Origin of the sequence: Succinimonas amylolytica DSM 2873 (assembly GCF_000378405.1) — a bacterium.
GTDB lineage: Bacteria > Pseudomonadota > Gammaproteobacteria > Enterobacterales > Succinivibrionaceae > Succinimonas > Succinimonas amylolytica.
In genome coordinates, this window is the sequence record NZ_KB899639.1 from 183,535 (window position 1) to 241,205 (window position 57,671).

The 57,671-nt window shown below is 49.3% G+C and carries 42 protein-coding genes and 5 tRNA genes (1 of these 47 running past the window's edge); 14 read left to right on the forward strand and 33 right to left on the reverse strand.

Annotation, left to right across the window (positions count from 1 at the left end; all coding sequences use genetic code 11):
- Nucleotides 1-1,062: 1,062 nt before the first annotated feature.
- The 7 genes from F557_RS0114995 (at nt 1,063) to ilvN (ending at nt 14,761) form a co-directional block, all read left to right on the forward strand.
- Nucleotides 1,063-3,117 carry a vWA domain-containing protein gene (locus F557_RS0114995; protein ID WP_019003038.1) on the forward strand — a complete coding sequence of 685 codons (2,055 nt, stop codon included), beginning with the start codon at nt 1,063-1,065 and terminating at the stop codon, nt 3,115-3,117.
- 202 nt (nt 3,118-3,319) lie between these two features.
- Complete coding sequence (locus F557_RS0115000) at nt 3,320-5,428, forward strand: tetratricopeptide repeat protein (RefSeq protein ID WP_019003039.1); 2,109 nt, start codon at nt 3,320-3,322, stop codon at nt 5,426-5,428.
- Between the two features lie 162 nt (nt 5,429-5,590).
- Complete coding sequence (locus F557_RS0115005; RefSeq protein WP_169335216.1) at nt 5,591-8,530, forward strand: clostripain-related cysteine peptidase; 2,940 nt, start codon at nt 5,591-5,593, stop codon at nt 8,528-8,530.
- Nucleotides 8,531-8,567: 37 nt separating this feature from the next.
- A complete protein-coding gene (locus tag F557_RS0115010) occupies nt 8,568-9,374 on the forward strand; it encodes a tetratricopeptide repeat protein (protein WP_019003041.1) in 807 nt (268 codons plus the stop codon).
- Nucleotides 9,375-9,719: 345 nt separating this feature from the next.
- Complete coding sequence (locus F557_RS21525) at nt 9,720-11,894, forward strand: SEL1-like repeat protein (protein WP_084761674.1); 2,175 nt, start codon at nt 9,720-9,722, stop codon at nt 11,892-11,894.
- Between the two features lie 630 nt (nt 11,895-12,524).
- On the forward strand, nt 12,525-14,264 hold the full coding sequence (gene ilvB, locus F557_RS0115020; RefSeq protein ID WP_026297948.1) for a biosynthetic-type acetolactate synthase large subunit: 1,740 nt from the start codon (nt 12,525-12,527) through the stop codon (nt 14,262-14,264).
- Complete coding sequence (gene ilvN / locus F557_RS0115025) at nt 14,264-14,761, forward strand: acetolactate synthase small subunit (protein WP_019003044.1); 498 nt, start codon at nt 14,264-14,266, stop codon at nt 14,759-14,761. Before ilvB ends, ilvN begins: the two co-directional genes overlap by 1 nt.
- A 140-nt stretch (nt 14,762-14,901) precedes the next feature.
- On the opposite strand, the gene F557_RS0115035 is transcribed toward ilvN, so the two are convergent.
- Nucleotides 14,902-15,957, reverse strand: coding sequence for a zinc-ribbon domain-containing protein (locus F557_RS0115035; RefSeq protein WP_019003046.1), 1,056 nt, complete (start codon nt 15,955-15,957; stop codon nt 14,902-14,904).
- Nucleotides 15,958-16,200: 243 nt separating this feature from the next.
- Between F557_RS0115035 and F557_RS0115045 the strand changes: the two genes are divergently transcribed.
- A complete protein-coding gene (locus F557_RS0115045) occupies nt 16,201-17,520 on the forward strand; it encodes a hypothetical protein (protein WP_019003048.1) in 1,320 nt (439 codons plus the stop codon).
- An 11-nt stretch (nt 17,521-17,531) separates the two neighbouring features.
- Entirely contained in the window at nt 17,532-18,644 is a 1,113-nt protein-coding gene (locus F557_RS0115050; protein ID WP_019003049.1) for a hypothetical protein, read from the forward strand.
- Between the two features lie 114 nt (nt 18,645-18,758).
- Here the strand turns inward: F557_RS0115050 and pepD are convergent, their stop codons facing one another.
- The 3 genes from pepD to F557_RS23530 form a co-directional block, all read right to left on the reverse strand.
- A complete protein-coding gene (gene pepD / locus F557_RS0115060; protein ID WP_084761675.1) occupies nt 18,759-20,327 on the reverse strand; it encodes a beta-Ala-His dipeptidase in 1,569 nt (522 codons plus the stop codon).
- A gap of 224 nt (nt 20,328-20,551) precedes the next feature.
- A complete protein-coding gene (locus F557_RS0115070; protein ID WP_157617920.1) occupies nt 20,552-20,767 on the reverse strand; it encodes a hypothetical protein in 216 nt (71 codons plus the stop codon).
- A 96-nt stretch (nt 20,768-20,863) separates the two neighbouring features.
- Nucleotides 20,864-20,986, reverse strand: coding sequence for a hypothetical protein (locus tag F557_RS23530; RefSeq protein WP_019003054.1), 123 nt, complete (start codon nt 20,984-20,986; stop codon nt 20,864-20,866).
- A gap of 271 nt (nt 20,987-21,257) precedes the next feature.
- Between F557_RS23530 and F557_RS0115080 the strand changes: the two genes are divergently transcribed.
- The 3 genes from F557_RS0115080 to F557_RS0115090 all read left to right on the forward strand — a co-directional run bounded on the left by F557_RS0115080 (nt 21,258) and on the right by F557_RS0115090 (nt 25,241).
- Nucleotides 21,258-22,502 carry an alpha/beta hydrolase gene (locus tag F557_RS0115080; RefSeq protein ID WP_169335217.1) on the forward strand — a complete coding sequence of 415 codons (1,245 nt, stop codon included), beginning with the start codon at nt 21,258-21,260 and terminating at the stop codon, nt 22,500-22,502.
- Between the two features lie 164 nt (nt 22,503-22,666).
- A complete protein-coding gene (gene proB, locus F557_RS0115085) occupies nt 22,667-23,779 on the forward strand; it encodes a glutamate 5-kinase (RefSeq protein ID WP_044143662.1) in 1,113 nt (370 codons plus the stop codon).
- A gap of 202 nt (nt 23,780-23,981) precedes the next feature.
- Nucleotides 23,982-25,241, forward strand: a complete 1,260-nt coding sequence (locus F557_RS0115090; RefSeq protein WP_026297950.1) for a glutamate-5-semialdehyde dehydrogenase — start codon at nt 23,982-23,984, stop codon at nt 25,239-25,241.
- A gap of 353 nt (nt 25,242-25,594) precedes the next feature.
- Here the strand turns inward: F557_RS0115090 and modF are convergent, their stop codons facing one another.
- From modF to leuS, 15 genes are all read right to left on the reverse strand, one after another.
- Entirely contained in the window at nt 25,595-27,055 is a 1,461-nt protein-coding gene (gene modF / locus F557_RS0115100) for a molybdate ABC transporter ATP-binding protein ModF (protein ID WP_019003060.1), read from the reverse strand.
- A 44-nt stretch (nt 27,056-27,099) separates the two neighbouring features.
- Entirely contained in the window at nt 27,100-27,951 is an 852-nt protein-coding gene (locus F557_RS20360) for a SanA/YdcF family protein (RefSeq protein ID WP_019003061.1), read from the reverse strand.
- A gap of 30 nt (nt 27,952-27,981) precedes the next feature.
- Nucleotides 27,982-28,254 (reverse strand): DUF493 domain-containing protein, encoded by a 273-nt coding sequence (locus tag F557_RS20365; protein ID WP_019003062.1) that lies wholly within the window; start codon nt 28,252-28,254, stop codon nt 27,982-27,984.
- Between the two features lie 10 nt (nt 28,255-28,264).
- A complete protein-coding gene (locus tag F557_RS0115115; RefSeq protein WP_425425348.1) occupies nt 28,265-29,479 on the reverse strand; it encodes a serine hydrolase in 1,215 nt (404 codons plus the stop codon).
- Nucleotides 29,480-29,543: 64 nt separating this feature from the next.
- Nucleotides 29,544-30,380 (reverse strand): septal ring lytic transglycosylase RlpA family protein, encoded by an 837-nt coding sequence (locus F557_RS23535; protein ID WP_019003064.1) that lies wholly within the window; start codon nt 30,378-30,380, stop codon nt 29,544-29,546.
- 78 nt (nt 30,381-30,458) lie between these two features.
- Nucleotides 30,459-31,580: a lytic murein transglycosylase B gene (gene mltB, locus F557_RS0115125; RefSeq protein ID WP_157617921.1), complete on the reverse strand. Its 1,122-nt coding sequence runs from the start codon at nt 31,578-31,580 to the stop codon at nt 30,459-30,461.
- A 41-nt stretch (nt 31,581-31,621) separates the two neighbouring features.
- A complete protein-coding gene (gene rodA / locus F557_RS0115130) occupies nt 31,622-32,761 on the reverse strand; it encodes a rod shape-determining protein RodA (RefSeq protein WP_019003066.1) in 1,140 nt (379 codons plus the stop codon).
- Nucleotides 32,761-34,743 (reverse strand): penicillin-binding protein 2, encoded by a 1,983-nt coding sequence (mrdA, locus tag F557_RS20370; RefSeq protein WP_157617922.1) that lies wholly within the window; start codon nt 34,741-34,743, stop codon nt 32,761-32,763. The genes rodA and mrdA overlap by 1 nt, the downstream gene beginning before the upstream one ends.
- A 3-nt stretch (nt 34,744-34,746) precedes the next feature.
- On the reverse strand, nt 34,747-35,217 hold the full coding sequence (gene rlmH, locus F557_RS0115140) for a 23S rRNA (pseudouridine(1915)-N(3))-methyltransferase RlmH (RefSeq protein WP_019003067.1): 471 nt from the start codon (nt 35,215-35,217) through the stop codon (nt 34,747-34,749).
- Complete coding sequence (gene rsfS, locus F557_RS0115145; RefSeq protein WP_019003068.1) at nt 35,214-35,534, reverse strand: ribosome silencing factor; 321 nt, start codon at nt 35,532-35,534, stop codon at nt 35,214-35,216. Before rsfS ends, rlmH begins: the two co-directional genes overlap by 4 nt.
- A 42-nt stretch (nt 35,535-35,576) precedes the next feature.
- Complete coding sequence (locus F557_RS0115150; protein ID WP_019003069.1) at nt 35,577-35,828, reverse strand: TM2 domain-containing protein; 252 nt, start codon at nt 35,826-35,828, stop codon at nt 35,577-35,579.
- A 213-nt stretch (nt 35,829-36,041) separates the two neighbouring features.
- Nucleotides 36,042-36,707, reverse strand: coding sequence for a nicotinate-nicotinamide nucleotide adenylyltransferase (locus tag F557_RS20375; protein WP_019003070.1), 666 nt, complete (start codon nt 36,705-36,707; stop codon nt 36,042-36,044).
- Complete coding sequence (gene holA / locus F557_RS0115160; protein WP_019003071.1) at nt 36,700-37,755, reverse strand: DNA polymerase III subunit delta; 1,056 nt, start codon at nt 37,753-37,755, stop codon at nt 36,700-36,702. Before holA ends, F557_RS20375 begins: the two co-directional genes overlap by 8 nt.
- Nucleotides 37,756-37,778: 23 nt before the next feature.
- Nucleotides 37,779-38,507, reverse strand: coding sequence for an LPS-assembly lipoprotein LptE (locus F557_RS0115165; protein WP_019003072.1), 729 nt, complete (start codon nt 38,505-38,507; stop codon nt 37,779-37,781).
- A gap of 93 nt (nt 38,508-38,600) precedes the next feature.
- Nucleotides 38,601-41,186: a leucine--tRNA ligase gene (gene leuS, locus F557_RS0115170; protein WP_019003073.1), complete on the reverse strand. Its 2,586-nt coding sequence runs from the start codon at nt 41,184-41,186 to the stop codon at nt 38,601-38,603.
- A gap of 610 nt (nt 41,187-41,796) precedes the next feature.
- Between leuS and F557_RS0115185 the strand changes: the two genes are divergently transcribed.
- Nucleotides 41,797-42,708, forward strand: coding sequence for a L,D-transpeptidase family protein (locus tag F557_RS0115185; RefSeq protein WP_019003076.1), 912 nt, complete (start codon nt 41,797-41,799; stop codon nt 42,706-42,708).
- A 135-nt stretch (nt 42,709-42,843) separates the two neighbouring features.
- On the opposite strand, the gene F557_RS0115190 is transcribed toward F557_RS0115185, so the two are convergent.
- The 14 genes from F557_RS0115190 to panD all read right to left on the reverse strand — a co-directional run bounded on the left by F557_RS0115190 (nt 42,844) and on the right by panD (nt 56,637).
- Nucleotides 42,844-44,346 carry an AGE family epimerase/isomerase gene (locus tag F557_RS0115190; RefSeq protein ID WP_019003077.1) on the reverse strand — a complete coding sequence of 501 codons (1,503 nt, stop codon included), beginning with the start codon at nt 44,344-44,346 and terminating at the stop codon, nt 42,844-42,846.
- A gap of 2,021 nt (nt 44,347-46,367) precedes the next feature.
- On the reverse strand, nt 46,368-48,167 hold the full coding sequence (gene lnt / locus F557_RS0115225; protein ID WP_019003081.1) for an apolipoprotein N-acyltransferase: 1,800 nt from the start codon (nt 48,165-48,167) through the stop codon (nt 46,368-46,370).
- A gap of 97 nt (nt 48,168-48,264) precedes the next feature.
- Nucleotides 48,265-49,143 (reverse strand): CorC family transporter, encoded by an 879-nt coding sequence (locus tag F557_RS0115230; RefSeq protein ID WP_019003082.1) that lies wholly within the window; start codon nt 49,141-49,143, stop codon nt 48,265-48,267.
- 119 nt (nt 49,144-49,262) lie between these two features.
- Complete coding sequence (gene ybeY / locus F557_RS0115235) at nt 49,263-49,769, reverse strand: rRNA maturation RNase YbeY (RefSeq protein WP_211209590.1); 507 nt, start codon at nt 49,767-49,769, stop codon at nt 49,263-49,265.
- 3 nt (nt 49,770-49,772) lie between these two features.
- A complete protein-coding gene (miaB, locus tag F557_RS0115240) occupies nt 49,773-51,098 on the reverse strand; it encodes a tRNA (N6-isopentenyl adenosine(37)-C2)-methylthiotransferase MiaB (RefSeq protein ID WP_019003084.1) in 1,326 nt (441 codons plus the stop codon).
- A gap of 286 nt (nt 51,099-51,384) precedes the next feature.
- Entirely contained in the window at nt 51,385-53,145 is a 1,761-nt protein-coding gene (locus F557_RS0115250; RefSeq protein ID WP_019003086.1) for an AAA family ATPase, read from the reverse strand.
- Between the two features lie 575 nt (nt 53,146-53,720).
- Nucleotides 53,721-53,795, reverse strand: a tRNA-Gln gene (locus F557_RS0115260).
- 33 nt (nt 53,796-53,828) lie between these two features.
- Nucleotides 53,829-53,905: transfer RNA gene (locus F557_RS0115265), tRNA-Met, on the reverse strand.
- 13 nt (nt 53,906-53,918) lie between these two features.
- A tRNA-Gln gene (locus tag F557_RS0115270) sits at nt 53,919-53,993 on the reverse strand.
- A 16-nt stretch (nt 53,994-54,009) separates the two neighbouring features.
- A tRNA-Gln gene (locus F557_RS0115275) sits at nt 54,010-54,084 on the reverse strand.
- 12 nt (nt 54,085-54,096) lie between these two features.
- Nucleotides 54,097-54,173: transfer RNA gene (locus F557_RS0115280), tRNA-Met, on the reverse strand.
- Nucleotides 54,174-54,489: 316 nt separating this feature from the next.
- On the reverse strand, nt 54,490-55,581 hold the full coding sequence (gene ychF, locus F557_RS0115290) for a redox-regulated ATPase YchF (RefSeq protein ID WP_019003089.1): 1,092 nt from the start codon (nt 55,579-55,581) through the stop codon (nt 54,490-54,492).
- 3 nt (nt 55,582-55,584) lie between these two features.
- Complete coding sequence (gene pth, locus F557_RS0115295; protein ID WP_019003090.1) at nt 55,585-56,193, reverse strand: aminoacyl-tRNA hydrolase; 609 nt, start codon at nt 56,191-56,193, stop codon at nt 55,585-55,587.
- A 63-nt stretch (nt 56,194-56,256) separates the two neighbouring features.
- Nucleotides 56,257-56,637, reverse strand: a complete 381-nt coding sequence (gene panD / locus F557_RS0115300) for an aspartate 1-decarboxylase (protein ID WP_019003091.1) — start codon at nt 56,635-56,637, stop codon at nt 56,257-56,259.
- A 488-nt stretch (nt 56,638-57,125) separates the two neighbouring features.
- Between panD and F557_RS0115310 the strand changes: the two genes are divergently transcribed.
- Nucleotides 57,126-57,671, forward strand: partial view of an alpha-2-macroglobulin family protein gene (locus F557_RS0115310; RefSeq protein WP_019003093.1) — the start only. It continues 4,194 nt past the right edge of the window; only the first 546 of its 4,740 coding nucleotides appear in the window; it begins with the start codon at nt 57,126-57,128; the stop codon falls past the right edge of the window.

Below are 57,671 nucleotides of genomic sequence, written 5' to 3' on the forward strand. Positions count from 1 at the left end.
AGTGTTAGACCTCTAAGTATGTATGCGTCTACTCATTAACCCCAGTTTTGTATCAGCATTTTATAAATGCCAAAAAAAGAACAGGGTTTACAGGCAAGTCCACCTCCGTCTTTGATCGTATCACTTTTCAAATTTCGTTACCGTGGATGGCCTCCAAGTTTATCCTTTCACCACCAGGCCTCATCTCAAATGCATGGGCAGGCTCTAAGGCCTTATAGGTTTCAAGAGCGAAAATTTATGTACCGGACCATGAACTTACAACGGTCTAGTACTTTCTTTCATGGGGTATGTCAGGGATAAAACGGCCATACCCTGGGTGATTTGTTTGCTTTATCTGATAAAAAGCATTCTCTCATTTTCTATAAATATGGCAGTTTGTAAGTGCAGTATCCATAAAATGATCACTGCGTATAGTACATAAACCAGCTCTTCTTTAACCAACAAAATAATAACAAAAAAACATTAGTCATTACAATTGTGATAATTTTGTGGTATTTTTTTATGTTAAATCATTAATCTTAGATTACTATATTCGCAACTGAAGACGGTGTAAATACAATTGTTTTGTGTTTGCATTAATTGTGATTATCTTCAAAACTTGTACGATATCTACATGTGGAAATAGTGTAATCCTGTCATGTGTAACAGGTTGGTTTATACCTGATTTCAATATAACAAAGCTTTAAAATAGTCGTTTTCTTTTGAAAAGATAATGTTCTGGAGCTTGTTGACACAGTGATTATGTATTTTGTTGTTATAAATTTATGTAACATTGATGATGTTACATGAGAGCCAATAAAATGAGGTGAAGTGAGTCACAGAGTTTTTTATAGGACTGTAAAAGCACTGTTAAGTTAGAATAGTATTAGTAATGGAGACGGTTGCTGTCATTTGCAAAAAAATCCAAATAGGGTACTTTACGAAAGATAAATGACAAAAATAAAGGCTTCAATTCTTTAAATGTCGGTAAAGTCTATCGTGTGTACTGCACTTGTTTTCTTTAAATAATCATTATTGGTAAAATTATTTCTAGATTATTTTGTCTTTCGAAAGGAATATGGGATGAAGATTTCAGTATTAAATCGTATCAGCATCGGCTTGCTTCTTTGCACCTGTGCGATATTCGCAAATACAGCTGTTCTGTCTGCCGAAAACCGCATGCCGGTAACAGTGGAAAAAGATTCAAAAGTACCTCTGAGAATTCTGACCCGTCCGGGAGCTGTTCTTTATGCCGACAGTGAAGGCAAGAAAATTCTCAAAAGCAATATTCCAACATTCACCTCGTACTATGTGTATACCAGACCTCTCGGGGAGGCTGCCGGTTCAGGAGATGGCTGGTATGAAATTGGCAGTGATGACAGGGGATCTGTCAAGGGATGGATGAAAGGTGCTGATCTGTTTGAATGGAAACAGACTATGTGTCTGACATTTAGTCATCCCGATGGCAGAAATCCGGTGCTTATGTTTGATGACGATGATGTTCTTAATACCCTGATCGACATGCCGGAGGCAGAGAGAAACAAAAAGCTAAACGGATACTATGAGAAAATCGAAAAGGCTGCTGCGAGAAAAATTAAGCTGGAGAAGGATTTTCCGATTGTATCAATAGAGCCAAAAATGGCGGTGGATAATATTGATAAGTTTACGCTGATACCAATAATTGATTACAAGGTGGTGGAGTTTGAAGGAAGAGAATCCAGGCTTCTGGATGTTCTGGCGGTAAACAGCACAGATAAGGATCGTAAAGAGTCAGATATTCGCAAGGACGATGAATACTTGATAAATTCAAATGTTTCGTCTGAATCTCAGGCAAAAGAAGTAAAAAACCTGAAATGGGATATTGTCTGGGTAATTGATACTACACGCAGTATGCGGCCCTATATAGACAGGGTGCGGGAAGTTATGCTCAGGATTTCCGAAAATCTGGCCGGAAATCAAGCCCTTAAGGGAAAAGTGGCGTTCGGAATTTGGGGATACCGGGATTCTCTTGATGTCAAGGGACTTGAATATGTTACCAGGAATTTTACACCAGATCTTCAGGATATTAATGATTTCATTGAAACTGCAAAAAATGTTGAGGAAACAAAGGTGGATTCAGTTACCTTTGATGAGGATATGTTTTCAGGAATTCATGATGCTGTCGTTGATACGAAGTGGCGGGATGATTCCATAAAAGTTGTAATCCTGGTTGGTGATGCGCCAGGCCATAAACAGGATCATAAATGGAATGCAACAAAGCTTGATCAGGATGGCATGCGACAGCTTGCCAATGAAAAAAATACCACCATATTTGCCATTCATATAAATCCCCCTAAATCAAAGAAACATAACAAGACAGCCAGGAAACAGTTTGAAACGCTGTCCTTAAATCCCGGAACAGATCATTCAGTGTTTTTTGATGTTGAAGCCTCGGATATTGAACAGTTTGATGTAGCGGCGGCAGAAATTAGTGAATATCTGTCCAATTGGGCTATTGATGCCGAATCGGCATTATTAGGGAAAATGAAAAGAGAAATTATAGTTGTAAAACCGGATGCTCCGGATATGGTTGGCCCCGGTAAAAAGGAAATTGAACGAGCTCTGCATGCTGCTGTGGTGACCTGGCTTGGAAATGAAAGAAACGTGGCGCCTCCCAGAGATATAGAAGCCTGGGTATCTGATAAAGATTTAATGGATAGTACCAGGCAGGCCCTGGAAGTACAGTTGCTGCTTTCAAAAGCACAGCTGGATGCCATTTCAACGCTGCTTAAAGAGGTGATTGTTGCGGGAGAAACCAATATGGTGAGCGGAGAGGATTTCTTCACATCGCTTCAGGCCGCATCTGCGGTAGTAGCCCGAGATCCTGACAAGCTTGCAAAGGCCGGAAATATAGCAGAGTCAGGACTGATTCCGGATTTTCTGAAAGGGCTTCCCTACAAGAGCCGTCTTATGGAAATTAATAATGAAGTTTGGGAAGGCTGGGGACCGGATGAACAGAATGCGTTTCTGAGTAACCTGGAGGGGAAGCTAAAGGTTTACAGCGAGATTCATGATAATACAGAAAAATGGGTGTCTCTTAATGAGGGGGATGATCCTGATGATTATGTTGCCCCTATACCGCTGGACTTAATGCCCTAGGAAATGTTTTTTGAAATAGTCTGGGAAATAAATGTCTTAATATGACATGTGTTAATAAATTAATGAGTGGTATGCCGTAGTTCCGAAAGCTTACCCTTTCCAAAAATGATACTGTATTAAACATCCTGACTATATCTAATTTAACTTAGAAATTAACTTTTTAGTCGGGGTTTATTACAGAAATAGCAAAAAAGGGATAAATATGAATAAAAAGTACTGGGAAGCACTGATATCATTTTTTGTTTATGCACTGACAGCGATTATGCCTGCCGTTCAGGCAGAAACAGTAACTGTTGAATCCAAGGGAAAGGATTTTAATACTGCTCTTCAAAATGCCAAGGTGGCAGCTTCAAGAAAGATTATGTTTCAGGTGGCTGACTCTGATTTTATCATAGCAAACATGAACGATATCCGTAAGAAGGTAATCAGTCAAGCAGATGATTTTATTGAAAACATTACCGTAATTGAAAAAATTGATGAAGAAAGAAATATCAAGATTACAGCTTCTGTTGATGTTAATAATAGTGCACTGATTAAAAGGCTTAGCTCTATAGAAGGCTTTGTTTCCCGACAATCTCCTGCAGAACCAGCTTCAGAAAAAATAAATATCCACAATCAAAATGCGCATAATGCTGCAGAAAATAACAACTTACCAAATGCAAATATTCAGTTGCTGAAGAATCAATGTGATCAAAAGTTAGCCCATGCCTGTTTTTCTCTGGGAGAATCATTGGAGAAAGGTACCAACGGTCTCCAAAAAGATTTTTCCAAGGCAGTTAAATTTTATGAATTGGCATGCGAAGAGAATGATGCTAATGGCTGTTACAGAATTTCAGAAATTTATTATATGATTTCTCTAATGGCAGCAAAAATTGAATCAGAGCTTGAGGATGCAGAAGATAATGATGTTAAAAACGCAATGATCAGTATTTCTAAAGAAATGCAGAAATACATACCAAATGCAGATCTGATTATTAAAGGATGTGATATTGGAATCGGGCTGTCATGTGCTGCGGCTGGGAATCTTTCTAACTCCTCGCGCAATGTAAAGAAATACAAACAGGGTATAAAATTTTCAGAAAAGGGCTGTTCATTAGAAAGCGGGGTGGCCTGCTCAGATTTAGGAGCAATATATAACCTAGGTAAGGCTGTAAAGCCGGATCTGGAGAAATCAGAAAAATTTCTGAAGCTAGGGGTGGTTTACTCTGAAAAGAATTGTGAAAAAGGTTCGGGGACCGAATGTGGAAATGCCGGTCTTTCATACATCCTGGGAGCCGGGGCGGAAACGAATTATATTCAGGCAATTAAATATCTGGAAAAAGGATGTGAGCTAGGCAATGACAGTTCCTGCTTCTTTTTAGGATATATAAAATCCACAGAATTTGTTTATAACAATAAGGAAATGCCCAGAGGACTGGCGAATGACAGTGAATCTCAGCAGATATATCAAAATTTATGTGTCTCTGACGGTTTTTTATCTGGGTACACCTGTATGCTTCTGGGGATGGCTAAAGTTGAAGAAAATCAGTATGAACAGGCTGTTCCGTATTTAGAAAAATCATGTTTGAAAGGAGTTGGTTATTCATGTGATAACCTGGGAGGTTATCTCCTGACTGATGTTTCGCAAAAGATGGAATACTTAAAAAAGGGCTGTGCATTAGATTATAGCAGTTCGTGCGATAAAATTATAAATATTTACATAACCAATATGATTGATCAGGCATTTAGAAATAATGGTAATAAGAACGATATATCGGTGATGCCTTTAATTGATATTTTTGAAAAGGCATGTGTTTCTGATAATTCTTATGGATGTGTTGCAGCATACGATAACTACAATAACATCACTTCTAATAACAATTATAATTTTAATAAGGCACAATATTTTATAAAACATGCATGTGAGTTGAAGAACGGTATGGGATGCCTCGGTTTGATAGACGGTTATTCAAATGGCAGTCATGGATTTGAAAAAAATCAGGATCTGGCTAATCAAAGTATTCAATTAACAATCAATTACCTGAAATCTTCATGTGAAGAATCTACTTCAAATTCAGAGAATGAATGTGTGGTTCTATCTGTCATACTTATTCAAAATGGATATTCGGCTCAGGCGGTAAAATATTTAGATAATATCTGTTATCTTGGCAATCGTTTTAAAGGTGATGCCTGTTATACACTTGGTAAATACTACCGGTCTGGTAATAATGGTATTGATAAAGATATAGTTCAGGCTAAAAAGTATTATGAAAAAGCGTGCCAGGAAAATTTTTCCAGCTCCTGTGAAGAAGTTAAAGAACTGACTAAATAATTATATGGTTGCAAAAACGTAAAATGCTATAGCACAAAGTGTTAATAGGTCATGACTATTTTTATGAAATCAATAATCAAAATGCAAAACATTGTTATTTTCTAATTTGGCATTCAGTGCAATTCTAGAATGACTAATACTCATTGCATGGGAGATATTATTGTGAAGCTTGATAAGTTTTTTACAATCATAATTGTGTGCATGTTATTAGTGACATCATACATGGACTCGTATGCAAATGATAAGCTAGTCATAAATAATGACAGCAATGCTATGCAGGTTAAGGGGTTGGCACTGCCCCAGGGCCGCGAAGAGATTCCCTGGCTTATCTATGTATATCTGGTAGGCTCCGATCTGGAAACCAAGCAAGGATCTGCAACTAAGGATCTTGAGGAGATCCTCGGAAGCAAAATCGGAAAAAACGTTCGTGTTCTGGTGCAGACCGGAGGGGCGCGGCAGTGGCAAAATGCGGAGGTCTCCAGTCAGGCTCTGCAAATATTTGAGGTATCAGGCGGACAGCTTAGGCTTTTGAAAGCCTATAACAACCACAGTATGGGGGATCCGGCTGTTCTTGCCAATTTTTTGAACGTTGGTGAACAACTCTATAAACCGAAGCATCGGATGATTATTTTTTGGGATCACGGGGGCGGTTATACTGGAGGTGTTGGCTATGATGAGAATTTTGGCAATGATTTTCTCGAAATGAAGGAAATCACTGAGGCTTTTAATTATGTATACCAATCGGAAGAAAAGCCTTTTGAGATTATAGGCTTTGACGCCTGTCTCATGGCAAATCTCAGCAATGCATATTACATGAGCCACTGGGGACATGTGATGGTGGCCTCACAGGAGCTGGAACCGGGAACAGGATGGTATTACACCTCGTGGCTCAGTGATCTTGAAAATAATCCCCGCATCAGTCTGAGAAAGCTTTCTGAAAAGATATTGGATTCGTATGCCCGTGCCTGCGAGGAGCTAGGTGTGCCGAGTGCTACATTATCTGCAGTATCCTTAGATAAAATCCCCAGACTGATCCTTTCATATAATAACTTCGGTAATGCTATTCTTAAGAAGCTTGTAGATAATTATAAAATATTATCAACTGCCATTGACCGTGCAGCCAAGCAGTCTGACTGTTATGGAAATTGTGCTAATTCTAATTTTGAATCGATAGATATATGGCATTTTGTGCAGCATTTATCGAGTTTAGCTCCAGCGGAAGCAGCAGAAGTAAAAGCAGCATTTACTGACGCTGTTATTGCAAAAAGAAATGGAATAAGCAGGAATAAGAGTCAAGGTATCTCGGTATATTATCCGCTTTCAAGGGCAAATGATACGTATGTAAAAATATTCAGTCATGCTGTTCCTACGGTGTTTAATATTATTTATGGACGGCAGATTTATAAGAAAGATAATACTGGCAGGATTGTCGATGTCAGAGGGAATCCGGAACGAATAATTGATAAGAAGTCTGTTGATAAATTAATTTACAATGTTAATTATGTTGATTCTTATCTTTTAAAGACAAGTATGTTATACGATAAATATAGCCGTTATGCTGAAGATTATAGTATTGTCCCCAGTGTCAATCGTTCTGTTATTAAAAGCACTGATGTACCGGCATCGGCCGAGTTTGTAAATAAACTGATTAATGCTTCAAATATATCTGATACGGAGATAGAAGATCTCCGAGGAATAAAAATCTCACTTTCTGATAATACTCTGGGAACTGTAAAGGTGCCTGCTGATATTTTAGAAGCCGTCAGTTCTGTTACGCTCATGGCAGGCAAATATGTTCCGCCTGGGAAAAATGCTCCAAAGGGACTCCTGAAAACTATTGGTAATGATTACCGGATACGGGAAGACTGGTCAAGAGGTATCTTCCGGGGTGAAATGGATGGAACCTGGCCAACTATAGACGGCCATATTCTTCCGGTTTTTTCTCTGGGGATTAGTGATGATTTTATCGATTATCTAAGTTTTGTTAAAATTAATAATATTCCCTGTTTTTTGAGAATTGGCTATGATTTTGAAAAACAGCAATACTTTATTTATGGAGTTCAGGAAATTTACAAAGACGGAACTCCCGGCAGAATTTACAGGAATGGTATTAAGCCTCAGGATAAGCTTACAACTCATTATTTAGTTAAAAATATTGAAACTAATACCTATTATTATGAAGAATTTGAAACATTTAGATATAACAGTACATCTAAAATTACTGATAGAAATATAATAGGCAATGAGGGACTGGTATATTCCTTCTTATTTAATGATTCTTTTGGTAATGAGGTTGTCTCGGAGTTTGTTTCTGCAACTGCTGATGGTAATAAGATTAAACTAAGTTCTTATAATAATTCGTTGAGCGGTTTAAATTCAGATGATGAAAAACTTAATTCGTTAGAATTGCAGAATTTTCAAATTGATAAACTGTCCTCAATTATCGTAGATGTCAATAATAATACTGCACAGGTTAAAATACCGGATAGGTTATTACGAAGCGTAAATGCAGTAAAATTGAACGTATGTTTATATGTTCCCCAAAATAATATCTGTCTTGATTTGGGTGAGGATCTCAGTGTCGATGCGGATTGGAAAGCAGGTGTATTCAGGGAAGACTGGAACGGTGAATGGATACATTTTGGAGATCTTCCGGTTCCTTTAAAGGTTTTATCTGAAGATTCTGATAATATTAAGTATGAAGTAACAGCTAAAATTAATAATAATGCTAAGCGTCTGGTGTTATTAGATAATATTATGGAACAGGTTCCTGTAAAAGTTGAAGTATACGATAGTGAAGCTCAAAGTAACAATATTAGCCACGCGAAAATGCTTAAAGCAGGAGATGAAATTTCGTTATTGTATCGTTTTCATCAGATGCATAATAATAAAATTATGCAAACACAGGAAGTGTATTCAGACCAGATTTTTCCAGACACTCTTTTGATATTCAATGATAGAGATAATTTTCGAATGGATAATATTAAGGATCATTTTATAGTGAGGTTTGAATTTAGTAATACTTCTGGATATACGGTATTCTCAGAACCTTTTCATATATATTTTGATGAAAAAGGTGGCAAGGTGGTTGATAAGTTTTAAATTATCTATTTTTGATATTTTATAAACGGAGTTTTCTATGCTAAAACAAACAGCTCTCTCGGTTTTGCTTTCAGGTGTTTTTGTTATTCTGGCCCCGCTGGCATTTGCAGAATATCTGGATATTAATGATCTTAAGACGGCCTGTTCTAATGATAACGGCGAAGCCTGCATGCAGGCCGGTAATTATTTTGATGATCTTGGCGATTATAAACAGGCTGTCGAGTATTACGAAAAAGGGTGTTTTCTGGATTCCGGCGTGTCCTGTTCAAATCTTGGGGCTCATTACGGTAAAGGACTGGGAGTCGAACAGGATGCCAAGCAGGCTAATCTTTACTATGGCAAGGGATGTCTTTTAGAGGACGGGCATGCCTGTTCCAATCTGGGGCACAACTACGCTGATGGACGTGGCACCAAACAGGACTTTCTGAAGGCAAACAAATATCTGGATATTGCCTGTGCCAAGGATGTGGGCGTTGCGTGCAATAAGCTGGGTTATCATTACTATGCGGGGCTTGGGGTTTCCAAAAATTTTGAAAAGGCCCTTGAATATATAGGAAAAGGCTGTGATCTGGATACGGGGACAGCCTGCAATAACATGGGAATCTTTTATGAACAGGGTGAAGTAGTGCCTGCTGATCAATTAAAATCCTGCCAGTATTTCGAGAAGGCCTGTGGTCTTGATGAGCCTAAAGCCTGTTCCAGTGCCGGTTTCTGTTATTACAAGGGAAAGGGGGGGACTGCTGATCTGAATAAGGCCCTGAAATTCTTTGAAGCTGCCTGTAATGCAGGAGAGCAGTCATCCTGCCAGAATCTTGATATCCTTCGTAATTCAAACCGTAAGTAGATATTATAATTTAATATAATTCTTTGGTATTAAAAATTTGGGTAATAATTTATAACAAGTGACCTTACTGATGGGATTTTTGCTTTAAATGGTATTTGCACTAAGCCTCTATGAGGTTTGGTGCAGAATGCAAGTTTCCTTTTAATAGTGACAGTATGGTCATATTGTTTAATACAATAAAATTATGTATTACTGAATAGTCATTGTTTATATTTGCTGTGGGATTTTTTGTGGTGCGGTTTTAATTTTTTTATTATTTGATTCTATTGATGTGGGTATCGTGACCTGAATCGGTGTTATTATTTTAGGTGTTGTGTCATTGGATTTTTTCTGGAGACTTTAATTATGTTATACCGTACCGTTTTAATAATGCTGTGTACCTCTGTTTTTATGCTTGGCGGTGCAAATGCGATGACACTGGGAGATTCTAAGGAATTATGTCTTCACGATAATACCGGAGTTGCCTGTAATCAAACCGCTGATTATCTAATTGGTCATGACAATAAAGAGGCAAGGGAATATTATGAAAAGGGCTGTTTATTAGATTTCCCGGAATCATGTTTCAATATCGGTTTTATGGATCTTCTTGGAATAGGTGTTGATCAGAACATAAAACAGGGACTGTTATATATTGAAAAGGCATGCAGCTTTAATCATCCCCAGTCGTGTACGGCACTGGGTCTCCGTTATTTAAGCTATGATTATTTTGTTCAGCGGTTGGCAAAAAATTGCAGGCGTCATAATTTGCAATGTGGTAGCAGTTATAATGCCTTTAGAGGGCTGAAACAGGATTTTTCAAAGTCAAAAAAATATTTGGAGCTCAGCTGTAAAGGCAATGACAGCGAAGGGTGCTTTTATTTAGGAGTGCTGTATGATAATGGACACGGTGTTCCCCAGAGCTATGCACGGGCGAAGGACTTTTATACTAAATCCTGTGAGATGAATTATGAGGATGCCTGTTCTAATCTCGGTTACCTTTACAGCAGAGGAAATGGGGTAAAAAAGGATACTGCCAAAGCTCAGGAATTATATGAAAAATCATGTAATCTGGGTAGCGGCACGGGCTGTTTAAATGCCGGTAAATTTTTTCAGAATCAGACAGGCGCAGGTCAGAATATCCAGAAAGCCAAAGAGTATTACCAAAGGTCATGCGATCTGGATAATGATTCCGGATGCTACTCATTGGCCCGTATCTATGACGAAGGTCTGGAAGGTGCTGCGAACTATGGCGAAGCTTTAAAGTATTTTGTTAAAGCCTGTGAATTGAATAACGGGCCTGCATGTTCTAACGCTGGTTATATTTTTGATCATGGTTTAGTGTCTGAAACTGACTTCGTTAAAGCAATGGACTACTATAAGAAGGCCTGTGATTTTGATGTTATGTCAGGGTGTTACAATCTTGGATTTCTGTACCAGCATGGGCGGGGAACGAAGATTAATCTTCACAGAGCAAAGCTTTATTTTCAGAAGGCCTGCAGTGCCGGTCATGGCCCGGGCTGTTATCAGCTTGGTTATCTGTACGAAGCCTCAGATGATTATGATCAGGCAGAAAATTTCTATTCCAAGGCGTGTGATTTAGACTTTGGACCTTCCTGTAACAGTCTCGGCATTTTATATACAAACAGCAGATCTAAAATTAAGAATTCAGTCAGTGTCCCCAAAATTTTCGAAAAGGGATGTAATTTAAATGATGCTTCGTCGTGTTCATCTTCCGCCTTCCTCTTTTTATTAGGCGCTGAGGAGTATGGCGTTTCCCGTGATTTTCAGAAGGCTAAATCTTTATATGAAAAGTCCTGTTCGCTGCAGGATGGTGAAGCATGCCTAACATTGGGAATGCTCTACTACAGAGGATATGGCTTAGAGCTCGATTTTGAAAATGCCCGAAAGTTTTTTGACATTTCATGTAATCTTGATTTTGGTGATGGCTGTTCTTATTTAGGGGTTCTCTATACCAAAGGAGTGGGGGTTCCTCAGGACTTTTCGACAGCCGGACAGTTATTTGAAAAATCCTGTAATCTCAATTCTGGAAAAGGCTGTGCTAATCTTGCTGTTATGTTCAGTAATGAGGTTCCTTCTCAGACTGACAATGTTAAGTATGTAAAATTTATGGAGAAGGGGTGTGATCTTAAAAATGGCTATGCCTGCTACAGCATTGGTCAGATGTTTAATGATGGAGAAATACTGAAACAGGATCCTCTAAAGTCCCGCACCTATTTTGAAAAAGCCCTTCAGTATAACAATGCCGAATGCGGTCCAACCTTCGATAGCCGTTCCTGTATGATTCTGGGCCTGATGTATTATTATGGTCAGGGGGTGAAAAAGGATATACAAATGGCTAAGAATAATTATGAAAAAGCCTGCTTTCTGAATGAAGGATATGCCTGTCATTTATTAGGGGCTTTATATGAAAATGGCGAAGCTGTTTCTGCTGATCCCGGCATTGCTAGCGAAAATTACAGGAAAGCCTGTGTTTTTGGTATTCAGGAATCTTGTGACCGTGTAAAAGTTTTAAACAAATAATTAATTTTAAAAATGCAGATTCTTTGTTTTAAAATATAAGAGTCCGGTGCAAACATGGTGATTTCTGCCTGAATTCGCTATCACGCATTTTTTAAGTCATCAGTCTTCTGGAGATCGGGGGCTTCAGATTTTTTGCCCCGGGGTGTCTCCCTAGTTTTTCAAGTTTTAAGTCCTTTGAACGCCGGGCTTTTTTCATCCGGCGTTCAATGTCCTCTGCCTAAGTATAGCTTTACTCCCCCGCCTTTTGGATTATTCTTTTCCCGGTTCCTGTTTCCGTCGTGCTCTGACATATCCTTCCGCCCCGGAGATCGGGTATATGCCGGATTTCACTTTTTTTCCCCGAGAGTCTTTACTCTGTTATTTTCTTTGGTGCTATAATCACCTCAGGCTTTTTTGCAAAGCCTGGAACAGTTCCTTGCCTTTAACAAACGAAGGCAGAAAGGCAGATTTCTTAAGTACGATTCGACTTATGAAAGGTGCTTTTTATCAGGTGAGCTGTTTCTGGGAGTCTGCCGGGGATTTATTACATATCCCCGGAAAAGCCGGGGAGGTCTTACCGGACCGAACCAGCTTTTCGGCAGGCTCCTTTACTTATTTGTGTTTTTTTTAAAGCCAGCGGAGGCTTTCCTTATGGAAATGTTATCAGGCGCAGAGATGGTGGTTCGCACCCTGGAGGATCTGGGGGTTGACAGGCTTTTTGGCTATCCCGGCGGAGCCGTTCTCGACATTTATGATGCCTTAAAGGATTCTCAGAAAATTAAGCATATTCTGGTAAGACACGAACAGTCGGCAGCTCATGCCGCTGACGGCTATGCCCGTACCACCGGGAAGGTAGGCTGCTGTCTTGTTACCTCGGGCCCCGGAGCCACAAATACCATTACCGGTATTGCCACGGCCTATATGGATTCGGTTCCCATGGTTATCATCACCGGTCAGGTTGCCACCTTCCTTATCGGACAGGACGCCTTCCAGGAAGTTGACATGGTCGGCATTTCCCGTCCCATTGTCAAGCACAGCTACATCTGCAAGAAGGCCGAGGATATTCCGGTATTTATCAGAAAGGCTTTCCACATTGCTTCCACCGGACGTCCGGGACCGGTAGTCGTTGACATTCCCAAGGACTGCCAGAATCCCAAAGTGAAGTTCCCCTATGAGCCCCAGCCGCTCAGCGAGATCTCCATGCGTTCCTACAATCCCACCAGATTCGGACACAAGGGACAGATCAGAAGATCCCTGAACCTGCTGGCCGAGGCCAGAAAGCCGGTTATTCATATTGGTGGCGGAGTTATTGCCTCCCCCGGGGCATGTGCCAAGCTTACCGAGTTTGCCAAAAAGTATCATCTGCCGGTAACCGCGACTCTGATGGGTCTTGGGGCCTTCCCGGGAAGCGATCCCCAGTTCCTGGGCATGGTGGGCATGCACGGTACCTATGCTGCCAATACCGCCATGCACGAAAGTGATCTCATAATCGCTCTCGGAGCCAGATTCTCGGACAGATCCACCAACAATGTTGCCAAGTACTGTCCGAATGCCCGGATCGTTCATGTTGATATTGATCCCTCGTCAATTGCCAAGCGGATTAAGGTGGACATTCCTATCGTTGCTGATATCGGAACGGTGCTGGATCAGATGAACGATACCATTAAGGAAATGAATCTTGCCATTGACAATGCCCGGCTTGATGACTGGTGGAACGAGATTGAGGCCATGAAGTCCCGGCATCCGGTAACCTGCCAGGGGGACGGCACTCCAGGACTCCTGCATCCGGCTCAGGTTATTGAGGGGATTTACCGGGTTACTGACGGGAAGGCCATTGTGGTTACCGATGTAGGACAGCATCAGATGTTTACGGCGCTCTACTACAAGTTTGACGAGCCGCGGAAGTTCCTGTCCTCCGGCGGACTTGGCACCATGGGTTACGGTTTCCCGGCAGCCATCGGAGCCAAGATAGCCAGCCCGGAATCCGAGGTGGTATGCGTTACCGGTGACGGTTCCTTCCAGATGAACCTGCAGGAGCTGGCTACCTGTCTGCAGTACGGTCTTCCGGTGAAGATTGTGATCCTCAATAATGTGTCCCTGGGCATGGTAAAGCAGTGGCAGATGATGTTCTATAACGGCCGCCAGACCGAAACCTTCATGGATGCCGCTCCGGATTTTGTGAAGCTGGCAGAGTGCTATGGTCAGGTCGGTTTAAGAGTCAATAAGCCCGAGGAGCTGGATGACGTTCTTAAACAGTCTCTGGCGATAAAGGATAAGACTGTGGTCATCGATGTCTGTGTGGATCCGGATTCCCGGGTATATCCGATGCAGATTGGCGGCGGCAGCATGGGCGATATGCGTATCAACAGAGAAGAAGAGGAGCGTGTGTAATGCGTCATTTAATTTCAGTGCTCCTGGAGAATGAAACTGGTGCTCTCAGCCGGGTGGTAGGACTGTTTTCTCAGCGGGGTTTCAATATTGAATCTCTTACTGTGGCTCCCACCGAGGATCCGACGCTCTCCAGAATGACCATCACCACTTTCTGCGACGAGCAGGAGGTTGAGCAGATTACCAAGCAGCTTCACAAGCTGATCAATGTTCTCAAGGTTACCGATCTTTGTGATTCCAGCCATGTGGAGCGTGAAATCATGCTGGTCAAGATTGAAGCGGCCACCCGGGATCTGCGTAGTGAGATTAAAACTATGTCCGACATTTTCCACGGGCAGATTGTGGATCTCACTCCTACCCTCTATACTGTTGAAATCATCGGTTCCAGTGAGGAGCTGGATCACTTCCTGGAGGCTGTAACCAAGGTTACCGAGATTATTGAGGTGGTCAGATCCGGCGTCTGCGGCATTTCCAGAGGTGAGAGATCTCTGAGACTTTAGCTTCAGGCTGAAATAATTGAAAAGGGCAGCTTCTGATGCTGCCTGAAAGAGAAACCGCAGTTTATTCCGGACTGCGGTTTTTTAATCTCCCGGCACACTCTTCAGAATGTGCTCCGGTTCGGGAGTGTCCGGGCGCGATATCAGTTCTTCTCAAGTTCCCGCAGCATTGCCCTGACCTTGAAAAACCGCACAGTGGCCTGGATTTGCAGTATTATGCTTGCCAGCATCAGGGTCATAGACAGCAGGACTGAGATGATCATAAAGCTTTCCAGGCTTTCGGAATACGATTCGCTGTCAAGCTTAATAGCCAGCACAGTTAACATAACGGCTGTATTAATAAACAGCGCCGCCAGAAGCCAGGACAGGACTTTCAGCAGGGTACCGGACTTCCGGCAGTACACCATCCATCTCGGCCAGGAGGATCCGGCCTGGGCAAACATCTTTGCAGCGTCCTGAACCAGGGGGAATGATTTCTTCAGAATAATGATGTAGAGAACCAGAGAAATCAGAGCGGAAATGCTGATGATTGCCGAGATCAGGCTGATGATGATTTCTGCTGTTACCATCTTTGCCATGGAATCCATTCGGGTGTTCAGATTCCCGAGGCCGGGATGTTTTTCCGGGGAAGCACTGTTTCCATAAGGGGAGTAAGCCGGAGCATGCATACTGTCGCGGGACGGGGAATCTGTTTTTGCAGCCTCTGTCCCTGCATTGCTGCCGGACATACTGGCGCCGCAGACACTGCAGAATGACGCCCCGGGAGTCAGGGGGCTGCCGCAGGAGGCGCAGAAAGCCGCCAGTGGTTTGGAGTCACCGGAGTTGTTCCGGGACGGTTTGGCAAGACTGAGCGGTGCTTTTTTCTCCGGAGCCGGTTTTGCTGTGCCGGTACCGGAAGAAATACCTTCATTGCCGCCGGGAATATTAATGCTGTCAGAAGAATTTGCCTGAGCCGGTGATTTTTCCGGAGCGGAAGCTGGTTCTGCCGTATTTCGGGCCGGCACATTTTCCGGTGCTGTGGCTGCAGGCCTGGTGAGGCTGCTATCTGAATTATGGTTTTGCGCGGTAGAGGAGTCCGTCCGCGGTGTTTCTTCTTTTTTAGGAGGCGGATCCCGGAAGGTGCGGGAGATGTAGATTTTGCAAAAGGGACAGTTGCGGGAATCGTCCGGGATGTCCTTACCGCAGAAGTTGCATTTCATAGTAGTTCCTGCCAATTTCTGAAACTGTATCCCTCTGATTCTAGCAGATCCGGAGTATGCCATAACGGATTCCCGCCGTCTTAATGCCGTTTTTATTTCAGGAGTCTCATTCCGTACAGGAGCGTCCTGGCCCCTGCGGTCTCTTTTGGGAAATTGCGGTAAAATACCGGTACGTTTTCCGGAACTCTGCGGGGAAACCCCGGATTACCGGAAGATCGGTTTTTCAGGATTACGGATGATAAAATGAAATACATGAAATCAGCATTGCCGGCAGTGTTCGGCGCGGCGGTTCTGGCCTCAGGCTTTCCCGGAGTCAGCGCCGGCAGTGAAGCGGCGGCCCCGGAGCAGGAGGCTCAGGAACGGGACGTCTTCGGCATTATTAAGACGGCGGTTAGCAATAATGATCGGGATCTCCTGCTTACAGCGTTCCGCTATCCGGTTGCTCTGTGTATAAATGAGAAGCTGGAGGTCTATCAGAATGCGGAAGCACTGAAGAAATACACTGTAGCGGAGATAATCGGAAGTGACAGTCTGGTTTCCTCCCTGGTGACCAGTCTTCAGTCCCAGAGCTCCGGAGAGGCCTTTGAGATCAGCTACGACAACTATCAGGTCATGGGTGTGGGGGCTTATGTTACCGACAGGGAGATGGTTACCATCAACTTTACCCAGCAGGGTATTTTTGCTGTTAACGGCACCGGCTGCGGCGGCCTCAAGGTACCGAAGCTTCAGTTCTGCGGTGATCCGGAGCAGGATGCTCTTATAAACATGCTGGCCCTTAACAGCTTCTGGATGTTCAATAGCGGTACCTACGAAAATTTTCGGGATCATGCCTATTCCCGCCTGGAGATGATTCCGGGAGATACAGTGGCGGGCGGCGGCTATGATTTCATCTTTGAGGGCAAGAAGCTGAATCTGGTGCGGGATCCCGGTTCCTTCAACAGTGCGCCTCTGTTTCACGATGATAGCAAGGAATATATGATACTGGCACCGGCGGAGCCCGGCGAGGAATACTGCAGTTATCCCGGAGTATGCCATCCGGTGCCGTTTATTCACGTGTTCTCCAAGAGCAGGGGGGCCTCCAAATGCGATTCCGGAGAGATTGTGCTGGCAGAAAAGTATACTCTTAACTTTTGTCCGTTCTCTCCGAGATTCAATGCCGAGATTCGTCTTTTCACCGAAGGCTTTTCTCTGGAGCAGCCGGATCTTTTCAAAAACTCCTACCGGAACGGAACCGGTGATATGGCTCTTTCCTTCGAGGAACGCAAGGTAACCCGCGGATCCGGCGACAACAGCTATGAGGAAAACGTGAATTTTGCAGTCCTGACATTTAAAGGGCAGAAATTCGAAACCGCCTATTCCCTTAAACACAATATGGTATTCCGGAACGGGGATACCGAGATTCTGGCGGTGCCGGCCGGAGATTACGACAGAGCTAATCAGGAAACGGAGAATTTCAGATGTGCGATGGAGGATCAGTGCGTCCGGCCTACGGAAAGGATGCTGCTTTTTGTGAGAAGCGGCAACGGCAATTGTGAGCGCTATTCGCTGGAACGGCAGAATTAAGGAGACTGTCCATGAAATCAGTTTTTTTTAACATCCTCAAGAAAGCTCTCCCTGCCGCCGGCGCGGTTTTCGGGCTGGTTCTGGGGAGTGCCGCCCATGGTGCGGATACCGGGCTTTTCAGTGCGATAACTGCCGATTTTCAGGCTGAGGTTCCCGAGGGAAAGGCCGCGGATCTGTATGCCGGATTCTGTCCCGGAGATCCGGAGATTCAGGCTGCTATTGACTATTATGTCATTCACAATAACCGGAAGCGCATTTATGTTCAGGATATTCCTCAGGCTCTGAAGCTGACCACGCAGGATACCAGCTATGTCAGCAAAAATTCCGACATGCCTTCCCGCTCCTTTCCGCTGGTTAACTGGATTTACAATTCCATTACCTGGAGCGGAGAGCCCATGAAGTTCTACTATCTGGTGCGGGGATCCTGGGCGGCGGCTCCGGTGTACAATATTACTCCGGATCGCGAAGCCAAACCCACAGGACGTCTGGTTATGGTTTTTGCCACAGGAGACAGCTATAATCTTCTGGAAACCGAGGCTCCGGAATTTCAGAGTCCCGATGGCTGCAAAAACGACAATTTCTGCAATGACCGTCTCAAGGACTTCAAACCCTTCAGAAAAATCATGATGGTTACCAGGGAAGATGAGCAGCGCTGTTCTGCGGCACTTTATTCTGCAGCCCGGGTGGATGTGGAAAGCACGGTGGGCAATGTGGTTGCCAGGAACGAGGTGAGATTTTTTGCCCCGCACGGCAATTTCGTGTTCGAGATTCTGCACCGTGACTGGCGCAGTGCCGACGGGAAGGCTGTCGCTTCTATAACCCATGATCTCAGCACGCTGACCATCAACGGGGAGAAATACAAGATGATCCCGGGCGGCGGCCCCTGGAACAAGGGTGTCGGTTATCTCAAGGGCAATGGAAAATACCATGAGAAGTGGTACTACATGTACCCTGCAGGAAGCGAAGATCAGTCGTATTCCGAAAGCACGCAGCTTACTGCCCGCACTGCCGGAAGACTGGTGTTTATGGTGTTTAACAAGACAACCTTCGATAACGAGCTCTGGGGATCCGAGCGTTTTGTGCTCTATCCGCAAAAGCCTGCCGGCAAGAAAGGAAAAAAATAGAGTTTTCTTTTGAGCCGGTCTGAAAACCGGGCTTTATCCCCCGTAACCAGAACTCCCGGAGAAATCCGGGGGTTTTTCGAGGTGGTTAAAGGGCCGGCGGCGGAATGAGGGGGCTTATTTCGCAGAGCCGGAATTCTCAGCTACCTCATCCTGGCAAAGCTTTTCCAGCGTTTTCAGAATCCAGTCATAGCAGGTTCTGACGGAAGTGATCTCCACTCTTTCATCCGGAGTATGGGCTCCGAAGACATTGGGCCCCACGGACACGATATCCAGATCCGGCCGGAGATTTTTCAGGAGTCCGCATTCCAGGCCGGCATGGATTACGGTTACCCGGGGTTCTTCCGCTAAAAGCCCGCGGTAGGTGGCGGCCATAATCCGGGCCAGAGGACTCTCATAATCCGGCTCCCACGCAGGGTAGCTTTCCTTGCGGCAGATGTGGGCCGAAGCCTCGGAAACCGTCTTTTCAATACGGGACTTCAGAAGCTCCTTTCCGGATTCTGTGGCATGACGTCCCAGAATGCAGGCCTGCACTTTCCCGCCGTCAATGACCAGCCGTCCCAGGTTGCAGGAGGTCAGAGGCTGCCCGTCGGGAGTTCTTTCCAGAACCCCAGTATTAAGTCCCCGGAGCTTGATGATGTTGGAGGTGTCATGGGCTGACATCATGATGTTTTTGTTGGGTACCCGGTCGATGCTGACGGAAATCCCCGGATCGGTATTCCGGTACTTTTCGGAAAGCCTGCCGGACATATCCTCCAGGGAGTCCAGCGCTTTGCTGATCAGAGCTGCGGGCAGGGCGATTTCCGCCTTGCCGTATCCCGGAATGGCGTTCCGGACCGTGCCGGACTCCAGGGAACTGAGACTGACCTTGATATCCTCGTTGGCCAGGGAGCAGATAAGAGTCAGAAGAGCCGTGGCAGCGTTGACACTGCCGTTATCCACCTCCATGCCGCTGTGCCCGCCCTTGCCGTTTTCAATGGTGATGGCGATGGTGCCGTAGTTCGGGGGAACTTCGGATATTTCGGGGGTGTATTCGATATCCATGGAGATGCCTCCGGCACACCCGATACAGATTTCTCCGATGTCTTCGGAATCGATATTGATGGCGGTTTTCCCGGGAATATCCTCCCGTGTCAGCGCCAGGGCTCCCCCCATATCGGTTTCTTCGGAAACAGTGAACACGGCGGATAGCGGCGGATGCCGGACTGCGGGGTCTGTCATGACGGCCAGTGCCAGGGCCATCCCGATGCCGTCATCTGCGCCCAGTGTGGTGCCGTCAGCCGTGACAAAGCCGTTTCCGGTAATTATGGTCTTTATGGCATCCCTGCTAAAATCAAATGCCGATCCGGATTCCTTTACTCCCACCATATCCATATGTGCCTGGAAAAACACCCGGGGGCGGTTCTGGAGGCCGGGAGAGCCGGCGCAGGACAGAATGATATTTCCGGCCGGAGTTCTGACGCCGTCAAGCCCGTGCTCCTGTGCAATTTTTAAAAGAAGCTCCCCGATTCCGTTTTCGTTTCCCGAGGTGTGCGGGATCTGACAGAAGCGGCTGAAAAAATGCCAGACGGAGCGGGGTTCAAGATTTGAGATATCGTTTTCCATGACCAAATAACACCGAAGCTGTTCCCTGACGGGATTGTCAGGAGGGATCAAAGGGATGCTGCGACGAGTCAGTATATTCATTTAGAGCACCGCTGACAAATAAGGTTCTATATTTTTGAAAAAACCGGGGACGGAATTTCCCGAAACCGGATCGGCTTCAAGAATTCGGAATTCCGTAATGATTTTGGAGAAGGTACCCCGGATGAAGTGGCAGAATTCCGGAACCGGGGAAAGAAAAAGGAACGCCGGGGCGCTCCTTTTCTGGAAAACTGTCATGCCGTTCCGGCTCTCTTCATCGCTTCCTGTCAGTGGGAACCGATGTTGAACACGGCGGAATGCGCGTAAAAGACCCGGAGAATTTTTTCGTCGCTGGCATCCAGGAGAAAAAGACTGTGTACCCGGTTTCTGGTGCAGCAGCAGGGGGATCTGTACACCATCGGAGCCTGATCACGAACCTTTTTCTCGGCAGTCGGGAGAACAATTTTCTTTCCGTTCAGGTTTTCTTTGTTTCCGGTATCCATTTTCAGTTCCTCCTCGGGCAAATTCCGCATCCTTGTCCGTCTGTTATATTTAGCGGATAAAATAAGGCGGTCTTTAAAAGAAAAATCCGACTTTCATCAAATATCAGAAAGATAATTTCCGAAGCGCCTGCCATTACTGAATTTTCGGGAGACGGTTCCCCGGGGGCGGGCGGCTCCGGAAATAAAACCGCGGGGCGGTATTCCGGATTGCTTTTTCATTATACACCTGCCGGATGCTTTCGTGACAGAGATTCCGGATTTTCGGTCCGTTTTTCGCCGTGCGGCAGCGGGCGGCGTTCCGTGCCGGGCAAGGCTGTATCCGGTTAAAACCGTGGGTTTTCATGGCTGCATGGGGTATAATGCCACATGGTTCGGGAGATTCCCTGTCCCGTTTTATGTGCGTTCCGGACACCGCCACCCGGAGACCGTCCTGTTATTCCGGGACGTGTATGCAGTTCAGGTTTTTTCTGACATTTTGAGGAGATATTCAATGACTTCTGAATTACTGGAAAAGGATCAGAACCTGAGCGAGGTGCTGTTCAAGCCCACCAGAAAAACCAAGGAAACCTCCTTTGTGGCGAATTCCGTTCCCGAGGATCCCGCGATTACCGAGAACTACTGGTACCGGGACATTCACCTGCCGTACCTGGGCTGGCTGGGATTCGATCTTATTGAGGTGAATGCCGCGCTTTCCCGTATTGCGGCCTCCCGGAACCGGAGAACCCGTCCGCATGCCCTGGATACGGTATACGAGTACGGTCCGGGGAACTGGATTTATGAATTTTCCATGCTGGGCACCAGACATGCCGAGCTGGCAGAAAATGCCGTTAAGCTGGAGGATCGCACAGAGGCCTACAGAAGCTTCCGGCTCGCGGAGCTCTATTTTCTGCTGGCTTCCTATCCCTATATGGTGAATGATGACCTGGCTCAGCAGTCCTTGCTCCAGCATTACCGGTTTTATCGCCGGGCGGCCCAGTATGCTGACGGAGATTATGAGGAAATTAAATTCCGGGTCAAGGATACGGAGGCTACCGCCTTTATTCATACTCCGGACAAAAACTCCGTGCATCCGGCGGTAATGGTGTTCAGTAACTACCAGAACCTGTGCACAGAATATCTGCGCTATTATCAGGAGCTCCTCAGGCCTAACGGCATTGCCATGGTAGCAGTGGATCTTCCAGGAGTCGGGCTGTCCGGGAAGGTGAAGTTCAGCCCCCATCTTGGCAAGGTGCACGAGGCGGCTCTGAACTACATTCTGGATCATGTGCTGTACCTGGATCACCATAAAATCGGACTTCTGGCCCAGCGTATGGGGTGCATTGCGGCCATTCAGCTTATGCTGTCCGCCGGTTCCCGGATCGGGGCCGTCTGCATGGTTTCACCGGTAGTGGACGAATTTCTGATGAGCAAGGTGCTGGCCAAGGCGCCACCCATGCAGCGGGATCTTATTGCCAACCGGGTAAACGGCGATTCCTCGCTGTGGGACAATATCATCCCGCTGCTACAGGCCTATTCTGTTAAAAAGCAGGGGATTCTGTCCGGTTTCAGTACCAGCGTTAAAATGCTGGTGCTGGGGTCAAAGCAGGACTTCTATAATTCAAAGGCCGACGCAAAGCTGGTTGCCGGCATCAGCTCCGAGAGCGAGGTGCGGGATCTTACCGGGGACAGCAGCATTCAGATTTTTGAGAAGGTCGTGCTTGACTCGGCGGAATTCTTTAAAAAGCATCTTCTTTAGTTCCGGGCCCCAGAGATACAGCCGAAGGGATCGCAGTCTGGATTTCGGGATGCCGGCTCCGGGGGCGCTTTCTGTACGGGGCGGCTGATGAAAAGGCGGCCAGACGGCATTGCGGACAGACGACAGACGAACGGATACTGACGATTTTTGAGAGATTCAGGATTATGGCAACAAAATCTAAAACAGTGGTGATTAAGCTGGGAACCTCCATGCTTACTTCGGGAACCAGATATCTGGATTCCTCCCGCATGATTGAGCTGGTTCGGGCGGTAAAGGCGCTCCGGGACGCGGGGCATCAGGTGCTGGTGGTCAGTTCCGGTGCCATTGCCGCCGGCCGGGAGGCTCTGGGATTTCCCGATGTCCCCCGCACCGTGGCTCACAAGCAGATGCTGGCCAGCGTAGGGCAGACCAGCCTCATGATGCGGTGGCAGCAGCTTTTTGCTATTTACCGTATCAGCGTGGGACAGATTCTGCTGACGCAGGCGGATCTCGAGGAGCGGGAACGCTTTCTGAACGCCCGGGATGCTCTGGAGGCCATTGTGGGGCAGAATATCGTGCCGATTGTGAACGAGAACGATGCCGTGGCCACCCGGGAGATCAAGTTCGGGGATAACGACAATCTTTCCGCCAGGGTAGCGGTGCTGGCAGATGCGGACGTGCTTATTCTGCTCACCGATCAGAAGGGCCTTTATACTGCAGATCCCCGGTCCTGTCCGGATGCCCGGCTGATCCGGGAGATCTCGAAGATTACCCCCGAAATTCATGCTCTGGCCGGAGACAGCGTCAGCGGTCTGGGCACCGGTGGCATGAGCACCAAGCTGCAGGCTGCGGAAATTGCCACGCGGAGCGGCATTGAGGTTATCATTGCCTCCGGAGATAACCCGGCGCTGATTCCGGATCTGGTGGCCGGCCACGGGGACTGCACCAGGTTTGCGCCGGAGACTACGCCGCTGGAGGCCCGCAAGGCCTGGATCCTGGCAGGGCAGAAGCCGGAGGGGGTGATTACGGTGGACGCCGGTGCCGAGAATGCGCTCCGGAACCGGGGAGCCAGTCTTCTTCCCAGCGGGATTACTGCGGTGAGCGGAAATTTCATGAGAGGGGCAGACGTGATTATTGCTGCTCCTGACGGCAGGGAAATTGCCCGGGGTTTTTCCAGATACGACAGTGTCGCCCTTGACCGGATTAAGCGGCATGGATCTGACGAAATCGAGAATATTCTGGGATACGAAAACGGATCTGTCGCCGTGCATCGTGACGATATGGTAATAACCAGCTGATCCGGGATTAAAGACTTTGCCCAGATTCGGGCCCGGCTTTCGAAGTTTCTGGTGTCGCAGGAGTGCGGTGAGAGACCGGAAACTTCCTTAAAACACGTCAGACGGATGATTTGCAGGTTCTGTCATGGGGAAATGCAGCAGTCATGACCTTTGCCGAGGCCCTTTTACGAACAAGATGCTTAGGATTTGAGGAATTATTATGATTTCAATTGAAGAAATGGGCCGCCGCGCCAAAGAGGCTTCTCACATAATGGCCGGCTTTCTGACCAGGGATCGCAACCGGGCTCTTGAGTCCATCAGGAAAGGGCTTGAAAACGCCATTCCGGAGATCCTGAAGGCTAATGAGGAGGATCTTACCGAGGCCCGTGCCAAGGGGATCGGGGCGGCGCTTCTGGATCGTCTAACCCTTAACGAAAAGCGGCTTCAGGGAATTATTGCGGATATCGGCAAAGTGGCGGGGCTTCAGGATCCGGTGGGCGAGGAGTTTGACAGCCGGGTGCTGCCCAATGGCCTGAGACTCCGGAAAAGAAGAGTTCCTCTGGGAGTTCTCGGGGTGATTTACGAGGCCCGTCCCAACGTCACCGTGGATATTACCTCACTCTCCGTCAAAACCGGAAATGCCTGCATTCTGAGAGGCGGCAAGGAGACTCTCCGCAGCAACACGGTTCTGGTGACGGTTATCAGAAATGCTCTTAAGGAGGCCGGGTTTCCGGAGGATGCGGTACAGTATATTTCTGATCCTAACCGTGAGTATGTAAATCAGCTTTTAAAGCTGGACCGCTATGTGGACATGATTATTCCCCGGGGCGGACAGAAGCTGCAGGAGCTCTGCCGCCGGGAAAGTACGGTTCCGGTGATCATCGGCGGCTTCGGCATCGGCCACATTTTTGTGGATGCCTCAGCAGATCCGGAAAAGTCACTGCCGCTTATCGGAAACTCCAAGATTCAGAGGCCCAGTGCCTGCAATGCCGTGGATACGGTTCTGGTGCACCAGGCCCTTCAGGATTCCTTTATTCCCCGGCTGGCACAGTATCTGGCGGAGAGAGATGTTGAGCTTGTAGCGCACGGCAGAGCCTGGGAGATTCTTAAGGATCTGCTTCCCGGTCATGTCCGCGAAGGGCAGCCCGCTGATTTTGATGTCGAATGGCTGTCTCTCAAGGTAAACATTGCCGTAGTGGACGATCTGAATGCTGCCGTGGCTCATCTCCGGGCGCACGGTGCGGTGCATTCTGATGCCATTCTTACCAATGATTATGAAAACGCCCTGACGTTCATGAATGCCGTGGATTCCGCCTGCGTGTATGTGAATGCATCCACCCGGTTTTCAGACGGCGGTCAGTTCGGACTCGGAGCCGAGGTGGCCATTTCTACCCAGAAGCTTCATGCCCGGGGCCCTATGGGACTTCAGGAGCTGACGACCTACAAGTGGATCTGTGAAGGCAGCTACTCCCTGAGAGAGTAGGCCTTTCCAAGGAGATCAGGCACTGGCCGATCCGGTTTATGATGAGCAGGGACTTCTTCGGAAGTCCTTTTTTGCTAGTTGGCGGGAGTGTCTGCGGTATGGTCTGGTGGAGCAGCATTGATGATGAAGCCTGGCGCGGTAAACCGGCGGGAGCTGGCCCTCTGTCTATGGGACTCCGCAGGCAGCACCTTCGGGAAATGAAAGCATTCCGGGATATAGCATATCGAGGACTGCCGGGAAAGCACTTCTGAGGATAATTTACGGGTTAAAACATGTGTTACGGCGACAGTACAGGCATGTTTGCGGCAGCTAACATCCCCGTATCCTGTTAGGCTGAATAACTCCGGCGCTATCTATCTGGGCACCTCTTCAATTCGCACATCAAAGGTTCGGGTGCCGTTATCGACAAACGTGAGCCTTCTGGTGATTCCCCGGGGGGCATCTCCTTCATGATGGGATACAAAAAGAATCTGGGTGTCGCCGTTCTGCATCAGGAATTCCACAAAGCGTCTTACAAGCTCCCGGCTGAGTCCGTCAAGTCCCTGCAGTGGTTCGTCCAGAATCAGCAGGGGCGGCTGCTTAACCAGGGCTCTGATGATCAGAAGAAGCCTTTGCTGTCCGAAGGACAGGGAGCGGAAGCTGGCGTTTTCATAGGCAGAGAGCCCCAGAATGCCAAGCCATTGCCGGGCCAGGGAGATTTTTTCATCACCGGGCTGCTCATAAAGGCCGATGGTGTCGAAGTAGCCCGACAGGATCACGTTGATCACCGGAGAGCTTATCCGGTAGTCCAGATGGAAGGAGGGGCTGACATAGCCGATGTGTTTCTTGATATCCCAGATGCTTTCACCGGAACCGCGCTTAATGCCGAACAGGGTGATGTCGTTACAGTAGCTTTGCGGGTTGTCTCCGGTGACCAGCGACAGCAGAGTGGACTTTCCGGAGCCGTTGGGACCGGTGATTTCCCAGTGCTCGTAGGGCTGCACTGTCCAGTTTACGCGATTCAGAATGACGTGATCTCCGTAGGCCACGGTGACGTCCTTCATGATGATGAGAGGCTTTGAGCGATCCAGAGGATCCGCGCAGTCCTGGGGTACCCGGGGGAGCGCATAGATCTTCGGAAGCTTTTCATAATGGGTGAGCTGCTGCACGGCGCTGTCGTTCAGCACTTCATCCCGTTCCCCGAAACGCGCGAGATCCCGGCTCATGATTAGTCCGAGGTATTCGCTGGCCGGAGAGATCTCCTCAAAGCGGTTGGTGTTGACGATTACCGAGGTCCCTGCCTGGAAGATTGCCACCAGAAGCTCCTGAAGCTCCTTCCGGGCGGCAGTATCCAGACCGTCGAAGGGGGAGTCCAGCATAACGATATCCGGTTTTTTGAGCAGTGCTTCGATGATAAGCACCTTGCGGCCTTCTCCGGAGGACAGCTTGTGATAGGAACGATCCAGAGCGTAGGAGAAATTCAGGATGTCGCAGAGCCGGAGAATTTCCTCCTGATCCCCGGAGACGGTCTCGAACATTTCCCGGGGAGTATATCCGGTTTCATCCCGGGGATCGTCGCTGTTCCGTCTTTCAAAGTCCTGCTCCATCAGCTTTATCTGTTTTTCGAAGGAGATGACGCTGAGACTGAGACTGTCCGGGCAGGTGCCGTTCAGCAGGAGGAGTTCTCCCTCCAGAGCCCGGGTCATGAGAGTCTTGCCGCTGCCGTTGGCACCCACAAAGGTGGCAAAGAAATGATCGGGTAGCGTCAGCTTTTTGATGGTAAAAAACACCTGGCGATCCGGCGTGTTATAGGTGCATTCCTTCCACTGATACATTGATCTGATCCCCGTATTGTCAAGAACGACAATATTATATTACTTTAGGAGGAGAAAGGATCCCGAAAGGCGAAATTCCGGTCGTAGGGAGACAGAATACGGGCTGCCCCGTCGGAATCCTGATCCGCGGATTCTGCCTCCTCGCCGGATTCCAGCGGCATTTCATCCGCCGGCAGGGGCTTTTGGCCGTTTTCCAGCATCTGGGCCTCCTTGGGATCAATATTTTTGTCGCCGATCCGGATGGCGTCACCCAGAAAGCGGGGCTTGCTGTTCCAGACGTAGAGATCCAGAACGCATCTTATTCTGGCGAAGAATTCCCTGATATCCGTGGTAAAAATATTGTCGGTGCTGCTTTCCGCATTGAAACCGATGGCGTTGATGCCGTGCTGGCGGGCAATGAAAATAGCTCTTTCGTTCTGAAAATCCTGGCTTATCACGGTGATGTTCTTCTGCCGGAAAATCCGCTGAATTCTGACCACGCTGTCCAGAGTTCTGAAGCCGGCATAGTCCAGATAAATCCGATCCTGCGGCACGCCCTTGGCGATGAGTGCCTTGCGCATTTGCCGGGGCTCGTTGTAGTTCCGGTGGGAATTATCGCCGGAAACCACGATATAGCTGATTTTTCCGGCATGAAAAAGATCGCTGGCCGCATCGATTCTGGCAGTCCAGAAGCCGTTGATGCCGCCGTGCACCAGATATTTGGAGGTGCCCAGCACCAGCCCGGTACGGTTATAGGGAATGCTGTCGATTTCGTGGAGATTGTAGGTATAGGTGGACATGCAGGAAATGCGCACCACCATAGTCAGGAGAACGGCGCAGAGCAGCAGTAAAACCACGGCGAAGCAGTAAAGCACGATGTGGATAAATCCTGAGAATTCGTTTTTAAATACCGACATCGTGCTGCCATCCCATCATGCCACCATGAATCAAAGAACGTGCACCACTAAAGGAACCCTGGCGCCTTCGCGGTAAACAGTATTCATCATATCCTCGCTGGATACCTCCACGGTGACATTGAGGGTAAGATACCTGCCGTTTTTGCTGATTCTGCCGGGAGCTATTTCTGCGGGAACGATACGGAGATCCTCTGTAAAGAATTTCCGAACATTGTCATGAAGCTCGCCGGAGTTTTCTCCGATAAATCTGAATTTCACGGAGCAGGGAAAATTCAAAACCTCTCCGAATGCCGCTGCGATCATACTGTGCCTCTTAAAACCAGCCGGAAACGGCCATATACATCTGATCCCACATCCGGGACATGAAACCGCCCTCGGCAACGTCGCTTAACGCTACCAGCGGCACCTCGTAGATTGTCTTGCCGTCCAGGGAGAACGACAGGGTACCCAGAACTTGACCTTTGGTAATCGGAGCCTTCAGGGGAGATTCCTTCATTACATAGGTGGCCTTGATACGGTTTTCGCTTTCCAGGGGGATCGCGAAGGAAACATCGTGGAGAGTTCCCAGCGGCACCTCGCTCAGTTCTCCGAGGCGCACCTCCTTCTTCAGCAGCACCTGGCCTTTGGCAAGCGGGGTGTACGGTTCGTAGAACCTGAGGCCGTAGCGCAGCAGAGCCAGGGAGTTGGCGGCCCGGGACTTTTCAGAAACGTCGCCGATGATCACGGAAATCAGCCGCATGCCGTTACTGCTGTTTACAGCTGAGGCTACCAGATTGTAGCCTACCTGGCTGATATGGCCGGTTTTAATGCCGTCCACGTTGATGGAGGTATCCCAGAGGAGCCGGTTTCTGTTCATCTGCCTGATGCCATTGAAGGTGAATTCTTTCTGGGAGTAAATTTTGTACTCCTCGGGAAGATCCTTGATAAGCGCCCGGCCCAGCACCGCCATATCATAAGCGGTGGAATAATGCTGTTCGTTGTAGAGCCCGTGGGAGTTAACAAAATGGGACCCCCGAAGTCCGATACGCTTGCCCCATTCGTTCATAAGAGAGGCGAAGGAGCTTTCGCTGCCGGCGATATGTTCGGCCATGGCAATGCAGGCATCATTGCCGGACTGGATGATAATCCCCTTGTTCAGAAGATCTACCGGAACGGTTTTGCCGATTTCCAGAAACATCTTGGAGGAATCCCCCAGGTTTTTGCTCCAGGCATTCTCGCTGATGGAAACCTTGTCATCCAGATGAATGCGGCCGAGCTTCAGCTCCTGTCCGATAACATAGGAGGTCATCATCTTGGTGAGCGAGGCCGGATCGATGCGTTCGTCATAATGTTCGCCGAACAGTACTCTGCCCGAAGTGTAGTCCATAAGGAGATACGCCCGCACGTCGGGGTGCGGGGGATCCGGTATTTTCTGGGCGGGAGAGGGCGGCGGGAGCGTGCTTTCCTGAGGTGCTGCGGTGCCGGGATCAGCCACGGCGGTACCGGCTATCGTACCGGTGATCAGTAAGGTGCCGAGAATTCTCTTTATCATGGGTGCCTCCTGTGTTCCCGCGTATCCTTTTTACCTTGATGCGGGAGATGACCTGCTGTATTCAGCCGGCCGTGAAATATGCGTTTTTATAACCCAAATCCCTGATTTTAGCAAGAACGTCCGTGGCCTCCTTTTCGGTAAGAGGTCCCACCTTGATGCGATAGGTGCTTCCGGACTTTTCGACCCGGGAATTCTTGCCGGTAGCCAGGGTTACCTTTTCGCAAATCTCCCGGGCTCTTTCCGGGTCTCCGGTGGCAAAAACCTGAATGTACGGTTTAAAGCCGTTCATCTCTGCCTCGCTGGTCTGATTGGCAATTTTTCCGGGATTGATATATTCCACCCGAACCTTACCGGTTCCGGGGCCGATAATGCCGATTTTGGCAGCAGCGCCCCGGGAAAGATCCAGGATCCGGCTGCCGTGGAACGGTCCCCGGTCGTTTACCCGGACAATGACCGCTTTCCCGTTAGCGAGGTTGGTAACTTTAAGAAAGCAGGGCAGAGGAAGGTTTTTGTGAGCGGCGGTAAAGCCGTTCATGTTGTAATGCTCGCCGTTGGAGGTTTTCTGGCCATGAAAGCCTGGTCCGTACCAGGAAGCCATGCCTTCCTCGGTGTAGCTGTCCAGATTGCGCCAGACCTGAAATTTCTGTCCGAATACCGTGTAGTCCTTGTTCCCTCTTTTGCTGAAGGGCTCCCGGGTTACTTTGGCTCCGGGGACTCCGGCGAGATCCGGAGGGGTTTCCTGCGGCTGGGGGCAGCGATTTCCGGCTCCGGTGCCGTAAAAGCACCCGGAAGCGGCCTTTTCACCGGATTCGGTTACCGGAACATGAGACGAGCTGCAGCCGAAGAGAGTCAGAGCAGTCAGAAACAGAATGCCTGTACAGCGGATTATATTCATCATGTGTTTTTCATTTCAGAGTTGCAGACAAGGTATCCGGGCAATTATCCGGAATGCCCCCGGAAAACCGGGGGGGCCGAACTATTTTCTGTTGTGAGCCGGCTTTCTGGCAGGGCCGGGGGCCGGTTTCGGGGCTGGCTTTCCGGCAGGCTTTTTGTTATTCCTGGGCGGTACCGGAGTGTGGTGCCGATCCTTTCTGTCAGTCTTTGCCGGGGTGTCGCTCTGAGCTTTCTTCCGGTTCAGATAGCTGTCCCGGATCATCTGGCTCAGCTGATAAACGCTCATGGCATACAGCGGACTGCGGTTGTAGGTGGTAATGACCCGGAAATTATGGAAGGCCAGATGCCAGCTGTAGCCGTGTTCTTCTTCGAAACGGAGCAGCTTGATGGGCATGGTATCCTTGAAGCGTTCCGGAACGTAGACCCCGTGGGCTCTGAGCTCACCGGCCGTTCTGGTGTCCTTCATGGTTTCTGTCAGCATGAGAGCGGCAGTATCGGGATTCTTTACACTGGTGGGAACCGTTACCTCCCAGTTCTTTTTCCAGCCGTGATCCTGAAAATAGTAGGCCACGCTGCCGATAATGTCCCATTTGTTCCTGAAGAGATCCGTATGGCCGTCGCCGTCAAAGTCCACGCCCCATGTGAGATAGCTGGTGGGCATGAACTGTCCCATTCCCATGGCTCCGGCATAGGATCCCTTGATATCGCCGTATTTCCAGCCCTGCTTGTTAGCCAGTTCCACGAATCTGGCGAATTCCCCGCTGAAGTAGGCGGCTCTTTTCGGGTATCTGAACCCCAGAGTGTAGAGAGCATCCAGTACCCGGAAATTCCCCATGTTCTTGCCGTAGAAGGTTTCCACGCCGATAATGGCGACGATGATTTCCGGATTTACCTGAAATTTTTCTGCGGCCCTGTCGATAATAGTCTCGTTATTAAGCCAGAAATCCACGCCTTCATTGATGCGGGCGGGGACAATGAAGTTTTTGCGGTAGATATACCACGGCTTGGCCTCGTAGGGACGATCCATAGTGCTCAGTATTTTATGCTGCAGCCGGGCTTCTCCCACAGCTGTAGAAAGATCCCTGACAGAAACCTGATGCTTTGAGGCCAGATCGGCAATAAGAGCGCGATCCTCGGGAGTCAGAGGTTCTGCCAGCGCTGTATGAGCCAGCAGCATGAAAGCCAGTCCAAGTAGTTTTTTCAAGATGTTCTCCCCAATTTATCTGGTTGTCCGTTAAAAGTATTTTAGATGTCCGAATAGCGTTTGCGTTCCTTATGGGTGTGGATGGCCATAATTATACCGAAACCTGCGGACAGGGTAACCATGGAGGTACCGCCGTAGCTGATAAGAGGCAGGGGAACTCCCACCACCGGCAGAATTCCCGACACCATTCCGATATTTACGAAGATGTAAAAGAAGAATGTCAGGGAAAGCGCCCCGCCCAGAAGTCTGGAGAAGGTATTGTCGGCCCGCAGGGAAATATATAGACATCTGGAAATAATGTAAAGGTAAATGCTCATGAGAATGCCGAATCCGATAAGACCGAACTCCTCGCTGAATACGGCAAAAATGAAGTCCGTATGCGGTTCCGGCAGAAAGTCCAGCTGGGACTGCGTGCCGTGCAGCCAGCCCTTGCCGTAGACTCCGCCGGATCCGATGGCGATTTTTGACTGGATAATGTGATAGCCGGTATTTCGGGGATCGCTTTCCGGATTAAGAAACGTCATGATGCGCTGCTTCTGATAGTCATGCATCACGAAGTTCCACATTATCGGGAAAAGGGAACCAGCCAGAATCAGTCCGGCCACTATCCACCAGATGCTGATGCCGCCCAGAAAAATCACAAACATCCCGGACGAGGATACCAGAATAGCCGTTCCCAGATCCGGCTGCTTGGCGATAAGCACTGTGGGGATGGCGATAACAATGAGAGCTGCTATCACTCTTATGAAGCGCGGGGGAAGACTGTGCTTTCCGAGCAGGGCTGCCACGGTGATGGGCATGACAATCTTCAGAAATTCCGAGGGCTGAATGCGCATGAAGCCGATATTGAGCCAGCGCTGTGCTCCCTTGCTGACTTCTCCGAAAAACATGACCCCCAGGAGCATGACGAGACAGATGCCGAACAGAAGCCAGCTCAGACGCTCGAAAATCCGGGGATTTATCTGGGCGATGAAGATCATCAGAATAAAGCTGAGGCCGGTGCGCACCAGCTGTCTCAGAAGCATTTCATAATGCTGCCCCGAAGCGCTGTACAGCACGATGAGACTCAGCCCCAGAGCTGCCAGAAGCCCGCCCATAAGGGGCATATCGATATGAGCCCGGTGTCTCAGGGGCACGCGGGCGACATCAAAGGGACTGTCGGATTCCTTGCGGTTTGCCATTATCTTTTTTTGCTCTCCTTCTGTCTCTCCAGATCCTCCTGCTCCTCCTCGGCCCGGTACTGCTCCTTGAGGGCGACGAGCTCATCTGCGGTACAGGGGGTATTCCGGATGCGGAAATACTCATCCAGCATGGCCCGGGCAGTGGGAGCGGCAACCCTGCCGGCACCGCCCATGTTTTCGACGATGACCGCTACCAGTACCTCGGGATTATCCTTGTTGGCAAAGGCCACAAAAAGTCCGTTGTCCCGGTGGGTTTCCTTAAGAGCACTGGCGTTGTATCGGGCATCCTGCTTGATCCCGACAATCTGGGCGGTACCGGACTTGCCGCATACTGTGTATGGCGTATGGGCGAAGGCCTTTTTTCCGGTGCCTTCGGGACCGTTAATTACCAGGCACATGCCGGTTCTGGCATAGTCCCAGTATTTGGAATCGCGTACCGGAAGTGCAATGTTTTCGTCCGGCTCTATGTAGGTGGTGGGGTTTATTCCGGTGGGATCGCTGGCGAAACGCAGGAGGTGCGGCCTTATGTTTCTGCCGTTCTGGGTCAGAATGGCGTGAGCCCGGGCAAGCTGCAGCAGCGTTGCCGTCCAGTAGCCCTGGCCGATGCCGATGGATACGGTGTCTCCCGGTACCCAGTCCTTTTTAAAGCGTTTCTTTTTCCAGCTTTTTGACGGCATGTTTCCCAGGGATTCCTCGTAGATGTCAATGCCGGTATGCCTGCCCATGCCGAATTTGTTCATATAGCGGTTAATGCGGTCAATGCCGGCCCGGAATGCCAGATCGTAAAAAAAGGTATCCGCGGAAATTTCCACCGCCCGGAAAATGTCCATCCAGCCGTGTCCCCATTTCCTCCAGTCCCGGAATTTATGGGTGGATCCCGGAAGCTGAAAAAACGGTCCGCCGAAAAATCTGGTGGAGGAGGTAATGAGCTCCTCGTTGAGTCCCATGATAATCATCAGGGGCTTTACCGTGGAGGCCGGGGCATAGCCGCCCTGGGTTACCCGGTTTATAAGAGGCCGGTCGGGATTATTAATAAGATCCCGGTATTCCCGGGACTTGATGCCTCTGACGAAGGGGTTGGGATCGTAGGTCGGCGAAGAAAACATTGCCAGAATTTCCCCGTTCCGGGGGTTCATCATTACCACGGCGCCTCTTTTCCGGTGGAGAAGGTGCTGGGCCTTGAGCTGCAGTCTGGCATCAATGGTCAGAGTGATGTCATTGCCCGGTGTCGGGGATACCTGATTCAGGGTCCGGATTTCCCGGCTGTGGCTGTCCACCTCCACCTCCCGGTATCCGGAAATGCCGTGCAGAAGATCCTCGTAGTATTTTTCGATGCCCTGCTTTCCGATATCGTTGGTGGCGGCATAGTTGTTTATCTTTCCCCGGGCCTCCAGCTGGCTCAGATCCTGCTGGTTTATGCGGGCCACGTAGCCGATGGTGTGGGTGAAGGTTTCGGAAAAGGGGTAGTAGCGTTTCAGCTTGGCCTCGATCCGGGCTCCGGGGAAGCGGTACTTGTTGACGGCAAAGGTAGCCACCTGAATTTCGGTCAGATTTTCGGCAATGGTGACTGGCAGAAACTTGCGCTGAAAGCGGGTGCGTTCCGTAATCCGGTCGATGTCGTCGCTTTCCAGTTCCAGGTTCAGAAGCTCCTTCAGATCCTCGATGTCATTCCGAAGATTCCGGGAATTTTCGGGAATAATTTCCAGACTGAACAGCGGACGGTTGTCGGCGAGAACAATATGATTGCGGTCATAGATAAGTCCCCGGGAGGGGGCCTGGGGTACCAGCTTGATACGGTTGTCGTTGGCTCTGGTCTGGTATTTGCTGTAGCAGTAGACCTGAAGATATACGAGATTTCCGAGAAGCACCAGTGACAGCAGGATCATAAAAATGAATGCCACAACAAGTCTTTTTTTAAAAAGCCGGAGTTCAAAGTCGTTGTTGCGGGGCTGTCTTTGGGGGCGGGATCTCAGAAAAAACATGCTTTATTCTCGATGATAGGGGAGATTCGCAGTAATGCTCCAGGCCCGGTAAAGACTTTCAGCCATGACGATCCTGACCAGGGGATGCGGCATGGTAAGACGGGACAGAGACCAGCTTTTTTCGGCGGCCTTCCTGCATTCGGGGGACAGCCCTTCCGGTCCGCCGATCAGAATTGCCACATCCCGGCCGCTCATTTTCCAGGAGCGTACCTCTTCGGCCAGCTCCGGAGTGGAGTACATCCGTCCCGGAATATCCAGAGTTACGATGAGGGCTCCTTTGGGAACCTGAGCCAGCATCTGCCGGCCCTCCTGAGCGGTAAGCTTTTCTACATCGGCATTTTTTCCCCGGTGTCCCATGGGAATTTCCACAAGCTCCAGGGACATTTCGCGGGGAAAACGCTTCTGATATTCCTGAAAGCCCATGGTTACAAAGGCCGGCATTTTATTGCCCACGGCAATGACGAGAATTCTCATAGACCGTAAAGCTGTTCCAGCTGATAGTTTTCCCTGGCGGCCGGGATCATGATGTGCAGCACCACGCTTCCCGCATCCATAAGCACCCAGTCTCCCTTGCGCTCCCCCTCGATTCCGAAGATCGGAATTTTACGGGATTTGAGAGCCCGGGATACCCTGTCTGCAATGGCTGCGGTATGCTTGACCGAGGTGCCGGAGCAGATCATCATGACATCTGCTACATCGGAACGCCCGTTCATGTCGATGGATACCAGATCCCGTCCCTTGATGTCCAGAACGGCGCTTTCAATTTCCTTTACTATTTCCTGAGTGTTCAAATCTTATTATTCCTGATGGTTGCTGGGGAGGTTGTTCCGGAGTCAGGCCTCGATGTTGCCCAGGGAGTCCGAGGGGGTGAAAAGCGCTATTACAAATGAAATGAGAGACCATATCAGCGGAATGCAGGTCCAGCAGAAAAGCACGCAGATAATTCCGGCCAGAGGTCTTCTGGCATAAAACTTATGGATACCGAAACCGCCCAGGAAAAAAGCCAGCACCAGATAGATTACCTTGTTAACAGTGTGGGGGCCGATTACCGGGGTGCCGTTGGCTTTAATAATATTGTCATTCATTTAAATCAGAATCTCCTGTTTATGTAGGGGGATAAAAATGCGGTACAGAGCAGTCAGTGCCGTTAAAGCAACAATGCCTTACGAATACCGGAATTAACCTTATGAGACTGTCCAGGGGCATTTCGGCCGTATATTGTATCTCAAACCGTGATTATCTTCTAAAAATTTAAGTATTCCGGGAAAAATGGCGGATATTCCCGGCAGGTCCTCATATTATTCTCCGGAATCACTGCGGGTGAGACGCTGTTTCAGAATTTCGCCTATCCGGGGCAGGGCGGCCGGAGCCAGATATTTCCCGGCCTCTGCGAGATCCCCCCTGCGGAGCAGATTTCTGATGCGGGTGGCACTGATATCTGTTTCCGGAGTGTCAAGAAAGAAGATCTGTCCGGAATGCGCTGTTACGCGGTTATCAGGAGCCCGGTATTTCTCGTAGATGGCGCGGAGTTCCGGAGGAAGCGTTTCCGGTTTCAGGATGTAGCCCGGTCTTTTCAGTACTGCCAGATTGCCTGCTTCTGGAATTCCGGGACCGTTTTGCCATTTGTGCAGATAGAGAAAGGAGTCCATGCCGATGATGAATACCGGGGCCGTGTCAGGTTCCGCGGCTCTGATTTCCCGGAGCAGACTGTACGTCGGAGTATAGACTCCGCGGCGCACCTCCCGATCGGAAACGGAGACTCCCGGCATTCCTGCTACGGAGAGACGGCAGATCTCCAGTCTTTCATCTCCGGACAGTACCGGCTGTTCCCGGTAGTAGGGGATGAAGTTGGGTTCCACCACAGCCCGATCCAGGCTGAGAGCCTTCATGCTTTCCCGGAGAATCAGGAGATGTCCCAGATGAAACGGATCGAAGGTGCCTCCGAGAATCCCCAGCTTAATCATCGGAGTTCAGCCTTATTTTAGAGGGACAGCTTCTGGCTGCCGCAGTCTCGCGAAGTAGCATCATGGCGGTGCGTTCATCAAAATTTCTTACGGCGAGATCCGCCCGGCATACGAGATCCATGAGATGCCGCAGTACCGGAAGAGCCAGTCCCTGGGCTGCTTTCTGGTAGATGGTTCTTTTCTGGGGCAGAAACTTCAGAATGCGGTGGGCCTCGAAAAAAGTATTGAGCGGCTGGCCCCGGTCCATCAGGATTCTCAGCCGGTAGAGATCCTGCAGGGCCTGACCGAACTGTCCGATTATTTCCATGGGGGCGGTTCCTTCCTGGCGGAGCGAGTCGATCATTACCAGGCGTCTTTCGATGGTCATGGAGGGGTTTATCAGGGCATCCTGAAGATCGTATACAGAAAAGTGGTTTTCGGGACTGATATGACGGCGTATTTCATCAGCTGAAACAAATCCCTTAAGTCCGGAAAGGGCGATTTTTTCCAGGGTTTGCACCATAGCGAACATGTTCCCCTGGTAGGCAGACAGAATCAGCGCTGTGCCCTGGGAGTCCATGGAAAGGCCGAAAGCGGCCGCCCGGTCGTTGATAAATTTCAGATACTCATAGTCCCTGAGAGGATAAAAGCTTACGGCCAGTCCTTTGGCTGCCAGCTTTCCAAAGGGTTTCGAGGCTGCCAGATCCGCCTTGGAGAGTCTGGGAGTGTTGATAATAACCAAAAGGGAGGGATTCAGGCATCTTTCCAGAATTGCCAGAGCCTCCCGGAGTGCCTTGCTTTTGGTGAGGGCAGGGACGTTCAGTACCACCAGGGATTTTTCCGCAAAGAGACCGGGGCTGCCGCAGGAGTCTTCCAGGAGCTCCAGATCAATGCTGTCAGTACTGAAGCTGTTATAGTTATAGCTGGTGAAGCCGGTACTTTTTGCAAAATTCACGATAACCCGGCCGGCGTCTTCATGCCAGAAAGGTTCGTCGCTGGCAATAATGTACAGCGGAGACAGTCCATGCTCTCTAAGGTGCTGTTCCAGTTTGTTTCCGTAGATCTGCATATGCGGTTCCTGCTATAGCGGGGTTACGGGGAAAACTCTGAATTATTGTGTTCCGGGCTGAAATTCTGCATTTCAGGCAACTGGGAGGCTTCCTCGAGACTCATTTCCCGGGGGGTTGCGGAGGTAGGATCCACTACTGCCCGGATCCCCGTTTCGGACTTGTCAGAGGCAGCGTTATTGTCCCGAAGCTTCGGAAGCACCGACCAGACGTTGCCGAGACGGATCAGTGTCATGGCGGCATGATTGCGGGCCGATTCTTCCAGGATAGCGCTCTTTTCCGCATCAGTGGAGATGGTGACGCCTGAGCGGTTAAGGAAGGAACGGTTCAGGGTATTGTTGATGGGATAGGTGCGGTGTCCCTTTACAAACAGATTGCAGGTCACCGAGGTTTTGTAGGTGTATTCCAGATTCTGGGCGTTTCCGGCCACTGACAGAACCTTGCTGTTGCTGACCAGGGGGCCGCAGGACAGCACCGGTACGGGGCCGTTAAGATATGCTGCGTAGCTCCCGGCGGTAACAGCCGTTACCTTTACTCCGCTCAGTAACAGCCGCTCTTCCAGAATTTTATAGAAAAGATCGTTGTCGTCTCCTGCAAAAATAAGTTCCGGGCAGTTGTCGGACAGCCTTTCATCTGCGGGCAGATGAAAGCCGCATCCGGATATCATGACGAGAGTCAGCGGAATGAGGAGAAGCCGGAGCTGAAAAAAAGCTGCCTGCAGGGAATGAAAATGAAGGTGTTGGAAGATTTTCATGTAGGTACCCTTTTCCGGAACAGGCCGGAAAAAGCCGGAGAAACATCCCCGGCTGTGCTTTCTTTATCAAGTAATTATACTGTGCGGGGCTGGTTATACTGCTACGATGTTAACCAGCTTGTCCTTTACATATATTACCTTTTTAACAGACTTTCCGTCAGTGAACTTCTTAACTGTTTCGTCAGCGAGAGCCTGGTTTTTGATATCTTCTTCGGGAGTATCCGCCGCAACTGTAATCCGGTTTCTGACCTTGCCGTTTACCTGAACCACAATGAGGCGGCTGTCCTGAACCAGGGCAGAGGAATCGGCCACCGGCCAGGAGGCGCTGTCTACTGGCTCCTGATGTCCCAGATCCTGCCAGAGGGCGAAGGAGGTGTGCGGAATAACGGGATCCAGCATCACCACTACCTTGTCATAGGCCTCGTAAGCCAGAGAAACGGCGGTTTTGCGGGAGAGATCCAGCCGGGGCAGTCTGTTGAGGAATTCCATGATGGCGGCGATGGCGGTGTTGAAAGTCTGTCTTCTGCCGATATCATCGGTAACCTTGGCAATGGTTTTGTTAAGCTCTCTCCGGATTTCCTTTTCTGCAGGATCCAGATCCCCGGGGCGGTACGGTTCGGGACGTTCGTGCTCCAGAAGAGCCTGGACGCTGTTCCAGAGCTTCCTGATAAAGCGCTGAGCTCCTTCAACTCCGGATTCCTTCCATTCCAGAGTCAGCTCGGCCGGAGATGCAAACATCATAAAGAGACGGACTGTATCGGCACCGTAGCGGTCCACCATTTCCTGAGGATCGATGCCGTTGTTCTTTGACTTGCTCATTTTGGTCATGCCGGCATGGGTGAGCTCGTGTCCGTCCCGATCCCGGGCTGCGGTAATATTGCCGCGGGCATCCTTGTCGCAGATGGCCTCCAGCGGGCTCACCCAGACCTTTGAACCGTTTTCGGTCTTGTAATAGAAGGCGTCTGCCAGTACCATGCCCTGGCAGAGCAGTCTGGTGAAGGGCTCGTCGCAGTTAACCATGCCGGCATCCCGAAGCAGCTTGTGGAAGAAGCGGGCGTAAAGCAGGTGCATGCAGGCGTGCTCGATGCCTCCGATATACTGATCTACCGGGAGCCAGAAGCCGGTAGCCTTGCTGTCAAGCATTCCGGCGTCATAGTTGTTGCAGCAGTAGCGGGCATAATACCAGGAGGATTCCATGAAGGTGTCGAAGGTGTCAGTTTCCCGGAGTCCCTCCTGGCCGCCGACGGTAACCTTTGCCCATTCCGGATCGGCCTTGATAGGACTGACAATGCCGTCCATGGTTACATCCTCGGGGAGCAGTACCGGGAATTCCTGAGCCGGAACCACACTGCCGTCAGGAAGATTTATCATCGGTATCGGGGCTCCCCAGTAGCGCTGTCTCGATACGCCCCAGTCTCTGAGACGGTAGTTGACAGTACGCTGTCCCATGCCAATGCTTTCCAGTTTTGTGGCAATGGCGTCAAAGGCCCCTTTGAAATCCAGTCCGTCAAATTCACCGCTGTTAAAGGTAATGCCCTTTTCGGTATAGGCAGCTTCCGAGACATCCGGAGCCTCCTGATCCTGAGGACGGATAACCGGAATGATGTTAAGGCCATACTTTTTCGCGAACTCGTAATCGCGCTGGTCGTGGGCCGGCACGGACATTACAGCACCGGTGCCGTAGTCCATGATAACGAAGTTGGCAACCATTATCGGCACTTTTCTGCCGTTCAGAGGATGAATGGCATAGAACCCGGTGGCCATGCCCTTCTTCTCCATCTTGGCAATATCAGCTTCGGCGATTTTAAGATTGCGGCATTCCTGAATGAAGTCGGCAAGCGCCGGATTTACTCTGGCGGCTTCCCTTGCCAGAGGGTGCATGGCGGCTATGGCCACATAGGTAACACCCATGAAGGTATCGGGTCTGGTGGTGTAGACCTCCAGAACGTCGTCTCTGCCGTCAACCTTTAGTTTGATGTTAAGACCTTCAGATTTTCCGATCCAGTTTCGCTGCATGGTCTTGACGGTTTCCGGCCAGCCCGGCAGATTGTCAAGATCGTTCAGGAGCTCCTCGGCGTAGGCGGTGATTTTCAGGAACCACTGCGGCACCTCCTTGATTTCCACCGGACAGTCACAGCGCCAGCAGCGTCCCTCCTGTACCTGTTCGTTGGCCAGTACAGTCTGATCGTTGGGGCACCAGTTTACGGTCGAGGTCTTTTTGTATACCAGTCCTTTTTTGTAGAGCTCGGTGAAGAATTTCTGTTCCCACTTGTAGTATTCCGGCCGGCAGGTGGCGATTTCCCGATCCCAGTCGAAGGAGAAGCCCAGAATCTTGAGCTGGTTCTTCATGTAGCTGATGTTGGAATAGGTCCATTTGGCGGGAGCGGTTTTGTTTTTTACTGCGGCATTTTCGGCAGGGAGTCCGAAGGCGTCCCAGCCGATGGGCTGCATGACCTCTTTGCCGTTAAGTCTCTGAAAGCGGGATATCACGTCGCCGATGGTATAGTTGCGGACATGCCCCATGTGAAGTCTTCCGGAGGGGTAGGGGAACATGGACAGACAGTAGAATTTTTCTCTGCCGGTATCCATGGAGGCGCTGAAGGTCTTGTGCTGCGCCCAGTATTCCTGAACCTTCGGTTCCAGATCGTGAGGATTGTATTGCTTGAGAATGACTGTCATATGATGTGGCCTTTAGAGATTGTCCGGGACTCCCGGGAGAGTCCCCCAAAAAAGCGCTGGCGGGTTTCCGACACCCTGAGCTCCCGGTGTTTCAGGGCAGCTCTGCGGATTTCCGCACCCTGCGGCTGCCCTCTGAATATTAGGTGTGAGTATATATATTTGAGGTCGGAACTGCAAGATTAATCACAAAATCGGAAATGCGGCAGGCTCCGGAGATATACGCTGCGGCTGAGTGGTTATATGGCGGGAGGCGGAGCTCCAGGGAATATGTGCGGCCGTGAGAGATTTTTCGGGGCTGACGGCTGAGCTTCCGGAATGTCGATTTTTGCTCCTGAATTCAGTTCCGGAAGGGGGGATTATTCGTATTTATTCAGCTTTTCGGTTTACCGCACGGTAGTATCCGATTAGTAATAAATAGGTATGACATCTCTCAGGGAACGATTAATGAAAGATTCCCCGCTCTCTGAGACCGGACGGTATTCTGAATTCCTGTTCGGCGCCCTGTCCTGCCCCGTTCCGGCCCTTTTTCAGGTTCGTTCTCCATCCTCTTTTTTAAGCCAAACCGGCGCAAGATCTGTATAATGTGAGGTGTTTTAACGAGGATGAACCGATGAAGTTTTTTTCTGTTATTTGTTTTGGCATCATGGCTCTCGCTCTGAATGCCCATGCTGTAACCTACAGGGTTCCCGAAAACGGCAGCCGGCTGGTGGGAGAGCTTAAGATTGTCAGGGTTCCGGGCGGAAACGTCTCTCTTGAAGCCATTGCAGCAGATTATCAGATGGGCTTCAGCAATATGCTTGAGGCAAATCCCAAGGTTGACCCTTATTCGCCGCGTCCGGGAACCAACATTGTTATTCCGCAGCAGCTGATTCTTCCGGATACCGTTCACGAGGGAATTATTATCAATTCTCCGGAGATGCGTCTTTATTATTACCATGGCGGGTATGTGGATGTTCTGCCCATCGGTATCGGTCAGCTGGGCAAGGATACTCCGGCCGGGTGGGTAACCAAGGTGGAGCGCAAGAAGGACGGCCCCACATGGACTCCCACTGCCGCCACCCGCAAGGAATATGCCGACAAGGGAGAATATCTCCCGGCGGTGGTTCCGGCAGGTCCCGACAACCCCATGGGGCTGTATGCGCTGTATGTGGGCCGGCTGTTTGCCATTCACGGCACCAACGCCAATTTCGGCATCGGACTCCGGGTCAGTCATGGCTGTGTCCGTCTCCGGGATCCGGATATCAAGTATCTTTTTGAGAACGTGCCGGTGGGTACCCGTGTGGAGTTTATAAATGAGCCGGTGAAGGTTACCCGGGAACCGGACGGCGGTATTTATGCCGAAATTCACCAGCCGCTTTCCACCACCTTCGAGCAGATTAATTCCGACAGCTATTCGCCCATTGTTCTGAAACCCAAAATCCGGGAGTTCTTTCAGAGCAACGAAATAAACACCGCCATTCTGGATCAGGAGTTTAATGAGAGAAGCGGAATTCCGGTGATGCTTAATCCGGTGGATTTCTGACGGCAAAGCAGCCGGATCAGTTTTTTGCTGTTAATAAATCCGGTTGTCAGTATGCTGTGCATAAGCTGTTATTCATCCTGTGAATAAATTGTTAATAACCCCTTGCAGCTAATTATGATGCAAGGGGTTATGGTTTTAGGATTCGCTATTTTCCAGCCGGTCCGGAAGCCGGATGTTCTTGAAGGAAACTCTGATTATTCCTCCGGGAAGCTTCTCAGTTGCTGCAATATCTCCGGAAAACTGATAGGGGTATACTCTGGCGGGATTTGCCGATACACTGAAGTACAGGACGGTTTTCAGGTCCTTTGTGGCGGTCTCTGCCCGGGAACACTGCCGTTCCTGGAGACATTTTCTTTCCCGGATCCCCTGGCTCATGATGTATCCCCAGAGGGCGTGCTCCGATGAGTGCATGCCGTTTCTCCAGAGATGCTGTTTCCGGCCGAAACGTACCTCGCCGTATTTTCTGTCGGTGTATTTGCCAAGCCAGAGCCGGAGCTGATCCTGAATTTCATATTTACCTTCCAGATTCAGGGTGAGGGCTGCCTGATCCAGTTCGGCATAGACCCACCAGCTGGCGCCGCTGTTCCGGGGGTTTTCATACCATTCCCGGCCGTCCGGAGTGGCGGCCCGGTTTACGGTGCTCAGCATGCCCCGGACGGCCTGTTCCCGGATATGCCGGTCTCCGAGACGCGAAGCGGCCAGTAGTTCCATGGTAAACCCCTTTACGGTGTGTCCGTAGTCGGAATGCCTGGCGTTGGCACCGGAGCATTCCGGCCTGTCCAGACAGCCCCGGAAGGAAAGGCCGTCCTCATGCAGATAATACCGGTTCATGCTTTTAAGAGCGGCGGCGATGTCAGCGCTGAAGTCCTTCATTTCGGATTCCGGCACCAGAGTCCAGACCAGCAGCATATAGGCGTTAAGCTGATCCAGAACAGCCACCAGCTCCTTCTGATCAGTTTTATCGCTGTCGCTGTCCTCCAGTACCCACTTCATAAGATGATTTTCCCGGTCATAGTAGTTAGCGAAGATATACCGTTCTGTGCGGATAATGGTGCTGATTACCCGGGGGTCATGGGTAAGGTAGGCGTTCATAGCCAGCCCGACCAGAGCATAGGCGAGATCCTGAGCATTCCTCTGTGCTGCTTTAGGAGTTCCGTGCCCGGCACTGTCAATGGTGGTGTAGAAAACGCCGGCAGGATCCCGGGCGTATTCCAGAAGGTAGCGCACTCCGGCCTGATGGAGTCTCAGACATTCGGGATTTCCGGTTAGATTGAACAGGGCTCCGTAGGCAAAGGTCTGCCGGGATATCATTCTCACGAAATCAAGTTTAAGGATATCCGGCATTCGGGCATTGCTGTTCTGAGGGCCTTCATCCGGGCACACAAAATGTTCCGGGGTAATCAGGCTGCCGTCATTGCAGCGCCAGGTGGGGAATTTTCCTTCCGGGATTCCGAATGCCGTGGGATGAAGCCAGAATTTTTCCAGAAAACCAGCATGTTCCTGCCAGTCGGCCGCAGTGGGAAGAAAACCGCTGACGGATACGGGAGAATATTTTGGGGCGGGGGCGGCAGCTCCGGATCCCGGGGCTGACAAAGCCGCGGCGAATGCCAGTACGGCCAGCTTTTTTGAAAAAATCATGCGAACTCCTGTTATGCAGAACCAGCGGCTATCATTTCCGGTAACATCAGAAACAGTTGTAGCACGAACAGGGCGGAAAGCGGAAGAGGAATTTAGGTCCGGGATAATGTTTCAGTTCCTGGCGGGAGCAGAATTATGGCTGCTCCGGAAAATTATGAAACTTTGAAAACGCTGAAATTACCCCCACTCAACCGGGAAGCGGGTGCGGGATCAGAGAACTCCAAAGACAAGAATTGCCTGAAAGCAGGAATTCGCCAGCGGGGCAGGAGCGGGATTTCGTAATGCCCCGGGCTTAATCCCCGGGGAATAGGGTTCGTACCAGAAGATGTCCGGAAGTAAAAAGGTATGTCCTACTTTACCTTGCAGTTATATGTGTTCTTACTTTTTCGGTAAACTTGCACGCTACCTTTTATCAGTGGTAGTTCCTAACCAGATAGAATAGAAAAGTGCAACAATAGGAATAAATAACCAAATGATATTCCATAATGATCTGTTTAGTGCTTTAATGCGAAATCCTGCCACCACAAGGGAAGCAATCGCTAATCCTCCAACAAAGAGCTCAGTCCCTGATTCCCGTAAGAGTATTATGGAAAGTATACAACAAGGCCAATATATAAGATTAAAAGTTAAACGATTCATGAACCATCCTTGCTATTACAAATAATTAGTATCTGTATATTAGCGTTTGCCCTGGCTAGGAATACATAATAAATTGCGTAAATCGTGATTATGCTCTTAAAAAGATCTGCTCCTTTTTTTTCTTTATGTAAGGTGATGTAACAATAATTGCAAATGCTGAAATCACCCCCGCACTCAACCGGGAAGGGGGGAGAGCTCAGAGAACTCCAAAGACAAGAATTGCCTAAACGCAGGAATTCGCCAGCGGGGCAGGAGCGGGAAGCTAATTGGGGCGGCTGGCTCCAGAATCCGGGGAAATAAAGTTCATGTCAGAAGCTCCCCGGAAATAAAAAAGCCGGAATTTTGCAATACCGGCAAGAGAGAAAAAAACTGGAATCGCAGGAGTCTTTAAATAATTTTTGGCCTCCTGCGGGGTTAATTTAGCAGTGTTCGCCGTTTACGTAGCTGAAGTAGTAGGCACGGGTTACCGGAGCCAGGCGATTTACTGCAATGTATCTGTTAAATAATCTTCTCATTTTGCTTACCTCTTGTTATTTGTCAGGGGCTTCTTAAACTTACTGGAGATCCCGTCTCACTTTACATAGCTGAAGAAATAGGTACGGGTTACCGGAGCCAGCTGGTTTTGTGCTGCTGCGTATCTGCTGAATAGTCTTTTCATTCTGCTTCTCCTTATTTTCTGGGAGGATTGCCCGGATATAGTCCGGAGTTACTTCACATAGCTGAAGAAGTAGGCGCGGGTTACCGGAGCCAGACGCCTGTGAGCTGCAACGTGCTTGTTAAATAATCTCTTCATTTTGCTGCCTCTGTGTTTTTCTGGTCTCAAACTTATACTTAATCCTAGATACTCTGCATATTCCCGAAATTACTTCACATAGGTGAAGAAGTAGGCGCGGGTTACCGGAGCCAGACGGTTGTCTGCAACATATCTGTTAAATAATCTTTTCATTGGGATTTCCTCCGAAACTTTTACCTGCTCATCTCCCTGAGCACATTTTTATGATAGTGATATACCGCACAAAACGCAATAGCAAAATGTAAAATATTTACAAAAATTTTTCATGAAAATACTTTCATGATTCTGAAATGGTTTTCAGATTTTCTGTCTGCTATTCATACAAAGCGTTATTTTGTAGTATCGGTGCCAATTATTGGGAATCCGAGATGAATTTTTTAATAAAAACAGTGAAAGGCACAAGGGAATAAAGTTTCATAATTTCTGAAAATATGTGCGACATCTCACATACATTTTGCAAGTAAAAGAGGGAGAGAGCAGGCCTTCCGTTTTTCCGGATTCTGCTCAAAAAAGCAGCAGGCAGGAACAGGAGCTACGGACAAAGATGGCCGGGGCGGACGGGGACGGGAATCCTGATAACAGCCCCGGACTATCTGTCAGAATTAGTGAGTCTTTTCAGCATCATTTCCAGCTGCCGCAGGGCTTTTCTGCTGCCTGAGGGGCGCACGGAATCCTGGCTTTTCCCGGAGGAAGTGGTACTGCTGTCAGGGTTATCTTCCGGAGTTTTTCTGAGTATTTTTGCGGTGCCGGCAAGTCTCAGAAGGTTTGTCAGCCTTGCGAGACAGAATACGGAGGTCAGAATGTAAATCAGGTACAGCGGCAGTCTTCCGTACCGGGCAAACGGAGTAAGGCCCTGATTGGGAGTCATGATTCCGGAAAGATGTCCGGCAATGTTTTCTCCCAGAGAGTTCTGAATACTGCCGTTCCTGTCAATAATGGCACTGATGCCGTTGTTGGTGGCCCGGAGTACCGGCTTCTGAAATTCCATGGCCCGCATCCTGGCGATGTTAAGGTGCTGTACTGGCCCCTGGGTTCCGGTGAACCAGCCGTCATTGGACAGAGTTACGATGAAATTGGTATGAGGCTTTATCTGTTCCCGGAGTTCGTTTCCAAAAATTATTTCATAGCAGATAGCGCTGGCGGCATTGAGTCCCCGGACTTCAATATTCTGCTGTTCCGGAGCGCCGGGACTGAAGGAGTTCATGGGCATGTTGAAAATAGGCCCCAGGCTTTTGGCCAGCTGTCTGACCTGATAGGGGATGAATTCCCCCACCGGCACCAGATGCTTTTTCTGATAGCGGTTGTGATGCAGAAGCTCATAGTCGGTTGTACCCCGGGCATCCATAACTCCCATGGCAACCATGGCGTTATAGAATCTAAGACCGTGACTGGCTTCGGGATCCTCGAAGCCCAGCGGGGAGTTTTCGTAATACTGGATGCCGGTGATAAAGCCTACGCCATGATTTTTCATGTAGCGGTGCATTTCGGAAATTATATGAAGTCCGTGCTCCGGGTTTTCCAGATCGTTTTCAAAGGCCGGCACTGCGGATTCGGGCCAGACCATGATGTCCGTGTCGATAGCTTCTTCCGAAAGGCTGTAGTAGGTCTCGATAATGGGGATGACATTTTCCGGACGCCACTTGGTTTCGGTTTTTATATTTCCCTGAATCAGGGTGGTTTTTACAGGATTCAGCGGAATAGTGAATGAAAGATCCCTGATGACAAAGGCCGCGACCACAATAAAAATACCGGCAGTCAGGAATACCGGGTTTCTTTTGGCCACGGAGAGGCTTATGCTCATGGTCAGTATCAGAAGCAGCAGGGTGACACCTTCTCCGCCCAGAAGAGGGGCGAAGCTGGCGAGAATGCTGTCCGTCTGGGTATAGCAGAGCCAGTCCCAGGGAAAACCGCTGAGAAACCAGGCGTAAAAAACGTCGGACATGCTCCAGAATACCGGTATCAGTACCAGATGGCGCAGAAACAGATTACTGGGAACAAGTCTGACCGCCGCATAGACTCCCAGTGCCGGCAGCAGTGTCAGGTACATCCCGAAGAGCACAATGATGCCGCCTGCCAGAAGTACCGGCATTTCTCCGAAGGTGGTCATGACATTCATGATCCAGCCCAGGGACAGAGAATGGCATATAGTTCCGAAGATTCCGGTGGCTAGAAAGGCTCTTTTCGGGGTGGACTGAAAGACGAGGGTGATCCCGAATATCGCAAGTCCCACCATGGAACAGAGATAATGAAGTGGTACGGACGGCACAAATCCCATACTGGTCAGCACTGCGGCCGGGGGGCACCCGATGATCAGGGCCAGTTTTTCCGCCGAGTACTTACGGGAGTTTCCTTCACCGTCGCCGCTTTGAAAAAGCTTCAGAATGTTCATGTCAGAAAAACTCCGTGAGACTGTGGAGGAAGCGCTTCAGAAAAAATCCCGGGAGAAATCCGGGAGCAAATTACAGTTAAAAATGGAGATGGTGCGGCTATTCCTCTTCCCGGGGATTAACCGTCAGCTGCAGCAGATGAATGCTTCTTTTATCCGCAGACAATACCCGGAAATCAAAATTTTCAATGGAGATAGAGTCACCCTTGGCAGGGAGGTGTCCGAAGGCATGAAGAACCAGACCGCCGATGGTGTCATATTCGTCATTGGTGAAGGAGGTGCCGAATTTTTCATTAAAATCCGCAATCGGTGTCAGACTCAGCACATGGTACAGGCTGCTGTTAATTTCGGTGATATTTGCCGGGGCATTATCCTCGTCATCGTACTCATCCTCGATTTCACCCACGATAAGCTCCAGAATGTCTTCGATGGTTACCAGTCCGGAAACGCCACCGTATTCATCCACCACAATGGCCATGTGGTAGCGGCACTGCTGAAATTCCTTGAGCAGCTTGTCGACCCGCTTGCTTTCGGGAACTACCACCGCCGGTCTGATGATATCGGTAACAGGAGCGTTCTCCCGGGTGACGATGTACTTAAGAAGATCCTTTACCAGCAGAATGCCCTCGATGTGATCCTTGTCCTCGTGGATTACCGGATAGCGGGAATTGCCGGATTCGATGATTTTGGGTATCACGTCGTTAATGCAGGCATCAGACGGCAGAGTGTTCATCTGGGATCTGGGAATCATAATATCACGGACCCGGAGTTCGGAGATTTCAAAAACCCCTTCGAGCATGTCCTGGGTGTCTTCGTCAATGATATCCCGTTCGCCGGCTTCGGTGATGATATCGGCCAGCTCGTCCCGGTCATTGGGTTCACCCTTGAGCAGGTGTCCCAGGCGGTTAAGCCAGTTGCTGCGTTTCTGAGGATGCTGATGTGCTGTGGCGGAGTGCTCAACGCTACGCTCGTCGCTCATATTTTATTAACGGTAATACCGCTCCCTGTGCTGATTCATAAAAAATGTCCGTGCATTATAAACCTTTTCGGAGCTGTTTATCCGGAAAAATGGGGATTTATCCGGATTCGTTCTCAGGATTACGGGGTTTCGGAATCCGGCTCGTCATCCTGGTACGGATCCGGAAAACCCAGTTCCTTAAGCACAGCGATTTCCCGGGATTCCATGATCTCGGCTTCCTCGTCTGTAATGTGATCAAAGCCCAGAAGATGCAGAGTGCCGTGCACTATCATATGAGCCCAGTGTTCTGCGGCAGTCTTGTGCTGTTCCCGGGCTTCCCGTTCCACCACGCTTTTGCAGATTACCAGATCGCCGATAAATGATCCCATGAGCTCCTCCGCAAGTTCCGGCGGGAGATCTTCAGGAATTTCAGCCGGAAATGAAAGCACATTGGTGGGACGGTCGACATGCCGGTAGGTACAGTTAAGATCCTGGCTTTCCGCTTCGTCCACGATTCTGACGGTCATGCTGGATTCCCTGTCGCGGATGCCCCGGGCGGCGACTTCGGCATACCGGGCAATAGCATTCTCATCCGGCAGTCCGGCGGTATCGGCCACTTCAATCTGATAGTCTATGAGAAACATGATGCATTACTCCCTGACAAGCTCGCCCCGGAGGGTATGAGCCATAACGTAGGTGATTTTTACAGTGCGGAAGGTTCCGATAAGGGCCGGGTCCCCCGGGAAATTTACGGTGCGGTTGTTATCGGTACGGCCCCGCAGCTCCTGAGAATTCTTTACGGAGAGGCCGTCCACCAGTACATTCTGCACCGTGTCCAGCATTTCCCGGCTGTAGGTCTGGGCAAAAAAGTTTATGCGGTTCTGAAGCTCGTAAAGCCGTTCCTTTTTCTCCGTCAGGGAGACATTGTCCTCCAGGGAGGCTGCAGGAGTTCCGGGACGGGGGGAATAGATAAAGCTGAAGCTCTGATCGAAGCGTACTCGATCCACGAGATCCATGGTGTCCCGGAAATCTGCCGCGGTCTCTCCCGGAAAGCCCACAATGAAGTCCGAGCTTATGGAGATTCCGGGGCGGGCGTCCCGGAGCTTTGTCACCACCTCGAAATATTTTTCCCGGTCGTATTTGCGTCCCATTAGCCTGAGAATTCTGTCGGAGCCGGACTGTACCGGGAGATGCAGTGAACTGGCAATCTGGGGAAGATCCCTGAAGGCGGTGATAATTTCGTCCGTGAGGTCGTGAGGATTGGAGGTGGTAAAGCGGATTCTTTCGACACCGGGAATTTCCGCCACAAGATAGAGAAGCTCGGCGAAGTTGCATCTTTTTCCTGAGGCATAGACTCCGCTGTAGGAGTTGACATTCTGGCCCAGGAGATTGATTTCCCGGATTCCCTGATCTGTCAGAATCCGGATCTCCTCCAGTACTGCTTCGGGGGAACGGCTCATTTCCTGGCCTCTGGTGTAGGGCACAATGCAGTAGGTGCAGAAATTGGAGCAGCCCTCCATGATGGTTACAAAGGCAGATGAGCCGTTTCTGCCGGCGGGGGAGGGCAGGAAATCAAACTTTTCAATATCGGGAAAGGAGACATCCACCACTTTTCTGCCGTTTTCCCGGACTTCATTTATCATGGACACCAGGCGATGAATGGTCTGCGGCCCGAAAACCACGCTTACCATCGGAGCTTCAGAAAGCACCTTCTTGCCGTCCTCGGACGCCACACAGCCCCCGAAGCAGATGATTGCCTTTTCTTTGAGCAGTTTTTTGTGTTTCCAGCTGAAGAGCTGATTGTATACCTTGTCTTCGGCCTTTTTGCGTACGGCGCAGGTGACCAGAACCACGATATCGGCTTCTGCAATTTCCGGAGTTTCCTGCCAGTTCTGGGATTTCAGAAGATCCCGGATGCGGTCAGAATCGTACTCGTTCATCTGACAGCCCCAGGTCTGGATAAAGAATTTAGTCATTTAATTTACAAAGATTGCTGAATACTTGAGATGTCATATTATCGCAGATTTCCGGTAAAACGGGAATTTGAGAATGCGGCCGGGGCCCTGGTGTCCCGAAATCCGGAGGTCAGCCGTGCCTGTCTGTTCTGAAACGGAATTACTGGTGTGATAGCTACCGGAAGGGATAGCCTTCAGACCGGTGATATGTCCTGACAGTATTTTCAGATTACACGCTTATTTAAGGCGGTACATGCTTTTGTAAGGCATTACCACAAGTGAACTGCCGCAGTTCAATTATCCGCCGTTACCCGCAGTATACGCATTCCGATCCCGCAAAAACCATGGCATAGGCCCTGACCTGTTTTCCCTGGAATTCCAGGGCGGTCCTGTAGGTACTGACCTGTGCGGAAGCTTCCTTTTTCAGGCATTCAAGCTTTGCTTTCGTAGCCTCCTTCTTGGCAGTATACTTCAGCTCGATAAGATAGATGCATTCGTCCTGGGTTCCGTCATTTACCGTAATTACCAGATCGGCATATTTTTCACCCTTGCCGGCAATTCTCAGGGATTTCTGCATTTCAGCAAAAACACCGAACATAGAATCAAGCTTGGCGTGAAGTACCAGATTCAGGGCCATTTCACTCATGTGCGACAGAACCTGATTAGTGAAGATACTGCTTAAAAACTCCGTACATGAATTTGCAAATGATGAAATATCGTCATTTGCTTCGAGCATGGCGGAGATATCCAGTACCTGATACTTAAACAGTTTGCTGGGTTTTAGCCGTAAATCCACAGTGCACTGGGCAAACAGCTTTGACATGAACATGTTGGGAATTTTTAATGATAATCTGCTGCTGCTGGATAGCTTTGGATCAATGGTGAGATAGCCGAGGTAATACAGCATGGATAGCAGCTGGACATCGTCATACCTGGCTGACTTGTTTAAATTAATGTTTTCGGCAAGATTTTTAATACTGAAGGATCTGCCGGTTAAATAAGTATCGATAATTCTGTCTGCCAGTCCGTCTTCGGCAATAGCAAAAAGCTGCTTCAGTTTTGAACCGTCATGATCAGAAGCTGGGTCCATACAGTCTTCAGGGGCGATAAAATCATGTTCCTTCCGTAGCTTATTTAGATAATACAGACACATGGAGGAGTTATACAGAGTGCTCTCAGCAAGTCTGCTGAAGCAGTATCCGTCATACACCGGCTTCATTCGGGAAATGACTTCCTCAGCGGTTACGCCAATTTTTTGTAAATCGGCCAGTTGCGGGATTATGACTTTTAGCTCATCCTCAGTGAACCCGGCATACGCGTTAAAGCATTCATCCGAAGTGACATTAAGTGCTATGTTAAATCCGGAGGTAAGGGAATCAAGGGATACTGATGATACCCCGGTGATAAAGGTTTTTGCGATACATCCGGCATCGGCGGCAGCTGCCTTTATTGCTGCATAAAAATCCTTGAGAAAGCCTCCGGTTCCGGTTATTGCCTTAAACAGTTTGAAATCCTGTGAGAGAATGCTGTTGGCGAAATTGTCATATTCGTCAATCATTATGTACAGTGATTTTCTGGAAGGATATAGCAGGTAAGCGTCAAAAAAGGACTTGATAAAACCGGAAGGTGTTTTCCTTTCACTTTCAGATGGTTCAAAAACGAAATCAGCGTAACGACTTCTGAAATCGGTTATTCCTCTTTTTATGGCAATTATAAAGTTCTCGATTAGCGTGTTTCTGTCATCTCCGGATACTCCCGAAAAATCAAAATTCAGTACATGATAGGAGTTGTGACTTTCCATATGCTCATTGTAGATGTCTGTTTCTGAAAACAGCTCTTCATATCTGTCCGCATATGATATGTCGTAGAAGCACTTAAGCATCTGAACAAAGGTGCTCTTGCCAAATCTTCTCGGACGCAAAAGAACGGGATATCGCGTCATTCCAACATCATCCAGTGACTTAATCGTTCCGCTTTTATCGGCAATAGCTCTTTTGAGCTTGCGAAACAGTTCATAGGAAACTTCACCGTATGGGGAATTTAACAATTTAACTTCACTATCTGACATAACGAATCCCTTGTTCCAAAATCATATCTGACATCTTTGTGCCTTATAGACGTATATGTATAATTTATGGCTGTTACGTGCAGGATGTCTGTGATTTAGAATGCTCTATAGCTCCTGATGTTAAAGAGTTTCGCCTTAAATAGCAACTTTTAGGGGAGACTATGGTGATTAAGACATTAGATTTAGCGGGCATGGCAGCGGGGTCTGGCATGAGCACAGCCCGTGTGATCTTACAGACAGGAACCTCAGTGCAAATTATTTTATGCCGGCGACTTTCCGTTAGCCTGCACATTTTTTCTGATCTTGAACCTAATGGTCGGTCTGTCCGGAGGTGCGGTAATTTTTTCATTACCGCCGGGATGCTGAGCGCCTGCTGATGGAGCCGGTGCCCCAGACGGTGGTTCCGCTGCCGGAAGGAATACCATAACCGTTATGCGGTATTTTGGAAAATACGCGAAGCGGGATTTGTTTAGTTCATGGAAAAAGCAAAAACAGAGATGCAAAAAATGGAAGTAGCAGCTAAAGGCTCTGACAGAAAATAATAGCGGGATGAAAATCTGAATACAATGAATGAGTGGCAGGGGTACCAGGGATCGAACCTGGGGATGGTGGAATCAGAATCCACTGCCTTACCACTTGGCGATACCCCTATGCATGATGTACGTGAACAAAGCCATACCCGATGGTAGCTACGACTAGAATCGAACTAGTGACCCCCGCATTATGAGTGCGATGCTCTAACCAACTGAGCTACGTAGCCAACTAGAAAAATATGGCAGGGGTACCAGGGATCGAACCTGGGGATGGTGGAATCAGAATCCACTGCCTTACCACTTGGCGATACCCCTATTCACTCTTTGCTCCTGGCAGGGGTAGCTAGGATCGAACTAGCGTGTGACGAGATCAAAACCCGTTGCCTTACCACTTGGCGATACCCCTACACAGCAAATTTGGTAGCTACGACTAGAATCGAACTAGTGACCCCCGCATTATGAGTGCGATGCTCTAACCAACTGAGCTACGTAGCCAAAGTTAATTTGCTTGTGAAAGCGGGGTGAATTATCAGGTTTTAAGGGATTTTAGTCAACACTTTTTTTCAAAAAAACTGAAAAATCTTGATATTGACTACTTTTTGAACAGAAGATGGCTGTTTTATGAGCGCGGAGTTAGAAAAATTCAAATTTTAGGAGGCTGCTTCTGCGGCTCCGGGCAGAGAGACTTTTTCTGAAAAACGGCATTTCAGGGAACCCGGAAAATAAAAACCCCGAAGCGGTTTCTTCGGGGCGGGGGTTCATCGTACGGAACCGGTGCTGCCAGAATTGCTATCTGGCGACATTACCGGTACTAGACGTTGAACAGGAAGGTTATGACATCGCCGTCCTTAACGATATAGTCCTTGCCTTCAGAGCGCATTCTTCCGGCTTCCTTCGCCCCCTGTTCGCCATGATATTTAATGTAGTCGTCATAGCTGATGGTCTGGGCTCTGATAAAGCCTCTCTCGAAATCGGTGTGAATCTTTCCTGCAGCCTTGGGGGCGGTGGCGCCTACCGGAATGGTCCAGGCTCTGACCTCCTTCGGTCCGGCAGTAAAGAAGGTCTCTAGGCCCAGAAGGCTGTAGCCGGCCCGGATCACTCTGTTAAGACCGGGCTCTGCAATGCCCAGACTTTCCATGAATTCCCTGCGGTCGGCGTCATCCATGGTGGCCAGATCGGCTTCGATGGCGGCGCATACCGGCACTACCACCGAGCCTTCCCTGCTGGCGATTTCGGTAACCGTATCAAGATGAGGATTTCCGGTAAAGCCGTCTTCCGCCACATTGGCGATGTACATGGTGGGTTTCAGAGTAAGAAAACCGCATTCCCGAACCAGAAGCTTTTCTTCGGCAGTCAGTCCCAGGGTGCTGAGCTTTTTGCCTTCATTAAGTGCGGGAAGGCACTTTTTTAGCACCTCGGTTTCCTTGATAGCCGCCTTGTCGCCGCCCTTGGCCTTTCTTTCAAGTCTTTTAAGAGCCTTCTCGCAGGAATCCAGGTCGGCCAGGGCAAGTTCGGTGTTGATAACATCAATATCTGCAGCCGGGTCAATTTTGTTGCTGACGTGAATTACATTGGGATCCTCGAAACAGCGCACCACATGGGCGATGGCATCGGTTTCCCTGATATTCATCAGAAACTGGTTTCCCAGTCCTTCTCCCCGGGAGGCTCCCTTCACCAGCCCCGCAATGTCCACGAATTCCATGGCGGCGGGAACTATTTTCTGGGGATGATCGATTTCTGCCAGAGCATCCAGCCGGGGATCCGGAACCGGAACAATGCCGGTGTTCGGCTCAATGGTGCAGAACGGAAAATTTTCAGCAGCGATTCCCGCCTTGGTAAGAGCATTGAACAGTGTTGATTTACCAACATTAGGAAGACCTACAATGCCGCAGTTAAAACCCATTTCTTACTCCTTATTAGCCTTGAAACTGTTGAGACGGTTAGTGGCCCGGGCCAGATTCTGACTGAATATGATATCAATGCACTCCAGCGCTTCGTCCAGAGCGGCGTCGATAAGCTTTCTTTCAGCCGGGGCCGGGGTTCCCAGTACAAAACCGATCACCTCGCCGTGGTTCCCGGGTTTTCCGATGCCTATTCTGAGCCGGCAGAAATTCTGGGAGTTTCCCATGCTGGAAACGATGCTTTTGAGACCGTTGTGCCCGCCGGTGCCGCCGCCGATTTTGAGACGGGCGGTTCCCGGAAGCAGATCCAGTTCATCGTGGAGCACCAGAATCTCCTCGGGAGCAATCTTATAGAATCCGGCCAGGGCGGAAACGCTTTTGCCGCTGAGATTCATGAAGGTGGTCGGAAAAAGCATTCTGACTTCATGGCCGCTGATGTCGCCCCGTCCGGCGATGCCGAAGAATTTCGGCTCTTCCCTGAGCGATATGCGATGCCGTTCAGCCAGCATGTTCAGAAGATCATATCCGAGATTGTGCCGGGACCTGGCGTACTCCGTTCCGGGGTTTCCCAGACCGACAATCAGCTTGATTGATTTGATGGAATTTTCAGTCATACTCTAAAATTACAAAAAACAGGAATACCGGGCGTATCCCTGTCTCCATGTCAAAAGATTCCGCTAGCCCAGCTGAACCGGCAGATCCTTGCTGGTGCGTACAATTTCGTTCTTTCCGTTAAGATAAACCAGGCTGGGCTTGTGGGCGGCAACCTCGGTTTCGTCAAAAATTCCGTAAGCACAGATGATTACCCGATCTCCCACAGCGGCCATTCTGGCAGCGGCTCCGTTGAGCGATATTATTTTTGATCCCCGCTCGGCGGCGATGGCATAGGTATGGAATCTGGCGCCGTTCTCCACGACGTAGATGTCTATCTGTTCGTGTTCCGCAATTCCGGCGGCGTCCAGAAGATCCATGTCGATGCTGCAGGAACCCTCGTAGTTCAGTACTGAGTGGGTTACCCTGGCCTGGTGAAGCTTACATCTGAGTAAAATTCTCTGCATTTATGCTGCCTTCCTCTTTAAAAGTTTGGTTAATGTCGGATTACGGGATTCCCGTAAAATGCAGTGCACACATTCTGAGATGCTTTGTTGATTCCCGGTGCTGCGAAATCGTGCGTAATTATAGCCGATAGAGCTGTAACAGGTGGTAATTTTTTTGACATTAATCAAAATATTTCATACGGCAGTTTTTGACAGCTTAGGAGGCTGAAATCCGAAAAAAGAGACCGGAAGTCCCATTGTGCATGATTCGGCAGGCTTGAAAGCCATGCTGAGTCCCCGGTCGGATGGTACTTGCATGCTTTTAAAAAAAACGGCCAGGGAATAAAATTATTAGTTTTAGGTTCCGGAGGTTTTTGTTCATAAGTTCAGTCTGACGGGAGTGTCCTCCGGCTCCTGAGGCTGTCTCTTTTGCTGTTAAGCGAAACAGGAAGCCGGAGGACTGAAGCCATGATAAACCTAGAATGTTTACCATATAGGGATTTACGACGATGAAACTATCCAAACTGGCATTATCGTTAATTGCCATTTCCGGTACCGGCTATGCCTCGCTCAGCGTGGCTGCAGGCGGTATTGAAGTACTCCGAGTTATAGATGAGAACCAGACCGGTGCCGCCACCTCCTGTCTGATTATGAATCAGGGCATGGACAATCCTGATAACACTCCCAAGGCGCTGGCATCTTATATCCGGGTTTTTAACAAGTCGACAAACAAGACTGAGGAGCCGGAAGCTCTCATTAACGATCGCTCGGTATGTCTTTCGGGACTCAAGTTCGGAACCGAGTACCAGGTGACTCTTAAGGAAGGGCTTAAGGCTGCCAACAATACCAGACTGCCGAAGGATGTTTCCGTAGATTTCACTACCATCGATCACCAGCCCATGGTGAACTTCCTGCCCGGAAATATCATTTCCAGGGCTTCGGCAGAGAAGAAGGTGGCTGTTGAAAGCGTCAACATGGACAAGTTCCGGGTCTCCCTTTTCAGGATGTCGTCCAATGACCTGGCCAGCTACACCTCCCGGGCTACCGATACTCTT

What these genes read in the sequence shown, in the direction of transcription:
- panD (WP_019003091.1), bottom strand. Translation starts at nt 56,637, where the DNA reads ATGCAGAGAATTTTACTCAGATGTAAGCTTCACCAGGCCAGGGTAACC.
- miaB (WP_019003084.1), bottom strand. Translation starts at nt 51,098, where the DNA reads ATGACTAAATTCTTTATCCAGACCTGGGGCTGTCAGATGAACGAGTAC.
- modF (WP_019003060.1), bottom strand. Translation starts at nt 27,055, where the DNA reads ATGTATCAGTGGAAGGAATGCACCTATAACACGCCGGATCGCCAGGTG.
- lnt (WP_019003081.1), bottom strand. Translation starts at nt 48,167, where the DNA reads ATGAACATTCTGAAGCTTTTTCAAAGCGGCGACGGTGAAGGAAACTCC.
- F557_RS21525 (WP_084761674.1), top strand. Translation starts at nt 9,720, where the DNA reads ATGTTATACCGTACCGTTTTAATAATGCTGTGTACCTCTGTTTTTATG.
- F557_RS23530 (WP_019003054.1), bottom strand. Translation starts at nt 20,986, where the DNA reads ATGAAAAAGCAATCCGGAATACCGCCCCGCGGTTTTATTTCCGGAGCC.
- mrdA (WP_157617922.1), bottom strand. Translation starts at nt 34,743, where the DNA reads ATGTTTTTTCTGAGATCCCGCCCCCAAAGACAGCCCCGCAACAACGAC.
- F557_RS20360 (WP_019003061.1), bottom strand. Translation starts at nt 27,951, where the DNA reads ATGTCGGTATTTAAAAACGAATTCTCAGGATTTATCCACATCGTGCTT.
- proB (WP_044143662.1), top strand. Translation starts at nt 22,667, where the DNA reads ATGGCAACAAAATCTAAAACAGTGGTGATTAAGCTGGGAACCTCCATG.
- F557_RS23535 (WP_019003064.1), bottom strand. Translation starts at nt 30,380, where the DNA reads ATGATGAATATAATCCGCTGTACAGGCATTCTGTTTCTGACTGCTCTG.
- F557_RS0115190 (WP_019003077.1), bottom strand. Translation starts at nt 44,346, where the DNA reads ATGATTTTTTCAAAAAAGCTGGCCGTACTGGCATTCGCCGCGGCTTTG.
- pepD (WP_084761675.1), bottom strand. Translation starts at nt 20,327, where the DNA reads ATGAATATACTGACTCGTCGCAGCATCCCTTTGATCCCTCCTGACAAT.
- holA (WP_019003071.1), bottom strand. Translation starts at nt 37,755, where the DNA reads ATGCAGATCTACGGAAACAAACTGGAACAGCACCTTAGAGAGCATGGA.
- ychF (WP_019003089.1), bottom strand. Translation starts at nt 55,581, where the DNA reads ATGGGTTTTAACTGCGGCATTGTAGGTCTTCCTAATGTTGGTAAATCA.
- F557_RS0115000 (WP_019003039.1), top strand. Translation starts at nt 3,320, where the DNA reads ATGAATAAAAAGTACTGGGAAGCACTGATATCATTTTTTGTTTATGCA.
- F557_RS0115045 (WP_019003048.1), top strand. Translation starts at nt 16,201, where the DNA reads ATGAAATACATGAAATCAGCATTGCCGGCAGTGTTCGGCGCGGCGGTT.
- F557_RS0115050 (WP_019003049.1), top strand. Translation starts at nt 17,532, where the DNA reads ATGAAATCAGTTTTTTTTAACATCCTCAAGAAAGCTCTCCCTGCCGCC.
- F557_RS0115250 (WP_019003086.1), bottom strand. Translation starts at nt 53,145, where the DNA reads ATGTCAGATAGTGAAGTTAAATTGTTAAATTCCCCATACGGTGAAGTT.
- F557_RS20365 (WP_019003062.1), bottom strand. Translation starts at nt 28,254, where the DNA reads ATGATCGCAGCGGCATTCGGAGAGGTTTTGAATTTTCCCTGCTCCGTG.
- pth (WP_019003090.1), bottom strand. Translation starts at nt 56,193, where the DNA reads ATGACTGAAAATTCCATCAAATCAATCAAGCTGATTGTCGGTCTGGGA.
- F557_RS0115185 (WP_019003076.1), top strand. Translation starts at nt 41,797, where the DNA reads ATGAAGTTTTTTTCTGTTATTTGTTTTGGCATCATGGCTCTCGCTCTG.
- F557_RS0115080 (WP_169335217.1), top strand. Translation starts at nt 21,258, where the DNA reads ATGACTTCTGAATTACTGGAAAAGGATCAGAACCTGAGCGAGGTGCTG.
- ilvN (WP_019003044.1), top strand. Translation starts at nt 14,264, where the DNA reads ATGCGTCATTTAATTTCAGTGCTCCTGGAGAATGAAACTGGTGCTCTC.
- rlmH (WP_019003067.1), bottom strand. Translation starts at nt 35,217, where the DNA reads ATGAGAATTCTCGTCATTGCCGTGGGCAATAAAATGCCGGCCTTTGTA.
- F557_RS0115035 (WP_019003046.1), bottom strand. Translation starts at nt 15,957, where the DNA reads ATGAAATGCAACTTCTGCGGTAAGGACATCCCGGACGATTCCCGCAAC.
- F557_RS0115230 (WP_019003082.1), bottom strand. Translation starts at nt 49,143, where the DNA reads ATGAGCGACGAGCGTAGCGTTGAGCACTCCGCCACAGCACATCAGCAT.
- F557_RS0115150 (WP_019003069.1), bottom strand. Translation starts at nt 35,828, where the DNA reads ATGAATGACAATATTATTAAAGCCAACGGCACCCCGGTAATCGGCCCC.
- F557_RS0115165 (WP_019003072.1), bottom strand. Translation starts at nt 38,507, where the DNA reads ATGAAAATCTTCCAACACCTTCATTTTCATTCCCTGCAGGCAGCTTTT.
- F557_RS0115070 (WP_157617920.1), bottom strand. Translation starts at nt 20,767, where the DNA reads ATGGATACCGGAAACAAAGAAAACCTGAACGGAAAGAAAATTGTTCTC.
- rodA (WP_019003066.1), bottom strand. Translation starts at nt 32,761, where the DNA reads ATGGCAAACCGCAAGGAATCCGACAGTCCCTTTGATGTCGCCCGCGTG.
- leuS (WP_019003073.1), bottom strand. Translation starts at nt 41,186, where the DNA reads ATGACAGTCATTCTCAAGCAATACAATCCTCACGATCTGGAACCGAAG.
- ilvB (WP_026297948.1), top strand. Translation starts at nt 12,525, where the DNA reads ATGGAAATGTTATCAGGCGCAGAGATGGTGGTTCGCACCCTGGAGGAT.
- F557_RS0115010 (WP_019003041.1), top strand. Translation starts at nt 8,568, where the DNA reads ATGCTAAAACAAACAGCTCTCTCGGTTTTGCTTTCAGGTGTTTTTGTT.
- F557_RS0114995 (WP_019003038.1), top strand. Translation starts at nt 1,063, where the DNA reads ATGAAGATTTCAGTATTAAATCGTATCAGCATCGGCTTGCTTCTTTGC.
- F557_RS20375 (WP_019003070.1), bottom strand. Translation starts at nt 36,707, where the DNA reads ATGATTAAGCTGGGGATTCTCGGAGGCACCTTCGATCCGTTTCATCTG.